This window comes from Tunturiibacter psychrotolerans (assembly GCF_051013365.1).
GTDB lineage: Bacteria > Acidobacteriota > Terriglobia > Terriglobales > Acidobacteriaceae > Edaphobacter > Edaphobacter psychrotolerans_A.
In genome coordinates this window covers 5,298,245-5,355,915 of sequence record NZ_CP132941.1, presented here as the reverse complement: position 1 = coordinate 5,355,915, position 57,671 = coordinate 5,298,245, and the positions used below count along the sequence as shown (strand labels likewise).

Sequence of the window (57,671 nt, the reverse complement as noted above, 5' to 3'; positions counted from 1 at the left end):
GGCAGTCGGCATTTCGGTAGCGAACTCCATTCTCCTGGTCAGCTTCGCAGAACAGGCAAGGCACCAGAATGAAGATGTAGAAACTGCAACGCGAACGGGAGCAACGAGCCGCATTCGGGCAATTTTGATGACAGCGACTGCCATGATATGCGGCATGATTCCCATGGCGATTGGCTTTGGAGAAGGAAGTGCGCAATCCGCTCCGCTTGGCAGGGCTGTTATAGGCGGACTCATTTTCTCCACTTTGACGACCCTCACGGTGCTCCCGGCAGTCTACGCGTTGCTGCAACGCAAAGCTTCCACCACCTCGAATTCACTCAACCCTGAAGATCCATCGAGCCGATACTATGTTCATCCATAAAGGCATCTGCCTTGTTTTCCCGCTGATGTACTGCCTCCCTGCCTTGTCTCAGAGCCCTGCACACGTTGAGATGGTAAAGGTTGAGAGCCGTCCATCCGCTCGAACGGTTCCTCTGACCGCGGAGCTTGCTCCATTCCTACAGACTGATATTGAAGCCCGCTCTCCTGGATATGTGGAGAAAGTACTAGTTGATCGGGGCAGCCAGGTCCACAAGGGGCAGCTATTGGTTCAGCTCTCCGCGCCAGAAATCAATTCGCAGACGGCAGCTACAGAAGCAACCCTCCATCAGGCGGAAGCCGAAGCTGCTCAGGCCGAAGCTCAAGAAGCCGCAGCCGAAAGCACCTCGGCGAAGCTGCAAGAGGCTGCTAAGACTCCCGGTGCCGTAGCGGGCAATGAACTGTTGCAGGCCCAAAAGCAGCGGGATGCGGCGCAGGCATTAGTCGATAGCCGAAGGGCCGCGGTTCGGACCGCGAAAGAACGTCTCCAGGCGAGCCAAGCAATGCAGTCGTATCTTCAAGTGATCGCTCCATTCGATGGAATGATTACCGACCGATTCGTGAATCCTGGAATGCTGATCGATGGCGGTCATACTCCGATGCTCAGACTCCAGCAGGTTACGCATCTGAGACTGATTGTGCCCGTTCCGGAAACCTACACCGGCTCGATCGTCAAGGGAACATCGGCGGTCTTCCATGTTCCGGCACACCCCGGAAAAAGTTATTCAGCGAAAGTCGCACGAATCCCAAATGCTCTCGATCAGCAGAGCAGGGCCATGATGGTTGAACTGGATGTGTACAACAAAGACGGAGGCCTAGCTCCTGGCATGTACCCAACCGTTGATTGGCCTGTTGGAGGTATTGGAGAGAATCTTCTCCTTGTTCCAGCGACTAGCGTCGTATCCACAACTGAGCGAACGTTCGTGATCGGGTCGGTTAACGGTCGAGCACACTGGATTGATGTGCGAAAGGGCCCGGCTATTGGGGACAACGTTCCCGTCCGGGGTCAGATCTTTTCTGGCCAATCGATCGTCAAAAGGGCTTCCGATGAGATTCGCGAAGGTGCGCCGCTCAGCTGGTAACTCAGTTTCTCAGCAGCTTGAGAATTACTCACATAACCTTGCAGGTCTAAGTGAAGCCGCAAGCAGAACGCTGCAGTCGTGGCGGCACCAATTGTATTCAGCAACAGTATTGCGAATTGTCTCCTGAGCCATGGCGTAGGACGCCCCCGCAGCAAGAGTCAGTGTGTCGAAGGCCGTTGAGAAGCCCGCATTCGACGCTCCATAACAGGCCTCGATCTTCTCCGTCATCTTGATCTTCCATTTGGGGAGCGTAGCGGGGGCACAGGCCTCCCTCTATTCTGGGACCGTCACCTCAATCTGCTTCGGGGTCATCTTCGTTGTCCTGTCACTACCCACTTACTATTGCGCTGATATCGGAGGTAGTAGCCAGGAAATCGGTAGCCTTCTTCTCATCTACGCATGGCTCGAACGGACCCGTCCGTTGTGGCGAAAGAGGTGACTGCCTACGCATCCTAAGCTCGAGGGCTGGATTGCAGGGTCTAGATAGCGATTGTGGCGGTGATGAGGTCTTCGACGCGGACGGGTAGATCGCGTACTCGGACCCCGGTGGCGTGATAGACCGCTGCCGTGATGGCTGGGGCAATTCCGGCGAGACCGATCTCGCCGATGCCGCGGGCGCCGTACTCTCCGATCATGGGGTCTGGAATGTCGAGAAAGGTCACGTCGATTTCGGGATGGTCGGCGGAGGTGGGGACGATGTAGTCGGCGAAGTTGTCGTTGATGGGGTGGCCGTTGCGAGGATCGTAAGTGGTGGATTCGAGCAAGCCCATACCGATGCCCATGACGACGGCTCCTGCCATCTGATTACGCGCGGTCTTTGCATTGATGATGCGGCCGGCGTCGACGACACTGACTACGCGGCTTACACGGAGATGGCAGATGCCTGGATCCCACTCGACCTCTACAAACTGAGCACCGAAGGAGTGGCTGGAGAAGTTTTTGCCGTCGGTGTCGGAGCCATAGCCGCCGGTCTTCCCTTCTCCGTTGGCGCTGGCGAGGTTGGCGAGCTTGAGGATCTCTTGAAAGGGGACGCCGGAGTCGGGTGACTGATCTTTGAGGTGAACGCGACCTGAGGACATGGCGAGGTCGGTGGGCTGTTTGCCAAAGAAGGGTGAGCCCTTGGCAGAGCCCGCAGTGGTGAGGACGACTTTGATGGCCTTGACGGCGGCTTCGGCGACGGAGGGAATGATGGTGGCGGTGGCGGTTGAACCTCCAGAGGTGGGTCCGGGGGGAAGCGAGCTGCTGCCGAGGACGGAGTCTATGCGGCTGAGGGGGATGCCGGTCTTGTCGCTGACGATTTGAGCGATGACGGTGTAGGTGCCGGTGCCGGGGTCCTGGCTGCCGGAGCTGACGCGGGCGGAGCCGTCGATGTTGAGGCTGACTGATGCTTCGGAGACGCCGCGACCGGCAGACCATGAAGCGGCGGCAACGCCCCATCCGAGGATGAGATCGCCTTTGCGCATGGACCCTACGGCTGGCGTGCGCTTTTCCCAACCGAATTTTTTGGAGCCCACTTCGAGACACTCCTTGAGGTGACGGGAGGAGAAAGGTTTATTCTTCTCTTCGTCTGTGAGGGTGTCGAGCGAGAGGCGGAGTTGTACGGGATCTTTTTGGAGCTTGATGGCGAGCTCGTCCATGGCTGACTCGAGGGCGAAGAGGCCGGGAACGGCGCCGGGGCCGCGCATCGGTGTGGGGGTTCCGATGTTGCGACGGACGAGAGCGGAGGAGACTTGGAGATTGGCGGTGCTGTAGAGGAATGGTGTGGCTTCGCCGCAGTTTTCGCGGATGTCGTCATTGATGGAGGTGTGGTTGCGATAGTCCTGGCTGAGTGAGAGGAGCTTGCCGTCGGGAGTTGCGCCGAGGCGCATGCGCTGTTGCGTGCGTGGACGATGGCCTACGTTGGCAAACATCATCTTGCGTGAGAGGGTTAGTTTGACGGGCCGGTTGAGGCGGCGTGCGGCGACTGCTGCGAGTGCAGAGTGGGGCCAGGGAAAGAGCTTGCCGCCGAAGCCAGAGCCGATAAAGCGGGAGATCACCTCTACGTTTTCTTTGGGCACGCCGAGGACCTGAGACATGACGTTCAGGTGGTTCATTACGCCCTGGGAGCTTTCGTAGAGGGTGAACTTTTTCCCGTCAAAGACTGCGACGGTGGCGTGCATCTCCATTGGGTTGTGGGTCTCGGCGGGCGTGGTGTAGGTGTAGTCGATTTTGACCGGAGCTGAGGCGAAAACGGCTTCGGGGTCTCCACGGTGGCTGAGTATTTTTGGGCCTCCAGGTGCGCCGATGGCGGGCATGGGATCGCTGAGATCAGTGGCTACGCTGAATTGGTCTGGCGTGTAGGCGATGTTGACAGCGGCGGCTGCGGCTTGCGCCTGCGCAAAGGTTTCGGCTATGGCCAGCGCGACGTATTGGCCCCAGTAGTAGACGGTGTCGTCTTCAAAGGGTGGACGTTGCTCGCTGTTGCGTCCGCCAGAGGCGTTTCGGTAGACATGGTCGAAGTTGCTGTGGTGAAGGATTGTGAGGACGCCGGGCATCTTCTCGGCGGCAGACGTATCGATGTTGCCTATCTTGCCGGAGGCGATCGTGGCTCCGACTGGGACGGCGTAGACCATGCCGGGGAAGTTGTAATCGGAGGCGTAGCGGGCGGAGCCGGTCGTCTTGAGTGGGCCGTCGACGCGCGAGAGCGAAGCACCGATTACTGCGGTGGGCTCAGCGGTGGAGGCCTGGATGTGGCCATTTGGGCCGGCTTTGTCGGCTTGGATGAACTCGAGGAATTCGCTGAATAGCATTGAGATTCTCCTGCGGTTGTGCGAACGGCTATTACCTACGCGGACTTGGTGGACATGGCGAGGGCGCGGACGATGCAGCGACGCGATAGCTCGACTTTGAATGCATTTTCGCTGGCGGGCTTGGCGTCTTTCAAAGCGGCTTCTGCCGCTTTTACGAACGTGGCCCGATCCGGGGAGTGTCCTTCGAGCGCCTTCTCTGCTTCGAAGGAACGCCAGGGTTTCGTGCCTACGCCCCCCAGCGCAACGCGGATGTGCTGGATCTTCCCATCTGAAACCTTCATGACGATTGCGGCGGATGCAAGCGCGAACTCGTAGGCTGCGCGGTCGCGGAGTTTGAGGTAGGTGGAGTTTGCGCCAGCAATCGGTGGGGGCAGTGTAACGCTGGTTATGATCTCGCCAGGCTCCAGAAGATTCTCGCGGTTGGGAGTGGAGCCGGGAACGAGGTAGAAGTCATGGATAGGAACGCTTCGCTTGCCTTTGGAGCCCTGGATTTGAATTGTGGCTTCGAGCGCGGTGAGCGCGACGTTCTGGTCGGAGGGGTTGGTTGCGATGCAGTCCTTGCTAGTGCCGAGGATCGCAAGCATGCGGTTGTGGCCGCCGATGGCTGAACAACCAGTGCCGGGCTCTCGTTTGTTGCAGGCGTGGGCTGTGTCGCGGAAGTAGACGCAACGTGTACGTTGAAGAAGATTGCCGCCGGTAGTGGCCATGTTACGCAACTGCGGTGAAGCGCCGGATAGCAGGGCCTGCGAGAGAACCGGGTAGTCGCGAAGAACTGTCGCATGATGAGCGACATCGGAGTTGCGGGCGAGGGCCCCGACGACCAGGCCGCGATTGGGACTGGGTTCGACCCGATCAAGAGGAAGAATATTAATGTCAACGATCTCACGTGGACGCTCGACGTTGAGCTTCATGAGATCGACCAGCGTAGTGCCCCCGGCGATGAAGCGGATCTGAGCCCCTTGCTGGGCTGTCGCGGACTTGGCGGCAGATTGGACTGCCTGATCAACGGTGGTGGGTTGCGTGAAGGTGAAGGTATTCATGGTTCGACTCCGGTTGATTCCCTGCTGTAAGGCTAGGAGCTGTGGCGGACCTGCTGTACGGCCGCGACGATGTTCGAGTAGGCACCGCAGCGACAGATGTTGCCGTACATCGCCTGCTTGACGTCCGCATCCGTAGGCCCGACGTTCTCTTTCAGCACCGCGACGGCGGACATGATCTGTCCTGAGGTACAGTAGCCACACTGGTAGCCGTCATGCTCGATGAAAGCGACCTGCATGGGATGGAGATGATCGGGCTGACCAATACCTTCGATCGTTGTGATCTCGTCGTTCCGATGCATGACGGCGAAGGAGAGACAGGAGTTGACCCGGCGACCGTTAACGTGGACCGTGCATGCTCCGCATTGACCGTGGTCGCAGCCTTTCTTGGTGCCGGACAGCGCAAGGTTCTCGCGGAGACAGTCGAGCAGAGTAGTACGGGGGTCAAGTTGGAGAGCATGGGACTGCCCGTTCACCCTGAGATTGATGGCTATCGTGCCTTCAGTGAGACCTTCTTCGCTCGCAACCGGTGGAGGAGCTACCGGGGTCGAGGTCGATGCGAGCACTGGAGGCGCCGCGACGGCGAGGCCTGCGGCTCCAAGATGCGAGAGGAAGGAACGTCGGCTGAGGCGGTTGTTCGGTGGGGTTTCGGAGGGAGCTACTGCAGCCGAATCAGGATAAGACTCCGTATCGACGGCTGAAGGAACTTCGATTTCTGGGTCGGGGGGATGCTTTGCCATAGAGCCTCTGAGGAATCGAGAGTTAGACGCGAGGGTTGGTGCTCTTCAATGGACGGTTTGGGCTGCCATCAAGTTGCACATTTACTCGGCCGCTATGGTGATTTACAAAACCTATCGGAAAATGATTCATGTCCAAACCTTGCAACTCTGGAATCCTCCCTTTGACCTCCGGCTCTTACCATTTCCGTTTCGAGTGTTTGCCGCTGAAATAGGGGCGAAGTTTCTTGAGGCTAATCGCAAAGAACGTTCCCGAGAATCAGGTCCACGGAGGACCAGCCAAACGCTTGAGTACGACGTCATTTCCTGCTTGCCGACTCCCGCTAACAGACGTATAAGATGTCTCCCGTCAACGAGTCGTGAAGTAGTAATAACATAATATGTGAAACAACGTCCTTACCACCTAGAACCGGACACTGGCGAAGGATGTCCCGCCTCTTCCGGTATCTAACGACGATCACGATAATACGCCTGCTATAGAATCGTTTGCGATGGACTGGAGCCACCAAACCGAGCAATACTTATGGCTCATTGGCACAGGTGTGTACGTTGGTGCTGCCTTGATATCGGCGATACCCATCTTCATAGCCGTGTTCAGAAAGATTCCGCTTCACCCTGGTGGATCTTCATTTGAACACTCTCCCAATTTCTCCGAAGACGCCAAGTTACGCCTGACTCAGCATTACTCGCGTATGACCGGGACTTTGCTGTTTTGGAAGAAGCAGGCTGAGACATATCGAAGGATGCATTACTACACGATCTGCTGGACTATCCTCTTAAAGTTGACGCTAATTTCAAAGCATTCCGATACGGCGAGTCAGAGTTCTATGACACCTATCGACGCATGCTGGACCGTCCAGAAAGATACTCAGCTAGCCACCTATTTCGATGCCGTCGAGAACGTGCGTAAATACATTAGAAATGCCGAAATAGATAACCTACCAACCATGGAACAGGTAAGATCTCAGCTCGAGTCCGAGCAGGCTTCAAACATTATAAATAGCTCCGAAGAGCCACCTAAGCGCGGCTCCTGCGCTGTCGATCCAGGTTCAATAGGTGCAGATCGAGGAGAATATAGCGGACGATACCACCTCCAGGTGAACATGAGAAGACGGAATTGTTCTACTCCGCTCCGCGCCATGAGATGAACGCAGATTTACCTGACCTGGAATGATTTCAGGTAAACCGACTATGCTCTCGGAGGCGAGTCCTCTAAGTTCAGGCACCTATACCTTCTGAGCCGGAGTAATGTTTACCTGAACAGACGTCCAAAGCTCACATGGGTTCCTACGGCTGCAAGGCCCGTGCGACGGCTCAACGTTACAAGGAGGTCGATCATGCCGCGCGATATAGTTTTTACTTCTAAAGCAGCAAAGCCCTCGCCTACGTATAGCCAGGCTGTGAAAGCAGCGGGCCTTGTCTTCGTTTCGGGCACAGCGCCGACCGATCCTGCGACAGGTCAAATTAAGGGAACCACGATTCAGGAGCAAACACGGCAATGCTTGACAAATATAGCCGCGATTTTAGAGGCTGCTGGAAGCTCGCTGGACAAGGTTGTCAGTGCTACGGTCATTTTGGCGGACGAAGATGAGTTCGCCGGTATGAACGAGGAGTGGGTCCGATGGTTCCCTACTGATCCACCTGCACGCCAGGGCGCCAAACTCCCCGTCCGCATTTCGGGCCTGAAGATTTCCGTTGCCGTGATAGCTGAGGCTTAGGAGACCTGTCAGTACGGCCGGGGCCTATCCCAATGCTCTACGGTGCCACGCTGCTTGCTCCTATACCCGTCCTCATTTTGAACTTGACGATGCGATGATCGAGAGAGTTAAGTCAATGACTGTGAAGAAGAGTACAAAACGGCTGCTGTGGGGCACAGTTGCAGTGCTCCTCTGCCTTTGGCTTGGTTTCGTGGGATATATCAATTGGGCCATGCGCCAGTCGCCCGAAGTCTTCGGGCATGTCATGGCAGGAATGCCGATGCCTGCGTACTTTCTCTTCCCATTTGAAACGATGTGGACAGACGCCCGTAAAGGTAATCTTAAGATCGGCGATCCCGCACCCGATTTCACCGTCAAGACACTAGATACGAGAACACCCGTGCAACTGGCGTCCCTTTGGAGCGATAAGCCGGCTGTTCTCATCTTCGGCAGCTTTACTTGACCGCCCTTTCGACGGGAGGTTCCCGCCCTGAACAAATTGGCAGAGCAGTACAAGGGCAAGGTTGATTTCTACGCCGTTTACATCCTTGAAGCTCATCCCACCGATATATGGGAGATGCAGAGCAATGTGAAGGACAAGGTACTTTTTCGCAGTCCACGCGATGAGGAGGAGCGCGCCTCAGTCGCTGGTGCATGCGTGAGGAGGCTAGGGATCAAATTTCCCGCTGTGATCGATGGCTTCGACAATCAGGTTGAGACCGCATACACCGGATGGCCGGATCGAATGTATCTGATCGCAGCCGGCCGTGTTGTCTATAAAAGCAACCCTGGGCCATTCGGGTTTCATCCCAACGATCTGGCTGCCGCCCTACAGAGTGCAGCGGGCAATCCCTAAATTCAGATCTCCTCACTGGCAGTGCTTCCTGACTGACAGCGAGTTTGGATGTGAAGAGTAGCACCAGAGCGACTAGCTAATTTCTTTCACCGTAATCTCATATTTAAAGTTATCCGGATCGAACGGATCGATCCGTCCGCCGGAGGTTTCGGCCTGCGGATACATGAAGTACACCAACGGTTTGTTGGCCGATCCTGGCAGGACAACATCATGCGCGTAGTTGTATGCCATCCAATTCATCTCCCATGACCCAAACAAATCATTCCGCGCCCGCGACACGATTTCATCGCTCAGTGGACGATTCCCGGGTGGCTCTTCCAAGGCTACCTTGCGTACATCGGCTGGATCCACAGGCACCCATCCATACCCATGCAGGTAGACTTCCGCGCGACAGTGCTGTCCCTTCGTTGCTATATCGGTCGCCAGTCCGAGGCTCTTGTAGCCAAGGTCGGATTTTGCGATCCGCAATCCATAGACATGCCTAGCCGGCAAGCCCACCGAGCGGGCCAGGCCGACATACAGAGCGTTCAAGTCGGCACATTTGCCGCCCATATCGCCTGACTCCAGCATGAATCGAATATCGCCACGGCCACAGCCACGGATCTTCGGATTTCGGAAGGTATTTGCCACGACCCACTCATAAATTGCTCGCGCCTTCTCGATATCGGTGGTCGCTCCAGCGGTCGCCTTCAGCGCAGTCTGTTTGACAATGCCGTCTGTCGGCACATACTGGCTAGGCTGAAGGAAGTAATTCAGTTCAGTCTGTGAACCCGCTGGTGCTGTTCTCCGGGAGGACAAATCAACGGAGTAGTTTTTCAGCGCGACGCGACTGGTCAAGGCCAGCATCGGCTTCGCGTTTGCAGGATACATCGCTGACACGATCCCGAGAGCGCTTTGCTTGTCCTTGATCAGCGTGGCCGTTCCACCCTCTGCGATGAAACGGGTCGAAGTTGTGTGTTGATAGGGCGTGTTGCGAATCAGCGGGGCCGGTAGCCAGATATGACCGATACCGTCAGGCTTCAATAACTCAACCTTGGTAACGACCTCGAAAGTTCGCCATCCGTCTGCTGAAGGGGTATTCGCCAGGACTGGCATCGCCCTGGAGAGGGCCCAACCAGCACAGATGGAGCCATTTGCTCGCAGAAAATCTCGCCGATTCATTATTTTCGCCTCGAAATCATCATTAGCAACAACTGGCTGAGGAACCAACGCCCGATTTGGACCAGACAAATTCTACCCAAAGCGCGGAATCGATCCCCAACATCTGTCACTGTATGCAGGGAACATAATAGCTGTATGTCCGTTGCGCCTGCATCCGCCTGATGGATGAAGCCAAGCTAGATCAGTGTGAGGTTCAGTAGAATTTGCAGTCACGAATTAATGCTGACGTGACGATAAATCGCTGCGGGCAGTCATCGGGCCGGGGAGCGGAGTCCACTTCCCCGTTTCGGACATAACGGATAAACTCCACGAACGCAGTCTCGGCTGACCGTCCCGCTCCAAGTCGATGGAGTAATCACAGGCCTAGAAATACCGGCCGAATGTGTCTCTCGAATAAGTTGGTGGTCACATTCCGTGAGATGACGGTCTGGTGGCTGTGCAACTCTGTCTAACGCCTCGATTATGCCGCCGAGCAGCGCCGCCCGAAGAGGCGGCTGGTCGGATTGAACCGTGTGTTCCTTTCGAGCACCGATGAATCGCTGGATGCCTGGGATGCCAGAATAAGGAATGCTCTCTATCCTACTCTCCGCGTTCCTTCTAGCGGCTTGCACTATCTGCATGCACGCTGCAGGCATCTCTTTGCTGCTGCGCTATTCAACTAGGACGGGTGCCCATCCACCAACTACTCCTTTCGCCATCAGTAGGACCCTCCTGCGCGTCGTCTGGTGGCTGCTCCTGTTGCACCTCACGGAGATCACCCTCTGGGCACTTTTCTATCTCTGGCGCGGTTACCTTCCCGACGCTGAAGCAGCCTTCTACTTCTCCGGAGTTACCTACACAACCGTCGGCTATGGCGATATCGTGCTTGCCAAGTCCTACCGACTCCTCGCGCCGCTCGAAGGCCTTGTCGGCGTCCTGATGTGCAGCTTGTCGATGGGCTATTTCTTTGTTGTCGTCAACCGCATCCTTCAGGGGCAACCGCAGAGAAGTCCCAGCTCTTCCGGCGAACATTAAAGATCGCGGCCATCACGGATCTGGAAACGAGAGCGTGACCGACTTTTCGGGATCAACATGGGGTTCCGCCACAGCGATGAACCTTAAGAATTCTTAAGGAAATTGTCGGGCTCGTCTCGCGGCGGGTACTATGGCTGTCTATGAAATTTCACCCTGCGGTTGCAAAATCTTCACCGACGCTACTCGGACGAAATCAAGGTGTGCTTCAGCGCAAGCTGCTGGCCAGTTTCGCAACAATCAGCATGATCTTCCCGCCTACTATTCTGCCGCGGGGCGTGGCTCAGGAGGCGCAAAACACGAAGCCTTCGATGCAGGATGCGAAGGTGAGACAACGTGCGGATGCTCTGCTTCAGCAGATGACTCCAGAGGAAAAGGCCGGTCAGTTGAGTCAGCTATTTCTCTTCACGAAGCCCGACGCCGCGATGGAGAGCCGCATCGCAAAGGGTCAGCTCGGTTCCCTACTGTTTGTGACAGACCCGAGTGTCATTAATCATCTGCAGCACGTTGCAGTGGATCAAAGCCGGCTTCATATTCCCTTAATCTTTGGCTTCGATGTAATTCATGGCCTCCGAACCATCTTTCCCGTCCCGATCGCTATGGCGGCGTCGTGGGATCCGGACACCATAGAGCGAGCACAGGCTGCAGCGGCAAAGGAAGCGCGCGCTGTCGGAATTGACTGGTCGTTCGCGCCGATGGTGGACATAGCGCGAGATCCGAGATGGGGTCGCATTGTCGAGGGCGCGGGAGCGGATCCTTATCTGGGGAGTGCGGTCGCTGCCGCTCAGGTTCGCGGCTTTCAGGGAGCGTACATCGGAGCCCCGGATCACATCGTGGCTACCGCAAAGCATTTTGCTGGCTATGGGGCTGCAGAAGGAGGCCGAGACTACGACTCCGTAGATCTTTCCGACGCACAGCTTCGCAATGTCTATCTGCCTCCCTTTAAGAGTGCCGTGGACGCCGGGGTCGGCTCAATCATGAGCGCTTACATGGACCTAAATGGAGTTCCGGCAACTGGAAATCGCTGGCTGCTGCATGATGTTCTACGAGGCGAATGGAACTTTGGGGGCTTCGTAGTAAGTGATGCGAATGCGGTAAACGACTTACAGACACATGGGTTTGCCGCTGACAAAGCAGACGCTGCAATGCGCGCATTTACGGCAGGCGTAAACATGGAGATGGCAGTGACCAAGGACGCCTATGACAATCTGCCGGCGGAGTACAAGGCAGGCAAGATCACTAGCGAACAACTAGACGCCGCTGTACGCCCCATTCTCGAAACAAAAATCCGTCTCGGCTTATTCGAAAACCCCTACGTGGATGAGGCCAGGGCCGCGCAGGTTCTCGGAGCTACGGAGCAAAAACAAGAGTCGCTGCGGGCAGCTGAACGTTCTGCTGTTCTTTTGCGAAACGAGCATGCGCTCTTGCCGTTGCAGGGTTCCGGCAACAAAAATATTGCCGTCATAGGTCCATTGGCTGACTCAAAGCGGGACATTACCGGCCCGTGGGTGTTCGTGAACAAGGAACAGGAGAGTGTTTCAGTACTGGAAGGTCTGAAACAGGTAGCCCCACAGGGTACACAATTGAACTATTCCCAAGGGGTGCAGATCTCGCGCAAGTTCCCTTCCATGTTTGATGCGATCTTTGGTGGTGATAAGACCCCAGTGTGGGCAGAAGCTGAGCAGAAGCAGGAGTTCGACAAAGCAGTTCAGACGGCGCGCAGCGCTGACGTGGTGGTGATGGTTCTGGGTGAGAGGCAGAATATGGATGGTGAAGCGGCCTCTCGCTCATCGCTCGAACTACCGGGGCGGCAGCAGGAGCTGCTCGAGGCCGTCGCTGCCACTGGTAAGCCAGTCGTTTTGGTTTTGATGAGCGCGCGCCCTCTGGAACTGAGGTGGGCAAGCAAGAATATTCCTGCCATCCTCGACGCATGGTATCCCGGAACAGAGGGAGGCATCGCGATCGCCAATCTACTGTATGGCAAGGCTGTTCCGGCTGGAAAGCTGCCATACGATTGGCCGCGGGACGTGGGGCAGGTGCCCATCTTTTATTCGCATGACGTCACCCACCAGCCAGATAAACAGGGTACTCGTTACTGGAATGAGGAGAGCACACCACTGTTCCCCTTTGGCTATGGGCTGAGCTATACGAATTTCCAGTTCTCGAACCTGCGTATCAGCCATGATCAAATTCGCAGAGGCGAGGGTCTGGACGTTATGGTCGATGTACGGAACAGTGGTACTGTCACGGCCGATGAGGTCGCACAGTTGTACTTGCATCAGCAATCAGGAACCAGTTCTCGCCCAGTCCGCGAGCTGAAGGGCTTCCATCGAGTCACGGTCGCTCCGGGAGAGACAAAGACCGTGCACTTCAACATAGACAAAGCCGACCTTACATACTGGAGCGCCGCCACTCGCTCCTGGGTGCAGGACGACACCCACTTTGACCTATGGGTGGGAGAGGACTCTAACGCATCGTTACATGGCAGTTTCGCCGTGGCTCCGTAGAGCGGGCACAGATTGCAAGGGCCAGCATACCTTCGCTCAAATCAGCGTTGTCGCACAATAACCGGTCGCGAAACAAGGCAAACTCTTGCTTCGCGACTTATTTGTAGCGCAACAAAATCCGCTAAAAAGAGGGGCAACACTGATTCAGTTTCTGTGCCTATAACTACATTTAAGCTTATGCACATAACGTAACGCGACACTTCGGGAGCACCTACAATCAGACTTGTGGGCTTTTGAGTTATTGCATCGAGCTCACTATCACAGGAACCATCGCATGAAAGATCGGGAGACCCCCATCGAAGCCACGAACGTCGACGCATTAGAAAAGATGGAGTATCTTCCGATCCGCGCGGCCGACAAGAGCCGGTGGGATCTTCTCTCTCTCGGTGAGGTCATGCTCCGCTTCGACCCCGGCGAAGGTCGCATCGTCGGCGCACGAAGCTTTCGCGTCTGGGAGGGTGGCGGCGAATACAACGTGGCTCGCGGCCTGCGTCGCTGTTTCGGCCTGCGCACCACCATCGCCACCGCACTCGTCGATAACCCTATCGGCCGTCTCGTCGAAGACCTGATCTCTCAGGGCGGCGTCGACACCTCCCACATCCATTGGAACTCCTTCGACGGCGTCGGCTCGGCGTCACGCAACGGTATTTACTTTCTCGAGCGCGGCTTCGGGCTTCGCCCCGGCACCGGCGTCATGGACCGCGGCCACACGGCGGTCTCCCAGCTTCGGCCAGGCCAGATCGATTGGGACGCCATCTTCGGCGACGAAGGTGTGCGCTGGTTTCACACCGGAGGCATCATGGCCGCACTCAGCGAATCGTCCACCGAGGTTGTACGCGAAGCCATGATCGCAGCCCGCCGCCACCATACCGTCGTCAGCTTCGACGGCAACTACCGTCCCTCCCTGTGGAGATCGCGCGGCGGCCGCCAGGCTTCCATCGATGTGAATCGCTCTCTCCTCCCCATGGTTGACGTCCTCTTCGGCCACGAGGGTGACATCGCCTCAGCTGTCGAAGATCACGCCCACCGCCCGGCATGGCACACCGTTGAAAGTTTTTCTGCAATGGCACAGCGCATCATCGCCGAGTTCCCTGCCCTGAAAGTTATCGCCACCACCGTTCGAAACACCACCTCTGCAAACCGAAACGGGTGGAGCGCGTTCGCCTTCGCCCACGATCACGCCGACCATGGATTGCGCTTCGATGATCTGGAGATACTGGACCGCGTCGGTGGAGGAGACTCCTTTGCTGCGGGATTCATCTACGGCCTCCTCCAGCGTAAAAGCCTCGCCTGGTCTCTGAACTGCGGTATCGCTCACGGTGCCCTTGCGATGACTACCCCTGGAGACTCCTCCATGTCCACACTTTCTGAGGTCGAAGCTCTCATGAGCGGAAAGCTCAAAGGCACAATCCGCTAGTACCCGTCACGGAGCCCGCTATGTCACGAACCAAATCCGACGTCCTTCAACTGATGCGCGCCGGCGGCCTCGTCCCCGTCTTGCGCGCCTCCTCTGCTGAAGACGCCTTCGAGCTCTCGCTCGCCATCGCGGATGCCGGCATTCAGGTTCTGGAGATTACCCTGACCGTTCCTAACGCGCTCCTGGTCATCAGCCGCCTCAAAAAAGAGCGCGCCGAGCTTCTTGTCGGGGCGGGCACTGCACTCAACGCAGACACCGCGCAGAGTGCGATCGACAGCGGAGCAGAGTTCATCGTCAGTCCCGCGCTCGATCTGGTCACGATCTCCCTCTGCCAACGTCTCTCTATCGCAGTCCTGCCCGGCGCCCTCACCCCCACCGAGATCCTTACTGCCTGGAGCGCCGGCGCCGACGTCGTCAAAGTCTTTCCCGCCGACTCCATGGGTGGCGCCAAATATCTTCGCAGTCTCAAAGCTCCCCTTCCCCACATAGACCTGATTCCTACCGGCGGCGTCTCTCTTGCCACCGCGCGGGATTTCCTGGAATCCGGGGCATTCGCTCTTGGCGTTGGCGCAGACCTCGTAGATACGCACGCTATTCGCGAGGGGCGGCGCAAAGATATCACTCACAAGGCTGCCGAATACCTCCGCATCGTGCGGAACTTCCAGCAGGACGCGGCTCTTAAGGTTCCGCGGACTATTTAGAAGAAGGTCTGAATGATGTCGACAACCTGATAGTTGGCATTCAGAACCGGTAACAGACGCCATTTATCAAAAGTCAGGCAAGGATGCGAGATATCGAAGCCGACCATGTCGCCTACGCGAAGATCATCCTGCCCGGTGATTTGCAGGTATGCGTGCTGATCCATCATTTTGGTAAGTGACCAGTGCGGGGGAGCCATTTTAGGTGCTGCATCTCCTGGCCTGAAGTGCAATGCAGGCGTCGGAAGACCGGCATCAAACGCGGCATCGCGTTTCCCCATTCCTATGATCGCTCTCTCTTTCTCTGGTATCGACTGCACGTAGGCCCAGACCTGAAGCGCGGGCAAAAGACTTGAACCCATCTGGTGCGCGATAGAATTGCGTTGGTCGATGTTTGCTTGCGCCTCGCGATACGCACCTACATCGTGTGTGAGATAGCAACCCGGGCGCAGGACGATTTCGATGGTGTCTCCAAGACCTGCAGCGGAGAATTCGTCGGCGACCACGTCATACCAGGCAGAACCGGCGCCGGAAAGCAGGACGGGTGATTGCTGAAAACGTCTCTCGTCGGCAAGCGTGCGTGTTATGTTGACGGCCCTTTGGAGAAATGCGCGTATGGAAGCCTCTTCCACCAGAACACCTTCATAGATTTCGACCCCGCTGAGAGCGATGGAACTGCTCCAGCGAGAAACGGCGTCTAACACGGCCTGTAGCTGCTGCTCGTCTCTGACGCCAGATCGACCTCCCATTACTCCCAACTCGAGCAACACGTTGAGACGCTGCTTCCCTTTCGAGAAAAACGCACCGAGCTGTTCGACCTGCGCCGCCGAATCGATCAAGCAGTAGTAAATAAAATCCGGATCCTCGAGCAGCCGTGCGACGATGGACATATTTTCTTTGCCGATCAGTTGATTCGCCATGAGAACACGACGCACTCCGTGACTGTAGGCAACCAGCGTCTGATGTGCAGTTGCAAGTGTGATCCCCCAGGCGCCCCCCTGTAGTTGCAGCTCAAATAACCTGGGAGCCATGGTGGTCTTGCCGTGGGGTGCAAGGTGGACGCCATAGCGGTTTATGAACTGCTGCATCCAGTTCAGGTTGTGCAATATCCTGTCTTTATACAAGACGGCTGCGGGCAAGCTGAGATCTTCCCTCAGCAGGTTCCAGTCGAGTTGTGCAATCTCTTCGTGTTCGACCGCTCGCTCAAGAAAGCCCACTCCTTTATTCAAGAGGGCAATCGCGGAAAGAGTGGATGTGTGCGTCGAGTTTCGATTTTTCAACGAACGGATGTCCATAACAAAGAGTGCGGGACTGATGACCCGAATGAATATAGCCTATATCTTGAAGGAGCCAGGATGCCACGTTGCGACACACTGATCCGTAATGCACGGGTTCTGGATGGCACTGGTGCGGCGTTCGAACTCCTGGATGTGGCTATTCGCAATGACAGAATCTGCGAAATCGGCGCGTCAATTGATTACGACGCGAGAGAGCCAATCGACGCCGATGGGCTGGTGCTGGCGCCCGGTTTTATCGATGTCCACACCCATGACGACACTGCCGTGATTCGCACACCAGCGATGCTGCCGAAGATTTCGCAGGGAGTTACCACGGTGATTGTCGGCAACTGCGGCATCAGCGCCACTCCAGTAACGTTGCGCGGCGAGCCGCCTGACCCCATGAACCTGCTTGGCGGAGCGGAGGATTTTCGCTATCCAACGTTTGCCACGTATCTCGACGCCATCCGAGATGCACAACCCGCGGTGAACGTTGGCGTGCTGATCGGTCACACTGCCCTGCGGAATAACCATATGGACAGTCTTGATCGCGTTGCAACGGAGGCTGAAATTGAAGCGATGCGAGAGCAATTGCAGGAAGCTCTCGACGGCGGAGCACTGGGTCTGAGTTCTGGCCTGGCCTATCTCTCCGCTTACGCGGCGTCCACCGAAGAAGTGCTCGCGTTAGCAAAGCCGCTGGAGGGGGCAGGCGCAGTGTACACAACGCACATGCGCACTGAGACAGACGGCATCCTCGATGCGATGCGCGAGGCCTTCGAAGTCGGTCGTCTCAGCCATGTGCCGGTTATCGTCTCTCACTTGAAGTGTGCCGGCATCGCCAACTGGGGCCGCGGTGCTGAGGTGCTCCATGCGCTGGAGGCCGCGCGAACGTCTCAACCTGCGGGCTGCGATTGCTATCCCTATGCGGCCGGTTCAAGCACGCTCGATCTTCGCCAGGTGGATGAACGGGTTCACATCACGATTACCTGGAGCACGCCACATCCGGAGGTGGCTGGACAATCCCTGGCGCAGATTGCAGATCATTGGCAGACAAGCCAGTTGAAGGCGGCGCAACAACTGCAACCGGCCGGCGCAATCTATCACAGCATCTCCGAGGACGACATGCGCCAGATCCTATGCCACTCTGCAACTATGATCGGCTCCGATGGCCTACCTAACGACCCGCGACCGCATCCCCGCCTGTGGGGCACCTTTCCGCGTGTTCTGGGACGATATAGCCGCGACGAAGGATTGTTCTCGCTTCCAGAGGCCGTTCACAAGATGACCGGACTACCCGCGCAGAGATTTGGGCTAAGCAAGCGTGGATTGATACGCAAGGACTATCATGCCGATTTGGTGCTCTTCGATCCGGAAACGATCATTGACACGGCAACGTTCTCCGATCCAATACGTCCAGCGCAGGGCATCGCGGCTGTATGGGTGAACGGCGTCCTCACCTATACCACCGACGGAGCTACAGGAGTTCGCGGGGGATGCTTTCTGCCTCGCGGTGAGAGTTCATGGATTCAGTGATTCAGTCAGTAGTTGAATATGATTTGGTATTTCAATCTTAAGGAGTTCGGGGATGAGCATCAAGCGATACGGAGTCGAAGGCGGAAAGGGTACGGGGGGGCAGCACCTTCCCTTTGCACGAGCGGTCGAAGCAGACGGATGGCTGTATGTATCGGGCCAGGTTCCGATGGTTCAAGGTGAGGTCATCGCGGGCAATATCGTTGCCCAGTCGCAGCAGGCGATTCGCAATCTGTTATCGATTCTGAACGAAGCCGGGTATGGCCCGGAGCACGTGGTGCGCTGTGGCGTCTGGCTTGAAGACCCGCGCGACTTTTCCTCATTCAATGCGGTCTTCAAAGAGCACTTCGGCGAAAATCCCCCAGCGCGTGCGTGCGTCGTATCGAGCATGGTTGTGGACTGCAAGGTGGAGATCGATTGTGTGGCCTACAAGGCCCGGGGGAATTGATCCGCCGATGATCGATCACCACAGTATCTTTTTGCTGACCTCCGCATTCGTATCGGTGATTTGCCTGATTCTGCTGATTGCAGTAGTAAAACTCAATCCCGTAATCACGCTCATTGTCGTTGCCCTATCTCTTGCCGTGGTTGTGGGCATGCCGCTCGCTACCGTGATTCACTCCTTTGAGACCGGTGTCGGCTCGACGCTTGGGCACATCGCGATCGTGGTGGCGTTGGGCACAATGCTGGGCAAGATGATGGCAGAATCCGGCGGCGCGGACCAGATCGCATATACCCTTATCCGGCTGTTTGGTGAGAAGAATATCCCTTGGGCCATGGTGGTGATCGGATTCCTGGTGGGCCTGCCTGCTTTCTTCGAGGTCGGCTTTGTCCTGCTGATTCCGATTGTGTTCACCGTGGTCCGACGCACTGGAACTTCGCTTATCCTGGTAGGCTTGCCCATGCTGGCTGGACTTTCCGTGGTCCACGGATTGGTGCCGCCACATCCTGCGGCGCTGCTGGCGGTAACCATTTACAAGGCTGATGTGGGCCGCACCATTCTTTATGCATTAATCGTCGGAATTCCGACGGCGGTGGTTGCCGGACCGATTTTCGCCAAGCTGATTGCGCCGCATGTGCAGCTTGGGACAGAGAATGCGATGGCGAAGGATTTCGCTGATCACGATGAAAAGCGGAGCCTACCTAGCTTCGGGCTCACCTTATTCACCATCCTGCTGCCGGTCTTTTTGATGCTGATCGGGAGTTCGGCCGACACCATTTCCGCCCGTGGAAGCGCTCTAAATGGTGGATTGCACCTGATCGGCAATGATGATCTGGCTTTACTCATCGGCGTGCTGTTCAGCTTTGTGACACTAGGCAAGATGAGGGGTTTTTCACGAGAAACGATTCTCCGCTTCAGCAATGAATGCCTGGCTCCCACCGCAACTATTACGCTCCTGGTTGGCGCGGGCGGCGGCTTCGGACGGATACTGCAGGACAGCGGTGTATCGAATGCGATTATTGTCCTTGCGATGCATAGTCACGTTCCTCTGATCCTGCTGGCCTGGATTCTTGCTGCACTGCTCCGCCTCGCAACCGGATCAGCAACCGTAGCCATGACGACAGCCGCTGGCATTGTGGCTCCAATCGCTTTGAATAGCCCGGGAGTTCATCCGGAGTTGCTCGCCATCGCGACGGGCGCCGGTTCGCTGATCTTTTCTCATGTCAACGACGGCGGCTTCTGGCTGGTGAAGGAGTACTTCGGGATGAGCGTCGTCCAAACGATCAAAACCTGGTCCGTCTGTGAAACGATCATCTCCGTTATGGCGCTAATTCTCACGGTCGCATTATCGCTCGTAGTCTGAAGACGCAACCCGCGGATATTGCGGATCGAACCTGCCAATTTGCGGGGCACCACTCGGCGCATGCGGGTAAGGCAAAGCATCCTCTCGACTAGTAGTAGTTGCTGCTGCAGTGGTAAAGTGCACCGCTCCCTACGGACTTCAAGATGCCAGCCACATCGAAACTGGCGAAAATAAACTGCCCCATCGCTATCGAAAAGCCCCCGGAAGAGTTAGCCTCTGAGGGCTGCGCCATGACAATGCAAATTTAAGGATGCCGAAAGACAATCCACGTCTCTCTGAGAGTTAGGCATCCCACGGCAGACTCTCGATATTCAGAAGCTGATCAATTATTTAACCGCTTGGTAGGTTGAGACGGATGATCAAGGGCCGCTCCCAAACGCGAAATGCGAAGACGACGACGAGGTTCTTCGTCTCTGGAAGTTCGCGGCTGGACTCGTTTAATCTTGTTTTTTCTGGATTCTTGCACTCGCTTCTCAGGCTGTCCCACAACATCCGGATATCACAGAACCCGAGGTCTTAGTGGGGAATGTTCAGCGCTGGGATACGCTCCCCAGCCCCACGAGGTTGCAAACCAACAGCTGAATCTGCTCGATACTTCAAGTAAGTCAAGAACGATATCGACCGACGTCCGCCTAGTTGTCGTCTGTCTTCGCCCACACGAGCCCGGCTGCTATGAGCAGAAGATACGGATCAACTAAAAGCCTTAAAGTTGCGCCAATGAAGTCTATCGTCACTGCATTACCTCCTACTCGTATTGCGTAGAGTGGATGGACCATCGCTCACCTTGCATTACCAACACCCTTGAAGATTGGCGGAGCTTACCCCTGCGTTACAGTATCGAACTGCTCAACTTGGATCTGCGGAGATAGCGTCAACTTAGTGGTAAGTTGCATTTCAATCCCGCCGGGCAATACCCTGACCTCGCGAAGTCCATGTCGCAGCAGTAAGCTGGCCGCGATCATGGCTCGATATCCCTCTCGACAGCAGATGATGGCCGCGTTCGAATCCTGTCCCAGACGTGATGCCGATACCTCGCTAAGTTCCTGCAGCGGTTCACACGACGAGCCCGCCAAGTGATCCTTTAGCCACTCAGCACGGCTACGAACATCCACAATCTTAAACGGCGCATTCTGCTGTCGCCACTCATGAAGATCTTCACTGCCTAATATTGCGACCTCCTCAAGAGGCAGTTTCGATTCCCTCCATTTCACCTCATCCGCCAACAGGTAACCGATCACACCTTCGATGCCCACTCTTGCCAAACGAATTTGAGCCTCTCTTGCATCGTTTGCACCCTCGACAACCAACAGCAGCCTTCGCTCAGGTTCGATCATGATCGCTGACCAGCTGGCGAAAGGCCCATACAGGCCGATTTGCAAAGAACCTGGTAGATGGAACGAGGCAAACTGTCTCCAGTGTCGTATGTCCAGGACGAGTGTGCCTTGACGTTGCTCTTTTGTTGCACTTTCCGCTGCCAATTCGCATAACTCCGCAAGATCAAACATGGGTTCCTCTGTTGTTAGATGCGAGATTGTCTCGGAGTTTCGATCAGAGCAGCCGCATCTTCTCTGACGGGAGGTCGTCAATCAGACGCCTGACGCGCATGCTCTCTCTCTTGCTCTCGGGAGTCTCTGCCCCGCGTCGGACCCACTCATCCCAAACCTGCTCACTCGATCGGTAATACGTGCGCGCTGCTTCTTCAGCGGAGCGCTTTTCCGAGGATGATGCTCCCAGAGCGAACGCCAGATAGCGTTGTAGATTCCCCTCTGTTTCAAGACATAGACCAACATTTCGCAAAACCTGCAAGCTCGGGGATGAATCATTGAACTCATACAACAACGGTAATGCGGCATCTGCGTCTCGCTTCGCGCCGGATATATCGTTGACGCTAAGTTCAGCGTCGCTGAGCTTGCAGTAGGATCCCAACAGGTGCAACCTGCCATGTGGGCTGGTCTCTGCCAGAGCCTGACGAATCTGATTAGCCTCGCGCAGTGCAGAGAGGCGTTCTGTTGCCTCCTTTGGCCGAAGCAACACATCTGCGAGCGCCTCGTCCCGCACTGCGATTCTGTGTTTCGTCTCGGCCGCATAAAGGGGCTCCAGATTCTTCGTCAAAGCAATCGATCTCCGATACCACGACGCCGCTTCTTCCGGCATGACTTGCCGATAGGCATCGCCCATGATTGACATGGAAACAGCCATATCGTAGCTGGCCTGCGCGTTCCTACTGTCGCTTACTGAAAGCAACTCTGCAATCTGAAGCATCTTGCGCGCGTAGACTTGTGCCTGTTTCGACTCGCTGAGATTCAGAAAGCTTCTTCCTGAAAGCGTAAGCACCATGCGCTGGTAAGCGAGTAAGAGCTCGCGGCGTGTCTGAATGGAAGAAGCAAATCTCTGTATCAGCGCCTCGGTCAGATGGATCGCCTCTTCCACTTGGCGTAAGGTCTCCCGCTGATCTCCGAGTTCATTCAGTGCGGCGGCCCTTCGCAGGTGAAGGTCTGCAAGGAACCGGTCGTGCGCTTCGTCACCATTCGGTTGATCTCCAGAGATCGCGGTAGCCTCGAGATAGTGAGCCAATGCTTCATCCGGACGAAGTTTATCGAGCGCTACGTCTCCCATTCCGGCGTAGATCATCGTCAACATCTCGATGCGCATTGGATCTTGCGGGCTCTTCTGCCAGAATGGACGAGCCAAGGCGAGACCACTCTGGTACTCCTCGGTCGCTGACCGCACATCCCCGAGGAAGGTATAGATGTCTCCGAGACGCTGGTGTGCCTTGATCACAGCCGCCGTACTCTCCGGGATATTCAGTTTGGCCTTCGCCTCCATCGCCGTCCGCAGAGCGTTTTGATAGCTGGTGACCGCCGTGCCGGAATTGCCAAGGTTTGCGACAAAGGGAGATCCCTCCAGATCACCCACCCGTATATATGCCTTCGAGATCTCCAACAGGAGTCGGGGATTATCTCCAGTCTTAACGTTTAGTTGGTTTAGATAAAGCAGAGCTCGGTGAAACAAGGCAGCCTGTGCTTCGGTGGAGGTTGACGACTGCTGTAGCTTGTCAGTCATCTCCGAGATGGCGGAATCCGCAAGGCCACGTACCTCGCTGACCCTTCGGTCTGCCACACTAATCTGCCACGCATAACCGAAGAGGAAGACTGCGAGCATCAGGATACTCGTGCTGGTCACCAACATCGCCGTCCTATAGCGCTTCAAAAGCTTCCCAAGCACGTAGAGAGTGGAAGGTCTTCGGGCCGCTATAGGCTGTCCCCGCAGAAACCGGTGCAGATCTTCCTCTAGATGCTGAACCGAAAGATATCGTCTGGATGGCTCTTGCTGTAGAGCCTTGAGGATTATTGTGTCGAGATCACCCGACAATTCCCTGCGGATCTGAGCCGGAAGATCTTTAACCGAGCTCGGATTGGCCCGTTCCTCCTCCAGCACAACTCGCTCTGCTTCTCCAGGACTTAGGCCGGCCAGCCTGTATGGTCGCGAGCCAGTAAGAAGCTCGAAGAGTAGAACTCCGAGCGAATAGACGTCAGTCGCCGTCGAGAGCTGTTTTCCAAGCAGTTGTTCAGGACTCGCATAGTCCGGAGTCATCAACCGTTGCCAGCTCTCTGTCGGAGAACGTTCATTGAGGAACGACTCCTGCACCAACGGCTTCGCGATCCCGAAGTCGATCAGCTTGACGACGCCCTCGGGAGTTACCAACACGTTGTCCGGCTTAATATCTCGATGGATAATGAGCTTTTGATGAGCGTGGTGAACTGCAGAACACACCGAGCGAAATAAGTCGATCTTCTGTCTTACGCCCAGCCCTCTGGCGGCACTGGCTGCGGTGATGGGCTGCCCTTCGACGTACTCCATTACGATAAAGGGACGCCCATCTTCCGTCTCTCCTCCGTCAAGGATCACTCCGATATTTGGGTGCGTCAGGGTTGCCAGTATCTGACGTTCATCACGAAATCTCTGAATGACCTCTGATGACGCGACACCCCTTCGAATCATTTTGATCGCGACGATCTGAAAGTATTGATTGTCCGATCGCACCGCCAGGTAGACGACACCCATTCCGCCACTGTCAAGCTCCCGCACCAGTTGGTACGGGCCGACCTTGCCTCCGATCTCCGAAGAACTCTCAACCGACTCGAGAGAGCTCAATTCATCAGCCAGCATGTTCTGAAGCTCCACTTCAGCTTCATGCTCGTAGCGAAGGAGCGAGTTGACCTCGGAAGCCAGCTCTTCGTCACCTCCGCAAAGAGCTCGGACCTCTTCACTCCGACGCTCTGGCGGACTTTCCAACGCCCGTTGGAAGATCATCTCGATGAGCTCCCAGCGATCTATTTTCATGCCGCCCTCACGCGGAGTTGTATGACATCTCTCTTCTGAGCCAAGCTTGTCCCAGCCGAAGCTCGCGGCCTACCGTGGCCACTGAGATGCCGACACACAAGCCGATCTCTTCCGAGGTCATGCCGCCAAAAAATTTCAACTCAATCACCCGGCTCTTCCTTTTGTCGAAAGTGGCCAGTTTACTCAGAGCGTCGTCGAGCGAAAGCACATCGAGTCCTTTCTCATGACCGGCTACATTGAGGTCTGGATGGAATGTAGCCCTTATCCCTCCATTCCGCTTACGCGCCAGACGTCGTCGCGCATGTTCGATCAGAAGCCGCCTCATCGTGTTCGCGGCGATGGCGAAGAAGTGGATTCGGTTCTCCACCTGCATATGCGTCTGATTTGCCAACCGTAGATAAACTTCGTGAACAAGAGCCGTAGGCTGCAAGGTTGGCGCCTTCGACTCGCCCCTCAATCGGACCTTGGCGACACGAACAAGGTCGTCATAGACCATCGCGGTAAGCCGATTGAGTGCCGATTCATCGCCTTCTCGCCATCTGACTAGAAGCTGGGTGATGTCACCTTGGTCCGAACGTGTTTGATTCTCCTGGGTCAGTTCAAGCATATTTCCCTCTGTATTCGATTCCAAAGAGAGCAAATTGGTTCCATGTCATCCAATTTGTCTCTGATTGGACCTAGAACGGGCCCAGAAAGTGACACTTCTTCCTCTGTTGCTCGCTCTATTTGTTAACGCGCAGTTAACGGTCGAAATCGATCATTGGGATGCAGGTTCATACGCGAACACTGAGCCGCGTAGGTGCCCACGTTCGATCGTGGGAGCGCAGTCCTCCCACGGCGGTTAAGCCTGGGAGAAACTTCAGAACCTAAATTTGAATTATGGCAGGAGGGACCAAAATCTCTCGACTACCGTCATCCGTGTATTCAGGGGATCCGAGAGATCTCCTGCATCGCCTTATCGACTACCGACGGAGGGAGCTTCACGTAGTGCCGCGCGTCGACCGAGGTTTGTCCATCTTTGAGCATCCATCTCAGGAAATCGGCCATTGCCTTCGCCTCCGATAGATCCTTCATTTTCACAGGAACTATGAACCAGCTGAAAGAGGATATGGGATAGACGCCCTGCCCCGGTTCGCTCTCAATCGAGCCGCGGAAGTTATCCGGAACCGCACTCAGTGCCGCAGCCATAACGCTCGATTCAGCAGCTCGCACGAACCCACCAGTGGCGCTCTGAACATCGCCGTACGGCAGAGGATTCTCAATGGCATAGTGAAGCTGCACATAACCAATTGAGTTAGAGATACCACTAACTAAGTCTTTGATACCGTAGTCACCTGTAGGGCCAATCACAAGATCTTCCCACCATCGTCCCTCTTCGCCCCCAGACCCACCGGCCACTTCACGTTCAGGCCCGTCCCCGGACCGGCCTTCCACTCCGGGCTGACTCGACTGAGGAATTCCGTCCAAAGATAAGTCGTGTCGCTGTCGTCGGAGCGATGCACAACAATGTTTTTTTCATCAGGGAGTCATGCGTTCGGATTTGCATCAGCGATCTCAGGATCGCTCCACATCCTGATCTTTCCCAGATAGATTCCCGCTAACGCTGTTACGGTAAACTTCAACTCGGTATTGACGCCATTTAAACCGTCACCACAGCTTCCAGAATAGCCGAGCTTCGCTTGCTGCTCCTGGGTCATTGGTGTGTCGGAGCCAGTAAAGTCCACTCTACCGGCGATTAACTCTTCGACACCAACGCCGGACCCGTTGGCCGCTACTGGATTATAACCTCGGGACTAAGTTTCCTGTAGCTCTCAAACCACTTGGAATAGAGTGGATACGGAAGGGTGCTGCCTGCCCCCTGGAGTGTCTGGGTAAAGCCTGACGAGACAAAGAGAATCAGGAGTAAAAAGACCCGCGTAAAGACTGCACAGATTTTCATCTCATCCCTCGCTCTCGTTCCACAAATCCAAACCGCCGCTCTTAATAGTTGAACTGCAACTGCAGCCGCAGCAGGCTACCCTTTTGTCGGTTGCTTGGTTTCCCGCCGTATTCGAAGGTGCGATCGCCGTACTGGTATTGAATGGTCGGTTCAAAGTTGCTCAACCTTGGCCGTATCATGACGCAGCAGCGGAAGATTCAAGGCAAACTGACGCGGGGAGAGGTGCAGTTCATGGGGCAGTTGTCACGGATTTATTTCCGTGACGTTCTTGATCATTTGAACCGCGACGTTGAATCAATCGACATCTATCGGGATTTGTTGATGGGCTGTCGCGACATCTATATGTCGAATATCAACAAAAACGATTGGCTCTAATGCACCTCGTCGTCATGTCGGCCAAGAGCACACCGACGGTGTGAGTGATCCACCCGGAAGATGACTGCGCCCTGCCCTGCAAAACGTCTGAACCGATGCCTTGCTACGGATTCGGATGGTATGTGTTTGATCCCGAAAATTCTGCAATGCCCCTACACTAAAGTCGTGAGATGCGGGGCAGACGTGACAGCATTGGTGAACGTCATGCGAATTCCGTGCTTGGGCCGCAGGATGACCATCGGGCGAGCTTCAATCGTCTGGCCGGGAGCCAGCTGGAAGTCGTATTTTCTGAGCAAATCGCTCAAGATCATGAGGATCTGCAGCATCGCATAATTTCCGCCGATACAGCCTCGCGGGCCGCCCCCGAACGGAAGGTAGGTAAAAGGCGTGCGCAGCTTATCGTTCGCTTTCACGAAACGTTCAGTATCAAAAACCTCAGGATCTTGCCAGTGCCGCGGAGCATGATGCGCACCGTACACATACACAATGACCATCGATCCACGAGGTATGGCGACGTCACCAACGCGATCGTCTGCAACAGCCATGCGGTCGATCATCCAAAATGGCGGGTAGAGGCGGAGCGCCTCCTGAATGACCTGAGTCGCGAACTCGAACTTTGGAACGTGGCCATGGCTCAAAGGCTCATCGCCGAGCACGGAATCAAACTCCTGCCGCATCTTTTCGAGACAATCCGGACGCGAGCTCAAAAGATAAAGAAGCCACGATAACGCATTCGACGATGTTTCATGGCCGGCGACCAGAAGTTGCATGCTCTCGCTCAGGATGAGCTCGTCGGGCATCCCTTCGCCATCGGTGTAACGCGCATCCATTAGAGTCTGCAGCAGATCGGGACGGGGTGGTTCCTTGCGGCGTCTCTTGATGTATTCCATCAAAACGGCGTCTGCGCGAGTCCGCATCTCTTCGTGCCGGCGCAGTTCGCCCGAGGCGGCGAACCAGGGATTCAGATAGGGCTGAAGGGTCTGCCGAACGATGAACTCCTGAACAGTGCAGATGGTGTGGCTGACCAGATCGATGTCTTCGTCTTTCAAAGACGCGCCAAACAGTGATCTGGCGACCATCGCGAAGGTAATCTTCATTAGCTGGGGATAGATGTCGACAGGGCCGTTGTGGATCTGTCGGTCGAAATCACGGAGTGACTCAGCAAGGGAGTCCTGCATGATTGAGGACAGCGCATCGAGTTGCTTCCTATCGAAGCCTTTCTGGATGAGACGCCTCTGGGTGCGCCAGGCCTCTCCGTGGGTGGTCAGAAGACCTTTCCCAAGGAAGTGGCCCATCCGTTTTACTTGAATCTCAGACTTTTGATAGTTCTCCGCATTGGTCTTCAACACGTGCTGAATAATGGCGGGATCGATAGTAACGATCGCCTCTTTGAGACCACCCAAATAAAACCGAAAGGTGTCGCCAAAAGTTTCCGTATATCTGGCCAAAACCGGCACGGGATTGCGAGCCATTGCAACAGAATCAGCAAAGCTTCGAAATCGGGAAACGGCGGGAATAGGCGTGGATGTGGTCATACCGTGCCTTCCTGGTACCTGCCTTGAATCGGGGGAAACTTCACGTCACTTGTAGGAAGGAATAGCGAGCCCATAGGTAAAAGATAAAACAGAATCAGTTTTCGTTCCCCAATTGCTTCAAGAGTATTAGATGGTGCCGGATTGCCTGTGTCATGGTTGTGTGCTGCCGATAGGGGACCCCGAACTCTTCGGCGGTCTCCTTCACGATCCTGGTCAGCGGAGCGTAGTGGGTGTGGCACACGAAAGGACATAGATGGTGGACGATGTGATGGTTGAGGCCGCCGGCGAGCCAACCGACAAGGGGGTTTTCGGTCGCATAGTCGGCTGTTGTCGCGAAGATGTGATACACGCCGTTGTCAAACTCGCTCCGGTCCGCGGGAAAGTAGGTGCTGTCGATGGTGTGCGTCGTCTGAAATACGAGCGTTACGGATAATCCGACGATCAGATGGACCAGAAGGAACGCCCCGGCGACCAGTAGAGGCGATTTCCCGAGCACCAGCACTGGCAAAATAAGCATATAAGTGAGGTAAAAGGCTTTGCCTGCAAAGAGAGTGACGTATTCCCGCAGAGGGTGCTTGGTGCGTTTCAGATATCCGTGGGTCGGGAGGAAAAAGTGCTGGAAGTCTCTAACAAACACATAGTCCAGAGAAAACATCGCGTACAAGAATAGCGCGTAGATGTGCTGGAACCGGTGCCAGGGCGCACGGGACTCGTAGGGCGTAAAGCGAAAGATGCCGCGCCCGGAGAGTGCATCATCTTCGCCATGTAAATTGATGCAGGAGTGATGGCCCCGGTGGTGGAGGATCCGCCACATATAGGAGCTGATTCCGCACAAATCGAAGACATAATTCAGGGTTTTGTTGACGAGCGGCCGGGACGAGATCGCGTTGTGATTGCTATCGTGGGCGATGTTCAGCAAAAGAAACGTCTGTGCGAGGCCGCCCAAAAGGTAGATGGCAACAAACTTCCAGGAGTCCGGCCTGAATGTATATAGAACAATCCACGTTCCCACGAGGACTGCCAGCCCCACAGCGATCTTGACCCACATCGCACGGTCCGCTTTGGGCGAAATGCTCGGATCAGCAAAAAACCTGTCCAGGCGACGCCGTAAGACTTTCGGGAAGGATGACGCGCCAACTGATTCAATAATCGGCACTACTGAGGCTTCGGGTGGTACAAGATCCGCCGTTTCTGGCTCTTGAGCGATCATTGCTTCGGTTTCGAACGTCACCCGGCTCCTCCGCGATCATGGTAATTGGCCGGGCGCTTACGTCGCGTCTGTCGCCTGACCCGCAGCGAAATCGTTGTCGCGCCGCCGACTGCCTCGCAGAATAATTCTAGTTTGAGCCTGTAAGGACAATCAAGTGAATTCGGGATGAGACACCCCCGGGTGTCGTGCCACATACGTGGCACGGATGACACATCGCATTGCCGCAATACTTTGCTAACATATATCCACCAATGATCTGTAACGAATGGGGCTCCTGCATGAGCCATAGAAGCTCGGCGGAGTTCCGCAAGTCCCCTTCGCGTCGTGTGCGGCAAAAAAGGAGAACATCCGCGCCCCAGCGAGCCGAGCGACGCTTATGCCGAGAAGAAATTACGCGTATATTCTCACAGTCGGCTCACAATGGAGCTCTGCGTTCGAGACTCAATTGTGTTGCACCACGCTCCCTGGGGAGGGATGTTTCGTTTACTGACTTGCGTTCTATTCAACCTTGGAGGATCGCTGATTGATGAAGGCGTCGATTTTAAGCCACCTGGACAGGCTGGCAGATGAGCACCCGGACAAACTCCTTTATTCGTATCTCGACGTAAATGGTGATCCGATCGAAAGCTACACCTACGCGTCGTTTCTTCGCCGCGCACAGGCGATAGCCGGGCATTTGCGGAAAGGCGGCCGTTTCGCGGCGGGAGATCGAGTTCTGCTTGCCTACCCGCCCGGACTCGAAATGATCTGCGCATTCTTTGGTTGCGTGCGCGCCGGATTGATACCCGTTCCGGTCTATCCGCCCAGTTCGCGTGGCTTCCAGAGCGCCCTATACAAGATGGTCCACATCGCGAAGGATTGCCAGGCAGCTGGCATTCTAACGAGCAGAGACTATCACGCATCCCTCAAGACGAATCTCGCCAGAAGCGGAGTTTCCGCGTCCGGCGTTGATGTGGATTACATCTCCGGGCTTCCATGGATCCCCACGGAAGATTTCGTAGATACGATCCCTTACGATGTGGCCATAGATTCTTCGAAGATCTTATTTCTCCAGTACACGTCGGGATCCACGATGGAGCCCAAAGGCGTGATCGTCACGCACGAAAACATCCTGAATACTTATGCGCTTGTGATCGACCACCCCTCTCCGGTCGTCGTTTCCTGGCTTCCGCAGTATCACGATATGGGGCTGATCGGGTGCTACCTCTATCCAGCGCTGAAAGGCGGCACGACGTACGGGTTCGCTCCCATGGACTTCATTCAGCGGCCGATCCTGTGGTTCGATGCGATTACCGCCTACCGCGCCACCGCGACCGCTGCACCCAACTTCGCCTACGACTATTGCCTCCGCGCCGGGAGGCTTTCCAAAGACAGCCTCGACGCGTGTGATCTCAGCTCGCTTCGCGTCTTGATGTGCGCTGCCGAACCTGTAAAGGCTGATACCTATACCCGGTTTCTAGAGGCGTTCCAGTCTTATGGACTGAAGTCCGAGAGTTTCTACGTCGCTTACGGGCTGGCTGAGAATACTCTGGCGGTCACCCTCGGCGGTCGCAACATCGTCTCCGTCAATAAGCGCGCCCTCGCCCTTGGCAAGGCCCGCATGACGACTGAGGTCTCTGAAATTGACGGGGCCACGCAGATTGTCAGTTGTGGAACCCCGCTCCCGGGTCTTGACGTGAAGATCGTGGATCCGGAGGGGCATTTCGCCCTTAAGCCCGACCGCATCGGCGAAATTTGGGTCGCCGGAAGCGGCAAGTGCCTGGGTTATTGGAATAATCCGGAATTGACTCTGAAGCAGTTTCGGGCGCGGCTTGTTGACGATACTCCCTACGACGACGGCTACCTCCGTACGGGGGACATCGGATTCTTCCACGATGGCGAGCTTTACGTCTGCAGCCGCATCAAGGACATGATCATTCTCCGCGGACAGAACTATTACCCGCATGACATTGAGAACGTCGTAGAGAAATCATCCGGTCTGATCCGGCACAACTGCGTCGCCGCGTTCCAGATTCAGGAAGACAGCGAGCCTGCGCTGGCAATCGTCGCCGAAGTCAAAAATCCCAGGTCGCTTCCCGAAGCACGAAAGATTGCTGCCGCAGTCCGGAACTATCTCAACGTAGAAGTGGCCGTCATCTCCCTCATCGCGCCACGCGCGATCCCGAGAACGAGTTCGGGGAAGATCATGCGCCACAAGACCAAGCAGATGTGGCTGCAAGGTGAGTTCACCGTTCTCTCCGACTTTTCGCGGGAGAAGGATGCCGGAAACTGCGCGTCCGAAGTCTATGCAAACTCCTCTTTCGCCGAATTGAAGGCCAGATACAACCTGACAGGTCAGGAATCGTACAACCTCGTCGAAGCCGGCCTGGATTCCCTGGATCTTGTTGTGTTCATGCATGAGCTCAAGGAGCTCCTGAAAGACAAGGGCGCCGAGATGCTGGCGCGACAAGTAGATATTGGTGTCATTCAGCGTGTCAGCGTAGCCGAGCTCTTTGGACTGGCCGAGATGCTGGAGAACGCTCCCGAAGAGGCAATCGTTCATCTGCGTCATTCCCTTGCGACCTTCCGCGAAGAGCAGAGCGCCGCCGAGAAGGAGATGATGACCAACGATCGTAAGCTCGTCTTCGAGCCGCCGGTGCCAGCGCCCGTGCCGGACACCCCAATGCCGAATCACGTGTTGCTCACTGGCGGGACCGGCTTCATTGGGCCATTCCTTATGAAGAGCCTGCTGGAACAGACACAGGCGAAGATCCATGTTCTTGTCAGATCTTCCGACGAAATTCAGGGCAGGCAAAGACTGAGAGCTGCCATGGAGTCAATGGGCCCATGCGAGGCAGAGCTGATGGAGATGTTCGAGGACCGCGTGATCCCCATCTGCGGCGATTTGGGGCAGCCAAATCTGGGCCTGACCCAGGACGTATGGGATCTCCTCGCGAGTGAGATTGACACGGTGTTCCATAACGGTGCAACCGTGAACTACCTGTTCAACTACGACCTGATGCGCGACGCAAACGTGCTGGGAACCAATGAGGTCGTGAGATTGGCCTTCGAGGGACGCCCCAAAGAGTTCAATTACGTCTCGACAACCTTCGTATTCGGCTGGGCGGTCAAATCCGTCCTGTATGAAACCGACCATAACGAAGACATGGAGCTTCTCGATTTCGGCTACAGCCAATCGAAATGGGTAGCAGAACAGGTGGTATTCGACGCCCGCAGACGGGGACTTTCTGCGCGTGTCTTCCGGCCGGCTCTCGTCAGCCCCTCGGTCACAGGCGGAGGCAACAACTTCGATATCGCGGTTCGGTTAGTTGCTTTTATGGTCAACCACGGCATTGGTGTCGATACACTCAATCAGGTCAGCTTTGTTCCGGCCGACATCGTAGCGAACAACATCGTTGCAATCTCCACCACACCTGGCACAGCGAACAAGACATACCACATCGTGCGAGACGACTATTCCAACATGATGGACATCACCGGGCTGATCACTCAGGCGACTGGCCGGCAATTCGAAGCCTACAGCCTTCCCGATTTCGTTCCCGAACTCATCCGGAGATGCCGTAAGGAAGATCTTCTTTTCCCGCTACTGGATTTTCTGGTCGGCTCTGTCGACAACATCTCATCGATGGAGTTCAAACGCTATGACAACTCCTCGTATCAGATGGCCCGGGATGCCTCCGTGTGGGGCAAAGCGGATCCATCGCTGGAAGATACCGTCAACGGCATCCTGAAATTCATGCACCGCAAGGGGATCATCTCGATCGCTCCTCGTGAGGCAGACGAGGTGCCACGGGGCACTCCGATTCTGGATTGCTCCGAAGCGTTGCCAGACGCATTATCCGTTACTGCTTCTTAAACAAGAGTTTCTCTGTTACCCGCTGGCCCGTTTCCAACGAGCCAGCGGTAGATAGTGTCATCTGCTGCCCGTCCGCGGAAATCACCCACGTGTCCTTTTGGGTGACTTGATTGTCCCGCCGGTAGATCGCATCCACCGTGTGAGGATCGACAAGTTCAAGGGTCACGGTATCGTTGCGCGAGTTCTTCAGATCGTATTGCTTTCCGTCAAAACGGGCGGTATAGCTGAAATCTCCTAGAAAACGGATTCCCCCGCTTCCATCCGGCTCGATTTTCAGCACCAAACCTTGCCGCAAACGGGTCTTGCTGAGATCTTGCGTCCACTCGCCTGCGAACAGGTCATTGGCGACCTTCGCGCCTCCGCTTCGCGTCCACACGGTGATCTGATCGGCTTTGCCCGCAGCCGTAGTCGTCGTTGTAAGCTCATTTCCATCATTCGAAATTTTTTCCCTAATCGTCGCTACAGCAGCCCCATCTTTTTTTTCTTTGACCTCCGCCTCCCTCTTGCCAATTCTGCGAAGCCCAATTTGATTGAACCCGAGATTGCCTGTCGCGGACGACTCGGGTCCGCTCCAATTCGCGGTGAAATCGAGGCGGCTTTCTCCAGACATGACGACATGCACCCCGTCATGCAGAGGTGTAATGGAGAGCCGGTTCGGAGGATCCAGACTGGACTGCGCGGAGATGAGGGTCCAGGAGCCAACACGAGGATCTGCCGCTCCAGGTTGGAAACCGGCAAGCAGTATAAGCAACAGTAGGGTATGAATTGATCCTCCTAAAACTGACGGGGAAGAGTTTAGCAAACTCGAAAACTATCTTAGGTTAGTCCCGCGCAAGTGTATACAAACGATACCGGGAGCTTCAGTGACGACAATCTTATATGACATGATCAATGCTATGCATGTGCGCCGTTTTTGGGTGTCCGGGATCGTATTAGCAGCAGCCATTGCACTTCTTCCCTTCTCTTTTCACGCAGAGCGCCACCTGGAGACCGCAACCCGTGTCGAAGGGAGCCAGGCTGAAACGGTCCGGCAGGAGCTAGCCGATCGTTTTCGGTCGCCGTTTGTGGACCGTGTGGTCCTGGTAATCCAGGGGGTTCCACCAGCGGACACAGAGGCAGGCGGCCAAGCGTTAGAAACCATAGTGGCAGCACTGAAAGAGCAGCCCGGCGTCTCAGGAGTGGTGTCCTACCTCGAGTTGCGCGACCCGATCTTTCTGGGCCGGGGAGGGGGAACGTTTATTCTCGTGGGACTCACGTCGTCAGACGGTCCAGTGGAGTCGCTTGTCCCGAAGCTTCACCAGTTGGCGAGCTCTCTGGAAAATCAACTGCGAGGCCGTTATCCGGCAGTGAAGCTCGAGCTCACAGGCGAAATTCCGCTGAATTTTGACATCCGCAAAGCTAGCGCCGACGACGTGCAACGGGGCGAAAAACTCGTGATCCCCGCGACGCTCGCACTTCTTCTATTGGCTTTTGGAAGCCTGATGGCCGCCTTCATTCCATTGGCGGTTGGCCAGCTTGCCATTGCGACCACACTGGCGATTACGGGATTGCTGGCCCAGCGTTGGCACTTGTCCATTCTGGTTCAGAATTTAGCCACAATGCTTGGCTTGGGCCTGGGAATCGACTACGCGCTCCTCATGGTCAGCCGCTTCCGCGAAGCGATCTCCGCCGGACACAGCGGACCCGAGGCATCGGTCATCGCGGCGCGTCAGGCAGGTCACACGCTCTTGATTTCAGCATCAACGGTAGCCATTGGCTTTCTAGCCCTCCTGACGGTTCCGATAAGCGAAATACGTTCCATCGGTATCGCGGGATTCCTGGTGGCAGGAATGAGTGTGTTGCTTACAAATACCCTCGTTCCGGCGGTCTTGGCTTTACTCGGTACCCGGATCAACCTTGGCCGATTACCGTTTACTCCTAAGTTGGATGCGAATCGGGCCGCGCGTACGGGAGACCGCTGGCGCGGCTGGGGGAAAGTGATCGTCGCGCATCCTTGGCTTGCCCTCGTTGTGGCAGGAACTCCTTTGCTTCTGCTCGCCTGGCAGGCCAGACACCTGGATACCAGTCTCCCCAGAGGGGATTGGCTTCCGAAGACAGCGGAATCAGTCCATGCGCTCCACACCCTCGAACAGATGGACCGAGACGGCGTTGTTGAATCGCTGCGCGTCATCGTCGAACTTCCAACGGATTCCATCGCGCAAACCGACGCGGGGTGGAATGTGCTCGATCATCTTACAAAACGGCTCGCAAGCGACCCTCGTTGTGATCGCGTGATTTCCATCACTACGCTTGCGGAGGGCAACCGGTCTTCTCTTAGTGGCCTCTCGCGGGAGACGCGTCGAACGTTTCTGAGTAGCGACGGACGGGCGGCGTTGCTTGAGGTGATACCCAAGGGTTCGGTCTCCCTGCGTGACCAGGTAGCTTGGGTACGGGAGCTTCGGAAGACCGGCGCGCCCGCTCTCACAGGCGTGCCTGGAGCAACCCTTCTCGTCGGGGGCATTCCAGCGCTCAACGCCGATTACGAAACGATTATCAAAGACCGTTTCCCGTCGGTAACGGCGCTGGTAGTGGGCGGAACGCTCCTTGCATTGCTCTGTGGTTTCCGATCAATCTTCGCAGCCCTGAAGGCCATTGCACTCAACCTGCTGTCGGTCGCGGCATCCTTTGGAGCATTAGTTTTCGTCTTCCAGGACGGACACGGAAGCAGGTTCCTGGGAGTTCCTGGGGGAACCGGTAGCGTGTTTCCCCTTGTTCCAATCGTCGCTTTCGCCATTGTCTTCGGATTAAGCATGGACTACGAGGTCTTTCTGGTCGCGCGCGTTCTCGAAGCCAGAAGAAGCGGACTCAGTGAAATAGATGCGATTCCAGAGGGCATGGCTAGAACCGCAGGCCTCATTACGAGTGCCGCCGCAATCATGATTGTGGTCTTTGCGGCATTCACCATCGGAGACTTCCTGGTGGTCAAGATGATCGGATTTACGTTGGCGATAGCCGTGTTCATCGACGCGACACTTGTACGTATTGTGATCGGTCCCGCGCTCCTTCGTATCGCAGGCGACTGGAACTGGTGGCCAGGCGGCCTCGCCACGACACGGAGAGAGCCCGTAACGACGAGTCGCGAACGATAATTTCTAGGAAGCGGAACGCTGTAGTTTCATCGCTAACCACGATGAAGGCAGATCTCCCTGCCCAAAATCTCGCAGCATCTCGTAATCGTCTTTGCTATCGAGGTCGAGGAGAATTCCTACGTCGTCTACCTCTTCTTTGACTATCCCATCCAAGTGATTCCCAAAGATGGCTCTGCAACCGATATCTCCCCGAAGCGCCATCACCTCAAGGAAGACCGAACGATCCAAAAGAACAGGATTGCCGCGAACTCCGTGAAACATCGGGATCACAATCTGTGCATCAGATCGCAGATATCGATCGATAATTCGATCGAACGTCTCCGCCCGAACGAATGGCTGATCCCCCAGTACGATCAACGAGGCATTTATGTTCTCATTCAAGATGGCCAATCCAGCCTGTAGTGACGTTGCCATTCCCTGACCGTAGTCGGGATTCATGAGTATTCTCAGGTGTTTCATAGGCCGCTCTGCAAGCCGCTCGCGAATCGACTCCGCTGAGGAGCCCAGTACAAGAACAATCTCATCGACTTTGGAGTCAATGAGATTTCCAAGCGTTCGCTCAAGCACGGTACTATTGGCCATTGGGAGAAGTTGCTTCGCTTCTCCCATGCGGCTGGAACTGCCGGCAGCGAGAACGATAGCACCCACGCGCGATTCAATTCTTGTCTTCGTCAACATGCCTAAACCTGAATGCCCCATCTTTTCACGGGCATCCTCATATTGGAAAGCGCCACTAAGTTTAGAGAATCGCGCTAACCAACTCATGGCCAGCATTCAGATCGTGAACTGGCACATATGCTAGGGCTTCTATTTTAGGCGGCCGAGGTCGGAGACTCGCAAAAACTAGTCTCCTGCCACCGCCATCTCGTAGGAATTCCCTGCCTGGGTACGAAGCGATTGTTCGAAGGCCGCAAGTTGAGCTTCGATACCCACTTCAGCCGTGCGTCGCTTAACGATGTCCTCGCGATAGCGACGTAGGAAGTAGTCGATCGTCTCAACTCGGATGCGGATGGAACCGGAGGGCTTGTTTTCATCCAAATCCTTAAATGAGAAGTAGGGTGTGCCCGACTGTTCGATGATTCCTTCGATGACCCCGTAGATGGGAGCATCGTGGCCGCACTTGAAGCTCGAGACCTCGAGAGCAACAAGATTTGGGTGGCGGGCTGTGAACTTCGCCGCCCATACTTTGTGGTTCGTGCTGGTCGAATAGCGATTCTTCCATACATCGCTGATGTCCAGTGGATGCGTGATCAGACCAGCTCGAACTTCATCACCGAAGAGACGGTCCAACAAATCTTCGTCAAGAGGCAACGTGCTCTGTGAGAATACCGGGTAACCCAGTTTTTGGAACTCCTCCATGATCTCGTGATTGAGGCCGGGGTCGTGATGGTAGACGCGGCCAAGCATGACGATGCCGATGCGGTCTTCGCGTTCGAGTTGATCGAGCGTCTCTCGCGCCTGTCGGCGGATTTCGGCTTCACACTCCTGCAAAGATTTGAAGCCGACGGCAATGGCCCGCTCGTTTTCCTCGCGGGTGAGGCCAAGAATGGGACCCCAGGTTTTGAACATCTGATCGGCACAGAGCTTTTCATCCTGCAGGTTCAGGATCGGATCGATGTAGAGGACGTCGTTTTCGGCAAAGATATCGCTCTCTTTCGTAAATGCAGCCTTGACCGTCTCAGGTGTTGCCGTCACAGTTGGACAGGCGTTTGAACCAGTGAGATTTACAAGGTGCGAATGCAGGACATCGTACATTGGGAACCAGATCGCATTAAGAGGTTTCTTCGCATGCTTGACCGCAAGCAGGTTGTAGACGTGTGCGATACCAATCTTTGACGGATAGCAGGGGTCAATGGCGCCTCGACTTGCGCCCGCACGGTATAGCTCCGGTGTCGTGTAGTCAGAGTAAATAATGTTTTCGGATTTCAGTCCGAGGCTGGCAAAGTATGCGTTGAAGAACGGAGCGTAGGTGTACGTGTTCAAGAGACGCGGGACACCCACACGAAAGTCTTTGCGCTGCTCCATTCGTGACGCCCGTTCCTTCGTTGTCTTCGAGATGAATAGCCCCTTGGTGACTGGCACGGCATCCGCGACAAGCTCGACATCACGCTGACGGAAGACATCGTGAGCCGCGATATCGACGTAGTTGGGATTGACGGCTTTAATCTCGTCGATATCAGCCTTGATGTCCTTCATCTCGTCGAGGTCCTCGACAGTCCCCTTTTCACAGGTCGCGATGATGAGGCGCTGTTCGCCTTTTCGAAGAGGAACCTTGGTCTTGCGCGGTTGGAATTCGATTGGCTTTGGCAGTTCAACAACCTTGTTTGATCCGGGCGTGAGCTGGATCTGAACGAGCGGTTCTATCTTTGCCTTGAACACAGAGGGAGAGCTGTGGCTGCTGCCTGTGCTGCAAGACCCATGAGATTCAACGGGAGGAAGATTGGCTTGGATATGTTCAAGCGGAGGCAACGTGTTGAGTACTTCTGCAACCTCGGCTGGTGTCGCGGCACGATCCTCAGCGACGGCGTGAACGTGGTTGTGTTCAGAGTTTTGCTGCCCCGTCACATCGACATCGATGAAGGTGCGGAGGCAATTGTTTTTGCAGAAGTAGCAGCGTGTGTCTTCGTTTCGTGTAGTGCGATAGCGAATATTAGCGACTGCTTCGAGACCGACGAATGTGGTTTGCCGACCATTGCGCCATAGACGCAAAGCTTCCTGGGCCGCCCCGATCGCGCCGGACTCACCGCAGTGTTCGTGAACGATAATCTCCGGCTCTTTGCCGTTGGCGCGGAAGCTGGATTTGATAAAGTCAACCTCAGCTTTGACCACCGCAAGATTATTCTGCGTGCCTCCCTGAAGCACGAAACGCGATCCGAGCGCCGCGAGATTGGGAATACTCGCGACATAGAGGAACACATTCTTGGGTAGCACATCTGCGAGACCCGCCAGAATCTCCTCCGACCGCCAACCTTGACGCTGGAAGTTGACGATGTCGGACTGCATGAAGACCGCGCATCCATATCCGAAGGTCGGCATGGATTTAGCGGAAAAGGCGAGATCCGCAAACTCCTCCACCTTCATGCCAAATCCTTCTACTGTCGACTGCAGGAAGTACCCATTTCCTGCCGAGCACTGTGTGTTCAGCTTGAAGTCCTTGACGCGACCGTCTTTGAGCACGATGAGCTTGATATCCTGCCCACCAACATCGACGATGACGTGAGGGTCGTCATAGAATTTCAGCGCAGATTCGGTGTGGGCGACGGTTTCGACGAGCGCCACATCCGCATTCAATACGTCCTTGATAATGTCCTTCGCATAACCCGTCGAGCCAACGCCGAGCACCTCGAGAGTTGCACCCTTACTCTCGATCTGCTCTCGCAGCTTCTCGAACATCTCGATCGTGTCCTGAATCGGATTGCCATTCGAGAGCTGATAGGTCTTGCAAAGAATTTCTCCGTCTTTGCCAAGGACTACTGCCTTGGTGGATGTGGACCCACCGTCGATACCAACAAATCCGGACACCACCTGCCCGGGAAAAAACTCAGCCGGAATAAACTTCTTCTTCTTGTACGCGGATTTGAAGCTGACAAGTTCTGCATCTTCCGCAACGAGTCCTTTACCTCCAGAGATAGCCTTCTCCTCGGCTCGACCGTAATCAATGTAGTAGAGAAGTTTTTCAACACCAAGATAGCGCCCCACTGCCGGCTCTTCCTCTTTGCCGAACTCCACCGACCCTAAGGCCGCGAAGTATTGAGCGTTGTCAGGAACTTTAATCAAGTCTTCCGGGGACATGCCCTCGGGGATCTCAACCTTCCGCTCCTTCCACATGCGTGGGATGTTGGTCTGCCATGCCTCTCGCATGCCCCGAATAAAGCCATTCGGACCACCGAGCAGTAGAACGTGCGGACGTAGAGTGTGTCCGCGAGTCAGTACACTCAGATTTTGCAACACGATAGCTTCGAAGAGAGAGGCCATCAATTCGTCGGGCGGCGTCCCGGTCTTCTGCAAACCATTGATGTCGGTCTCGGCAAAGACCCCACACTTCCCTGCTACTTTGTGGAGCTTGATATCGTGATATCCCTGATTAGCGAGTTCTACGGCAGGTATCTTCAATTTGGCGTTGATCTTGTCGATGACCGCTCCGGTTCCGCCAGCGCACTTGTCGTTCATCGATGGAATTTTCTTCTTACGCCCCGTCTCTTCATCGTCTTTGAAGACGATGATCTTCGCGTCCTGACCGCCTAATTCAATGACGGAGTACACCTCCGGGTGCAGCTTCTCAACCGCGAGCGAGACCGCGTGGACCTCCTGGACGAACTTTGCGCCGATCATCTCAGCGATTGTTCCACCACCTGATCCCGTTATAAAAATGCGTGTATTTGCAGGCGAGATTCCTGTGTCGGCCTCCATCCGACGCAGGAACTCGAGAACCTTTTCTGGTTGGCGGGTCTCGTGACGTTGATAATCCTGCCAGATGGTCTTATCGGAGGCGGCATCGACCACAATCGCTTTAACAGTTGTAGAACCTACATCCAGGCCAACCAGAAATTCCTGCATCCCGTTCTCCTCCGCAATCGGTACGTGGTGGATAAAAGCTGCAGCCGCCGACTACGCGACTCGCTGTAACCGGGCGGAAACCCGAGTTGACCGACGATAAGCACCATCTTTGTCGATCAAATCGCTCACATGCCACGCGAACTGCGCAGCGGTTCCAGCAAGACCTTTCCGATGGGGCACCTTGTAAAGCGCTTGTTTGAGAGCCGGATGCTGATCGACGTAGTCTCGCAACTCTTCGAGAGACTTTCCTGTCTGCTGCAATACACCGTCGAACTCTGCGCGAGCCTTAGCCTTCGCCTCTGCCAGCGCCATCTGTACCCGGCTATGCGCGTTTACTTCACCTTCACCGGAGGTTTCGATCGGCAGGAAGATCATGTCTTTGAACTTGTTCACTACTCGAGACTGAACTCCGTCCGATTGCGTGGACGGCATGCAGCCAAAGGGTTTGAGAGCGAGGACCATATGGCACAGATGGTTCACGGTGTAATAGACGTTCTTACCGACTTCCATGTAACCCTCACCACCGCGAGCGAGTTGATGGTAGAAGGGATGCGCCAGACGCGAAAGCTCCTTCTGCGGAATTAGATGGTGGGCTGTGTCTCCTAAGTGTTTGATCGTGCGGTGATAGAAGAAGTTCCACATGGCACTACCGGCGCTCAGTCCTCCAGTCTTCTTGAAGACCTTGAAGTCATTTGCGAGACGCTTCTTCAGCTCATACCACTTGGGATCGCGATAAGGAGCCTCCGCATCCGCCCGGGCCTTCGCACCTTCTTTGGCGACGTACATCATATAGGCGATCCAAGTCGCGATCGGTTCAACCAGGACTTGCGCACCTTCCTTCTCGAGGAAGGCAAACATGTTGAAGTTGCCGTCGCCTTCAGTCGTTTGCGCCCAGAATTCGCCGGTGATTTTGATGACCGGCTTCACACGCAGACGGTCCACTTCGATCGCATTGATGCTGTCGCGACAAGTATGAAGAGCATCGACATATTCCTTGCCGTATAGGTTGTGACCGATCTTCCCAAGAGTGCAGCTGATACCCGCGAGCTTTCCACTCTTCTCCAGATAAGGTTTAGCCCACGTCGGTGCGACATCCATAATGTGCCAGCGCTTGCGGTCGCGGAGTGTATCAGTCAGCGTCTTCACGGAGTCTTGAATGACTCGATCGGTCTCTCCTTTGTTCACCTCAAACGGACGCACTTGGTATACCAGCTCGTTGATGACATCTCCGAGGTTAAGTGCATTCAGCATTCCCATGCCGAAGTCGACGGAAAACTTCAGTCCAGGCTCACCGCTCGCTGCTTTAATGCCATCCGTTTGCTGGAATAACAAAACGCGAAAACCGTCGAAGCCTGCATTCTGAAGGGCAAATCGATACTCTGCCTCATACATGCCGAATCGGCATGGACCGCAGGAACCGGCCGTGAAGAAGACGTAATTATCGATGATCTGTTTGCGTGTCTGACCCTGCTGCTCGAGCATTTGAAGATGGCGAACTAGATTGCCTACAGTAAAGTAGGTCGGATTGCATTGTCCGTTGTTGCCGAACTCCTTCCCTGCCTGAAAATCGGCGACCACTGGAGTGGGAATGTTTTCGCACCGATAGCCACTGCCGTGGAATACGGCTTTGATCATCTCCTCGTGCTTCCACGTGAGTCCACCAAAGAGAATCGTGACATAGTCGCGCTCATTTGCCGTGAACGTTCGTTCGACAGGTTTCTTGAACTCGCGCATGCGCGCAAGTCCTGCTTCGGCACGAAGGCGTGCCCGTTCCGCGTCAATACGAGCCTGAATCTCAACTTCGAAGTCTGTCTGAACGATCTCTTCGGTTCCCGGCATTTGCATCTCCTTATGCTTACGGTGTCGTTTCTTTTATCGTGTCGATGATTGGGGATCGCTCGGCGTTACATCTGGCCCTTCGCTCCCTGGAAGCCGTTCGCGAGCTGCTTGAAGAAATACTTGATGACACGCTGGTCGTTGTAGCACCAGCCCAAGATATGGTTGAGTGTCGAGAAGCAGTGGGTCTGGCAGGTCTCTTTCTGGTGATCGAGTTGTTTGGTCTCGAATTTGTGATTGCCGACCACGCCCCAGTCATAGCTTGCCGTATACATCGGGAAGCATGGTGCCAAGGTTCCGTCGACGCGAATAATCATTGAATTTTGCCCGGCGCGGCAGTTCCAGGGAAAGTGATTCCCTTTCATGAAGTCGACCATCTGCCAAAGCCGCGCGTTCGAGTTCACCATCTTGTAGCCGGAGTCCTGCTTTTCGGTCAGCCACTGAATCGTCTCTTCCACAGCTGGCCAATCGTCCTTCGTGATGTAAGTTACGTTATTGGCCGCGTGCTTGAAGTGCTCGTCTTGCTCGAGCAGCGGTGATTCGTTGATGTGATAATCCGTAGCAATACCGTTATCGTGCGCTATTTCGGTTAACTGCCGAACGTCATCGAGGTTGTTTCGGCAAATATTGATGTTTAGGAACACGGAATAGCCATAACCGTACTGCTTGCGCACGAGGTAGTCGAACTGTTTGCGTATCGGGACGAGCGCCTTCGGCAGACCTTCTTTCAAATCAACCGCGTCGACGGCGATGTTGAAGGTGGACATGCCTGCGTCAGCTAACTTGTCGATCACATCCGTACGCAAGAGGCGGGCGTTCGTCGGGAGATAGATCCAGAAGTTCTTTTTCGCCGCGTAGTAGGTAATGCGCTGAATCAAATCAGGCCTGAGGAGAGGTTCGCCTCCCATGTAGGCGAGCACGCGACAGCCGGTGCCGTGAAGCCAATCAATCGATCGCTTCGCCGTATCCTCACTCATCCCCTTCACTTTATTGTCGAAAGCCCAGCAGTAGTGGCAATCGAGATTGCACTTGAACTCGGTAAAGAGGTAGGAGATAAGCGGGTGAAAGTCACCCTCTGTGACTCTTGAACGGATGTAAGGAAAAAGCCACCCCTGCATCGCGTGATAGATCTGTCCTGGGCCCCATTTGCGCTTTTCTGGAGGTGCCCAGGTAGCGTTCCAATCGATTGGAGCTAGAAGTTCGGGGTGCTGCGGGAACACGGGATCGGGAAAAGTCTGCGGCGTTCCGATGGGTTGTAGCCCCGGCAGGCTTGGGGTGGGTTTGGTAAGTAGCTCGTGCAGCGGAACATCGAGTCTGAAGCTCGGTGCCGGTTCGGTGTGTTCCTCCAAATGCATCCGGATCCCCCTAAATAAAGCTGCTGGTTAGGATTGACGAAAGATGAGGCGTAACAGTTGATTCACCCTAAGCAACCGAAGTGCCAGAAACATCAATACCTCTTCCGTTGTAAATTATTGATGACGAAGGGAGTGCACTTGCGATCAGAGCCGGTCCTCGCTAAAACACAGTTTTCAATGCCAGCTTATTGGCTGCATGCCAAACTATTGGCAGTCGTATGTGACCCAGCCGACCCGACTGGCTGTCTTACGTCGATGTTGTAAAGGCTTGCCACCTTATCGCCTGTAACTTCATCTATCAAAGATCGATGGAAGAAGGGAGATTAAGAGCCCGGTATGAGGAGTTCACCTCTTCGCCACGTGTCCTCGGTCGATACCGCCCCAGAGATCGAACAGATCGGGGATCTTTTGCGCTTCGCACGAAGCCTGGATGCCTATCGCGATCCCGAGCGACTTCTCTGTTCCCTGCCTGCTGAACTATCTTCCGTCGCAGGTTCAAATACCACCGCTCTGGTTCACATGACTGGTGGCAATTCGTCATGGTATGCGGTCGACGCTAACGGGCTCACCATCAATCTCGAACCAGAGTTGCCGCAATGGCAAGCTGAAATCGAGGAGTTCTTATCCGGATACCCGAAACCAGTGGTCGTCACCTCACTGGATCGGGAGGCTAGATTTCCTGGCGTATTTCGATTCTTCCGTGCACACGGCAACCGGTCACTTTGCCTTCTTCCTCTCAATAGAGCACCCACTGGACTCGGAGCTATCTGCTTTGCGAAGAAGCAAGACGATGGCTTTTCTGAGAAAGAGGTTAGTCTTCTCTTTTTCCTGGCGGATTATGTCGGGCTAGCCATTGATGACAGGTTGAATCTCGCACACTCGGAGGCTGCCAGGGCTCAGCTGGAGAGCGAACAAACGAAGCTCAATCTTTTTCTTGATCTCAACAATAGCGTCGTGTCCAATCTCGACCTGGGCGAAATGCTCCGCTCAGTTTCGCCAAATATTCGCAAGACCATGCGGCTGGAAGGCGTGGCCGTGATCCTGCCTGATGCAACCGCGGAGCATCTCCAACTTTATGCGGTGGATTTTCCAGATGGGAAAGGCGAGCTGCTTCAGGATCTGTCGAAGCCGCTCGAAGGCTCGCTCGCTGGGCAGGTCTTTCGCTCCGGAAAACCTTGGATTGGAAATATTGAAGAATGGAGCCGATCGGCTTTTGGCAACACCCTTCACCACGGAGAGGACGCTATCAGTATCTGCTTGCTTCCACTGCTTCGCTGCAGGAATGTGTTAGGCGTCCTGTGTTTAGTCAGGGCGCAGAAGAACGCGTTCCTGCGGGAGGATGTTGAATTTCTCTCGCAGATCGCGGGTCAAGTAGCTATTGCTATCGACAATGCCTTTGCCTATCGACGCATTACCGAGCTTTCAGACAAACTCACGCAGGAGAAGCTCTACCTTGAAGATGAGATTCGCAGCGAGCTCAACTTTGAGGAGATCATTGGCAACAGCGCTGTGCTTCGACAGGTGCTGCGCCAAGTTGAAGCTGTCGCGCCGACCAATTCAACAGTTCTTATTCAGGGTGAGACGGGAAGCGGAAAGGAACTCATCGCTCGTGCTGTGCACAACCTCAGCCGCCGTCGCATCCATCCCTTCGTAAAGCTGAATTGCGCCGCAATTCCTACCGGTTTGCTGGAGAGCGAACTCTTTGGACATGAAAAAGGAGCATTCACCGGCGCAATCGCTCAGAGAATGGGCCGATTCGAGTTGGCGTCGCAGGGGACCATATTTCTCGACGAAGTGAGTGAGATTCCACTGGAACTCCAGCCAAAGCTGCTTCGTGTCCTGCAGGAGCGAGAGTTCGAACGGTTGGGAAACTCGCGAACCTTACGCACCGATGCACGCCTGATCGCAGCCACAAACCGCGATCTCAGCGCGATGGTGGAAGAGCAAACTTTTCGGTCCGACTTGTTTTATCGACTCAACGTGTTCCCCATTCATGTCCCGCCCCTTAGAGAGCGCAAGGAAGACATCCCCTTTCTCGTCAGACACTTCGCCCAACATTTTGCGCGCAACATGTCGAAAGAGATCGATACCATTTCGACAGACACGATGAATGCAATGGTCAGCTATCCGTGGCCCGGCAATATTCGAGAACTCCAAAATGTCATCGAGCGGGCGGTCATTTTATCGAAAGGCCCAGAACTTCAGGTGCCACTGGATGGCCTGAAGGTGAAGAACGCCGAAATGAGCGCCCAAACAAATGGAGCCACGACCCTGGAAGAGATCGAACGAAAGCATATCTTATCCATCCTGGAGCAAACCAATTGGGTGTTTGCAGGCCCGAATGGTGCTGCCGCAAGACTTGGACTAAAGCGTCCCACCTTGCAGTTTCGAATGCAGAAGCTGGGAATCTCACGTCCCAGAAAATCCTGAAGAACTCCACCATATTTGTGCCAACGCTTTGGCATGCTGCCAATTTATCGGCATGCCTTCCGAGAGCATCGACGATATGTATCGATGTAAATAGCTTTTGCCACCAAAGATAGAGTCTCATCGCATTTTAGGAATGCGGATTGCTAGAAGTGATAAGTCATACTGACGACGTAAGCGAAGCTTTGGATGTATTTGGGGGAGCAAATTATGCCTAGGACCTCGGTCCTTGCAATCCAGACCGGAGAACCAGTCATGTAGTTTGCACCCGGAGGACCTCACCGACACAGCGGTTTGTAAGGACGAGCAAGATGTTACGAATTACGATGACCGAGGATTCATCGGAGCAGCGGTGGGTGCTTCAAGGTCGGATGACATCATCGTTTTTAGAGGACCTGACAGAAAATTGGCGAGTCAGTCAAGGTCGCCTGCCAGCACAGAATCGTGTCGTCGATCTCGACGAGGTTACGTGTATCGATAAAGACGGCGAACAGGTTCTCTTGATGATGATGAGGGATGGAGCGAAGTTTGTAGCAAGCGGTTTGTATACGAAACATCTCTTGGAATCCCTCGCAAAGATCGACGCGAACTCTCTGACCGAATCTGAAAGAGGCTGACGTAACGGCGACTCCCGGCCTTCCACGTTCGAGTTGCGTGCGTTTCGCCCCATCAACGAAAGAGATCAGCCAGAAATCTGGCGGAATCATCGTCGTTCTCACTAATATGAGTTAAGGACGTCTTATCTCTGGCGAGGTGCCCCGTCGTGTCTCCATACCGAACCGCTTGCCGTTCTCTACGCAACGGTTCGATGCCTGCCTTTCTAACTCTGGTTTGTATCTTGCTCGGTCGCCAAGCCACCTGCGACGCCCAGACTGCTTCCGGTGCAGGACTAGGCACATCGATTGCTTCCTCGGGCGTGCCGGACCTGGTAACAGGTCGAGTGATCAACGCCGTCACGGACCAACCCGTTCGCAGAGCTCTGGTTCGACTCAATAGCCGAGCTGTGCTGACCGATAGCGAGGGCAAGTTCAGGTTCGAGCAGAACGCCGAAATTAACGGGAATATTCTCGTAAGCAAACCCGGGTTCTATGCCAGCCCAGAGTACGGTGATGCCGGCAATCTCTATCTACAATCCTCCCAACTGGCAATACCGCTCGAACTTCGCCTCTACCCGGAGGCGCTGCTCACCGGCGTGGTACTGGCTCCCGACGGAACTCCACTTTCTGGTATTTCGGTAAGCGCGATGAGGAGCATCTACGACGACTCCGCGCGTCGCTGGATGCCGGTGGGTCAGGGTCAAACGGACTCGCATGGAAGTTTTCGAATTCCTGTGCCAGCAGGTCAGTACCGCCTGCAAACCCGCTACGTGTTGCGGGATCGCACTACTGGTGAGGCTGTGCTTCCTTTCGCCGTTCCGAGTGTCGGCTCCGGCGATGCGTCACAGTCAATCAGGATTCACAGTGGAGAGGAAGAAAACTTTGAGCTACGGCCGACCGTGAGCCCCACGCACACCGTCGGAATATCGCATTCTGAGTCCGATCGAGGCTTCATGAGAATCTCTGCCCGCGCCAGCAATGGAGGCACTCTACAGGTGAACTCGACCGCGGGCAACGGCGACGAGACGAAGATACAACTACCTCAGGGAACGTATACGTTGACGGCGAGGTTGATGGCAAACGCGGATGCTGCCGAGATGGCCGAGACCACAATCACGGTTCCGGATCACGACATCTCCGGAGTGGTTTTAAGATTTTCTCCTGTGCCCTCCATTCCGCTGGAGTTAGTGGTCGATGGGTCTTCAAATACGGATAGTACCGCACCAGGGCTGTCCCAGTTTGGACTCGTACTGAACAGTGAACAGGCCGATTCAGATGGCGGCTACGCAGGGGTGGGGTTGTCGTCCAAGACCAATCAGACGTTCTTCTTCCTGGCTCCGCCCGGCAACTATCGATTGGTTGGTCGCAACACCGGCGCGTGGTATATCGAGTCTGCCAGCTATGGCGACTCCGATTTACTAACGCAAAATCTCGTTGTCGCACCTGGAGCCTCAGGTATTCCGATACGCATTACTGTCAGCAGCGAGACCGGCAGTCTGCAAGGAACGGTAAAGCTCAACGGCAACCCCGCGGCAGCCTGGGTCTATCTGATTCCGAGCGGGCCGAGTGCGCAAGCGAATTACAGCACCCGCAGCAACTCGAACGGGAGCTACAACTTTGCTCATCTTCCGCCGGGAAGCTATCAGGCGATCGCGTTTGAGCGGCAGCACGCGGTGGACTACCGCACGCCTGGTAGCCTGTCTCCATTCGACAATCACGCAAGTTCAGTGACAATCAACGTCGGCGACAAGCCCACGTTGAACCTCGACGCTGTGCCGGCCGCCGAGGTGACTCCATGATACGGAGGTTGGTTCGCCCTGCCTGTCTGGTCTTTGCTGCTGCGCTATCCGGAGGCGTCGGGCACACCCAAACTCGAGCGCAGACGAAACCCGAAGCGAAGCATAACTCTGCCGCGCAGTATGGAATTACCGGCATCGTTGTCAGCAGTGTCGATGGGAGCCCGATACCACATTGCAGCCTAACGCCGAGTCCGGAGATGTCCGGTAATTTTGGCAATCGCCGCCGCCCCCCTGTGTCGACCGACAGCTTCGAAGCCGATGACCATGGTCGTTTTTCGATAACGCTTCCGACGGCTGGAGCTTGGAATCTCAGAGCGAGCGCCCGAGGTTATGTCAGCCAGGCTTATGAAGAGCACGGTGCTTTTGCTTCCGCTGTTGTGCTGACAGCAGACTCGCCGACGATCGATATCCGATTCACAATTAGTCCTGAAGCCAGCATCAAAGGTTTCGTTCTAGATGAAGCTGGGGATGCCGTAAGAGACGCGCAAGTCGCACTTCACTTAGTGCCGCCGCCCGCTCCGGGAGGTCCGCAGACTGCTGCAACTGCGCGAGCGTACGCCCAAACCGATGACCGGGGTGCGTATGAGTTAACCAATCTGTCCCCGGGAAGCTATCGCATCGCGGTGCAGGCGCACCCCTGGTACGCTCAGGTCGCGCAACAAGGCGGAGCCTCGGCAGTCGATCCGTCGCTCGACTTCGCATACCCCCTGACATGGTTCCCAGGCACCAACGATGCTGCGACCTCTGAGACGATTGTTCTGCATGCCGGCGACACGCGTGAAGCAGATTTTCATCTCGTTCCCATCCCTTCCATTCATCTGAAGATAGTTCCACCGTCTCTCGTGGCCGAGACAGTCGACGGCCGCCAGAGACCGGCATTTCCGATGGTCGAAGAGATTGCTCCGGGTTCAAACGGTCCACGTCCAATTCCGATTACGACCAGTCAGGACTCACATGGGCAATTTGATGTTGGCGGTCTAACTCCCGGACTCTATCAGGTGAGGCTGGCAACGCCGGGCCAGGAGCGGCACGCAACAATCGTTGAAGTGACAGCGAACTCGGTTCGAACACTTGATCTAGGTTCTCCGTCGAGCAACATTGCCCGAATTACGATTCACATCGATGGATCTTCCGATGCTGCGGAGGAGTTCGGCGGCAGACGCGGAGGTGGCCTCAGCGTCAGTCTGGTCGATACCGATACCCAGCGTGGTACATTTTCGTCTCTGGGCGGCGAAGGCGGATTTGCTGGCCGCACCGAATCGAGAAACCCGACCGCAGATCGCATCATTGAGGTTCCACCAGGACGTTACGAGGTCGTTTTGCAGGGACGACCGAACATCTATCTCACTGGACTAAGCGCCAAGGGAGCCCAGGCCTCAGGGCGGTACGTTACGGTATCAGCGGGTGAGACAACTCTTACAGTACATGTTGCGAGTGGCCGCGCGCATCTTAGCGGAATCGCAACGCTTGAAGGAAAGCCTGTGGTCGGCGCAATGGCCTTGTTGGTCCCTATCACGATCGAAGAGCCCGATTCGATTGATTTCTTACGGCAAGACCAGACCAATACAGACGGGAGTTTTGACATAGAAAATGTAATTCCGGGACGATACATCTTGGTGGCCATCGATCGTGGATGGCAGATCAACTGGGGAGATCGATCAACGCTCCGTCGCTATCTAGCGCAGGGTGTACCGATCGAATTAAAACCATCCGCTGCTATGAAGCAAAACATAAATGCTCAGACACCATGAGGACCAACGCAAGTGTGAGGCAATGACGAGCCTCGAATTGTGTTAGATTCAAAAAGGCTCATAAATGCTGTGGAGAGATGGCCGAGTGGCTGAAGGCGCACGCTTGGAAAGCGTGTATACCGCAAGGTATCCAGGGTTCGAATCCCTGTCTCTCCGCCATAATCCTACCTAAAACTCCTAGAATCAACTAAATACAACAAAATAAGAGGATTAGCGGAGACCCCTTTTGTCTCGCTTGTCTCGCAAGTTCCACCTTTTGACCCCCATTACACCGGCAAACCGTACCATAGACAGAAAACCGTACCACGATATTTCCCGGCAAAACGGAGATCATGTGTTTTCCTTGCACTGCTTCCCTGCTCTACGCCGCCAAGACGAAGTACTACTCAACCTTCGGAAATGGGACCATTACACCGGTCGAATGCACCCATGAAGTGAGCGTCGTGAACCCCCTCCTGGTGGATTTCACTCCCCCTCGGATTGGACGCGGATCGTCGCCTGTGACGAGTCAGTGTGGCAGCGGATCGAGCTGATGTCGGGCTCCCGAAGGCCGTCAACGGACAGATCATGGGGCTCACCGACCTGGATCGTAAGATCACCTACGTGCGGGGCTGGGTCATTCTCCACCCGATCAGCCAGGCTGCCGAAGCGCAGCCTTGACACATCGTTGCCCACGAGCTCGGCCACGTCTTGGCCAACACGCGGGACGGGATGAAAGCGGAGGCGAAAGGTCAGGAAATGCTGAAAGAGAGCAGGGTAGTCCAATCTGCCGCCTTACACGAAGTAAGGCTAAGTAATTGAAATTAAGGATCTTGTTCTTGCATCAGTTGGCGTTTATCCTGCCACAATGCGCTGGCCATTCGCAATGCACGGCTCGAAAGACCTAAGCAGGATAGGTGAGGACGCTTTCTTTGACGGGTTCATGGGTGCTGGACTGTTTGGGAATTTGGGAATTCCCACAGCTGACGGCGGGCGAGAGCAGGAACCCAGATACACCAAGTCGCTTGCTAGAGGGTCAACGTTCCTCCTGCTGCTTCAGATCGGCTGCATCATCTTCCTGTATCGCGATGGACATCACCACGGAGCGTTCGCCCTCATAGCATTTCTTGTGTTCTGGCTCTACGCGGGCTACGATCGGTCGCGCATCAAGCAATGAACCAGGAACGTGAAGAAGTCTTGGCGCTTCTGATGATGAAGGAATTTGGCGCTTGCAAGGTGGGTTTGAGGGCTGCGAAGAGATTCCTGACCTGTGCCGGCCGAGCCGTCACCAGGGCCGGTGACGAGGACATAGAACTACGACTCTCAGAACTTATTGAGGAATACTGCGACATGAGTTCCCACATCCGTACATGCAGGTTTTGCAGAAGATGAGACAAGGTGAGCCGATGGAAGAGTTGGAACAGTTGAAGAAAAGCATCAACCGACTCGGAGAAACGTTCGATCGTGGCTTCGAGCGTCAGGAAGCTCAGGCTAAGAGACACTTCGGAGAGCTAGTGGCCAAGATCGACGAGAACACCTCGGCAGAAACAAAGCGTTTCGATGAACTCAATCAGCGCCGAGACGAACTCATGAAGCTAACTTTGTCTCCCGATCGTTCTAGCCTAGACATGCGAAGTGGCCATCCCTACTCGAGATGGCCATTTTTTATGATCACTTCTTCTTTGTGGCTGGGATGTGGATGTGAATTGGGAATGAGACGCTGATGTTGAGATGCCTCAATTTACTGAAGGCAACGATGGCGGTGGCGTACATGGATATGTGTAATAGGGTTTGCAATGCTCTCTCCGAATCTCAATGTCGGACCAACCGGGGCATTGCCTTGTTCGGCGACCAATGTTGAGCCGCGAACCGATACAGGAGGAAGTCAAACACAGCCTGCTTTAATGATCATACCTGCTGTGTCTTTCGAGCGACCGAACACGAATCCAGTTAGTCAATATTCATACCTTCAGGTCTCTTTTGGAGTTGTTCTTCAAGTTCTTCAGTCGTGGCGGTGAGTCTTTGCACATCTTTTGTGAGTTGGATCACGTGGCGGAGCAACACCTCTTGCAAGGGTTCTGGCGATCCGTGAGTTTCATATTTATGCAGTTGTTGAAGTCTAATTTCGAGGGGTAGGTTATCGAGGTCACTCATTAGGGGAGTTTACTAGTCTTGAGAGTTTGCCCATTCACGCTGTCAGACATCTACTAGCTAAACAGCCCCAATTGTGGCGGCTCTGTTTTCACTCCTCCCGCTTCCGTTTGAATCGGGTCGATTACCAGATCTTCATCCTGCAATATGCGCAACAGATGGAGCGGCGGTCTCTCGCTCTCGCTCAGCCATTCGGCGTACTCACGCGGCTCAAGGATAACGGCCTGCCTGTCATGTATCTCACTCATCTTTGTGTTGGGGTCGTCCGTGATGATTGCGAACGTATCTTCCCACTGTCCAGTCTTCGGATTCTTCCACGGTCCCCACAGGCCAGCCATTCCCAGGACGTGACGGCCCTTCACTGAGAGACGATACTTTGGCTTCGGCCCTGAAGCTGTCTTCTTCCACTCCAGCATCGAACTTGCCGGGATGATGCACCGCTGGGTCAGGCGCTCTTTCCAGAATGGCGAGGTCGTCAGCTTGTCCGAACGCGCATTGAACGCGAGACGGTCTGGGAACTTGAAGCCCCAGCGCATCTCGATAATCTGGCGCTCACCATCCTTCATGCAGATGACAGGCTGTATAGAACCGGGAGCGCACTCGACGTTCGCGCCGAAGTACGAGTCATTCAGCGTGACGGATACGTGGAACGCCTCAGCGATCTTCTGTTTTTGACCAGCTTCGTAGCGTCCGCACATAATTTTCCCAATAATTCTGATTTCGATTCACGACAGTTTCTCAGGTCTTCGCCTGTTCTAGGCGTGAGACGTGGTTTTTACTGGTCACTCCTGAGAATCTTCTAATGCCACAAATCCGACGGCCTTCGCGATATCGATATCGATGTCCTTCCTGAAAATGAGGGGGCGATCACGAATGTCGAGCTCGCTAGCTTGAGCGTCTAAAAACTCAGGAGCCAATAGCCAACCCAAGGCAAACAGCTCGCCCAGACACAGCATTTTTGTCGCGTATATTTTCGTCCATGATTTTGCGGTAGAAAACGGCAGTATCTCAACTTGAAGACTTCCGCTTGCATTACGTTCAATCACAACACTTACTTCCATCTCTACTCCTGAGCCTCTGCCCAGCCCCTCTGCCAGGCTGCGCTCTTGGTGTCGTCATTCTGCCCACCACTCTGACCACACTCAAATCCCTTATCGTAGTCGGCAATCTCTTCATCTGTTCGCGGACGCAGCATGAAAGGCTCCTCATCTCTCATCTCTACGGAAGGAACCGGCTCGACTGTGGTAACGATTGGATCACTGACCTGAACTACGTGAGGACCAGGTGTCTTATTGTCATCTAATGGGACTGTCATCGTCATACCTCGTTACAAGAATCACAGTCCTCACCGTGCTCGACCAGGGCCATGTAGCAAGCTTGGATGTCGTTCAGGCGGTCTAAGGGTTCCTCAGTGCCCAAACGATTAACTCCCTCACCACAGCTGATCAGATATGCCTGAGCCAGCATCATCCCTTCCGGGCAAGCTGGAAAGTCGTCAGTGTTCCATAGAGCTAATAGTTTGTTGTGGTCCATCATTTTGTACCTTTCAGCTTTAGATACTGATCGCGCGTAAGGCTTAGATAGATCGACCCTCTACCTTGATTGATTCCGAATTCAAGTGCTTGGCTGTCTACCTGTCCTTTCTCAATGCTGAACCTCTCAAACATTTCGCGTTTCTTGTCTGGTTCTTTGAAGGTCAACTTGCGAGGGAGTGAAGTCTTCAGGTCAGGCTCAAGGAACTGGCAGAGCCATCCATGACCTATGAGCATGAAGTGCATGTAGATCTTATACTTCGGCGCGCGCTGCGCTGCACAGGTATCGCAATACCTTTCACCTCCAGACCATGGCAGACGATCTAGCAGTTTCTTACAGGAACAGCAGATCTCGCCTGATGCCCTCATGCGTGTTGTCGACGCTCGCTCCCCACCCATGTCTGATCACTTATTGGAAACAGCTGCTCGGCTGTTTCCCCAGATGTCTACGGTGGCATAGACCGTGCCACAGTGAGGACATTTTGAGTAGTCGAAGGTTAGTCGGACGATCTCGGCCGGACGGATCAGCTTCTCGCAGGATGGACACTTGTCAGAGAGGCTGGCTTCGGTGGGAAGGGGATGTGTGCGTCTCATGTCGAGATTATAAAGCGAACAAAAGGCGAATATGTGGAAATTGATCGCGTTATTGCAAATGCTAGACTTGCGGGCATGAGCGAGCAGACGAGCGGCGATCCAGAGAAAGGCGTCCCACCCCCTCCGCCGCCACCGAAGAAGAAGAGAACCCGAGAGAAGATTCCGAACCGCTATCTATGGCGTCGGTTCAAAGCCAGCACTATAACGAACCAATCGTCGATTGTCTTCGGCATCATCGTGACCATTGCGACGGTGGGCAACCTTGCAGTTTCGACCATTCAGTTTCGTACCGCGAAGCAAAACGCAATCGATAGCGGGAGACAGGCTCAACACCTCATAGACGCGGCCGACCGCATCAACGATGCCGCGGACCGTTTCTCGAAGAGTTCCGCTGATATCAGCCTGGGAGTGAATAGTGCCGTTGATAAGTTGGGTGCCCAGGCCGACGCCACAAAGAGTGCAGCAGAGACGTCCAAGGACGCCTTACACATCTCAGAGCGTGCCTACCTCCAAACTACTGGTGAAGTCCTGGACGTGCCCAACAAGAGAATTAAATTCATCATTGTTAATACCGGCCATATTCCCCCCGGACATCTCACAGGGACTATTCACGAGTCCACACTTGACATCAGCGATATCCAACATAGTCGCGTGATCGAAATGCATTGGACAGAAGACCAATCTGAGAGTCTGGTTTCGGGCGGGACTGCCGTAAATGTGAATGTTCCGAAGTTCGACGAGGTCGCGACTAAAGCCGGTAGGCAACAAGTGATAGTGACGGGAAAGATCACCTACAACGACGGATTTCCAAATACGAAGGCCAAAGAATGGCCGTTCTGTGTAAGCACTGGACTAAGAGGAACAGAAGTCAAGAACATCGTATTGTTTCCGTGCGACTCCACGACTGAATTGCCAATTGCAGTTCGAATGGACAAATATCCAGATCCTCGATACCGGAGTAAGACGTGAGCCAAACGTGAAAAAAGCCCCTCCATTGAAGGAGGGGCTCTGTGTTGGTTAGTTGAAGCGACCACGTCTGATGAAATTGCCGAGCTGGAACAGCTGAGGTAGCGGAACATTTCCTCCCCCTCCGGAAGCACCGAACGAGTAGAACGAACCGAGGTTCTCTGTGCCTCCGACCGTCGTGGCATTCAGAACGCCGTAGTTCTGAGTCACACCCAGTCGAATCTCGGTCACCCAGTTGTGAACTGGTTGTTCCAAGCGCCACTGCCTTGGGTGATCGTGCATTGAGTGAGTGCGGTCCCTGTAAAGAACAGACTAGAGTCGGTGATCTGAAACATCGTGCCGTTGGGGCCGCCGCCGGGGTTGCCGAGGGCAGATATTCCATAGATCTCCGCCGACGCTCCGCCGGTAAGGACCAGGTCGCTTCCGTTGTGCTCCGTCTTGTAGCCGAGAATCCACATCTTGCAGCCATTGCATTGCAGCTTGGCCGTTAGAGGCTGCTCCTGATTCAGCTGCCGAGCCCAGAAGCTCTGGCTCGATTGCAGAACGATAGGAGTGCTTCCTCCCAAGATGCAGTTCTCGCAGAACAGATTCCCAGCACCAGTAGAGCTCGTATAGCCGGACGTCTTGTCGTTCAAGATGACGACTGTGCGACTGCCAGTGTGGATGATCCCGTTCTGTCCCTCCTGACAGCCCTCGATGATCTGAGGTGTGGTGCTGGCGCCGGAGATGGTGAACCGCCATCGATAGCTTCGACACCACCACGGCTCCTCAAAGGCTATTCTATTTACGATTTGAATCGGTTCGTAAGGGCAGCGCCGAGTACAGCAGCCTGAAACCAGCCAAGCAGGATAATCACCCATCTGCTGGCGGCTAAAAACCAATAGTAGTTAAACCACCCGAGCCAGTTTACCCAGGAATTTTGCGGGAACGATGCGGTCCCGGCGTGAGCCGGATCTGGCGTCCACTTATCGTCAACTCCCAGCTTTACCAGCGGTACCGCATTCTCAAGTGTGTAGATGAAGGGTTGAAACGGCGGGTAGCGCCTCAGCGCAGCACTTGCTAGCGGCTGCCCGTCCTTGTCTCGGGCCGTCGAAATCATCGCCCCGCTGCGATTCGCTCCGGCAAAAATGAGTGTGCCAACAAGTAGCGTCAGAAAAATGGAATAGGTGACACGCGCCGGAACCTCTTCCAGCCACGCAAAAGCTGTCCTCGCGCGTCGCTTCAACCACCAGCTATCCTGCGCCTCCAGGCAGCGGAATTGATAAAGAACGTGCTTTGCGCCCGCTTTATTCTTGACCATTTCCAGATGCTTACCCAGCTGGATCCACGGTTGCGGCTGCAAGCGGCTCGTAGCAGATTGGAGCTTTAGCCATGCAATGCGTCGCTCAATTTTGAGAGCTGGCACATCTGAGAGTGCTCCTTCCTCTCGCTGCTTCTCGGTAAGATCCTCATGCAGAATCAGGTCGCCGTAAACAAGGTGATTCAAATCTAGTCTTCCGTCCGCGGGCCAGCTTGCCTCGTCATCCCGCAACGTTCTCACATGCGCTCCCCGCAAATATAGGCGTGTCGCCGGGGTCTTTCGAATGCCGCACCACATCAGGTCTCCTGAGAGATCCATGTTGTGGCATAACACCTCGCCCACTTCAGCACCGATAAAAATCAGATCGCCTCTAATGTGGCAGTTGGGTAGGCGGATTTTGCCGATGGATTGCAGCTTTCCGTTTAGAAGTAGATTGCCGCCGATGCTTGCCTTATCGAGCGCCAAGGCATCCTTCTGGCC

General features: G+C 55.0%; 45 protein-coding genes, 1 tRNA gene and 2 pseudogenes (2 of these 48 running past the window's edge). 23 read left to right on the top strand and 25 right to left on the bottom strand.

Features of this window, described 5'->3' with window-relative positions:
- Together RBB76_RS22885 and RBB76_RS22880 are read left to right on the top strand one after the other, a co-directional pair.
- Positions 1-361, top strand: partial view of an efflux RND transporter permease subunit gene (locus tag RBB76_RS22885; RefSeq protein ID WP_429630884.1) — the end only. Its footprint begins 2,786 nt before the window's first position; 361 of the gene's 3,147 nt are visible here — the last part of the coding sequence; its start codon lies beyond the left edge, outside the window; it ends in the stop codon at positions 359-361.
- A complete protein-coding gene (locus RBB76_RS22880; protein ID WP_429630886.1) occupies positions 348-1,439 on the top strand; it encodes an efflux RND transporter periplasmic adaptor subunit in 1,092 nt (363 codons plus the stop codon). Before RBB76_RS22885 ends, RBB76_RS22880 begins: the two co-directional genes overlap by 14 nt.
- Before the next feature lie 24 nt (positions 1,440-1,463).
- On the opposite strand, the gene RBB76_RS22875 is transcribed toward RBB76_RS22880, so the two are convergent.
- From RBB76_RS22875 to RBB76_RS22860, 4 genes are all read right to left on the bottom strand, one after another.
- Positions 1,464-1,667: a hypothetical protein gene (locus RBB76_RS22875; RefSeq protein WP_429630887.1), complete on the bottom strand. Its 204-nt coding sequence runs from the start codon at positions 1,665-1,667 to the stop codon at positions 1,464-1,466.
- Positions 1,668-1,918: 251 nt separating this feature from the next.
- On the bottom strand, positions 1,919-4,228 hold the full coding sequence (locus RBB76_RS22870) for a xanthine dehydrogenase family protein molybdopterin-binding subunit (RefSeq protein WP_429630889.1): 2,310 nt from the start codon (positions 4,226-4,228) through the stop codon (positions 1,919-1,921).
- A 35-nt stretch (positions 4,229-4,263) separates the two neighbouring features.
- A complete protein-coding gene (locus tag RBB76_RS22865; RefSeq protein WP_429630891.1) occupies positions 4,264-5,268 on the bottom strand; it encodes an FAD binding domain-containing protein in 1,005 nt (334 codons plus the stop codon).
- A gap of 32 nt (positions 5,269-5,300) precedes the next feature.
- Positions 5,301-6,005 carry a (2Fe-2S)-binding protein gene (locus RBB76_RS22860; RefSeq protein WP_429630893.1) on the bottom strand — a complete coding sequence of 235 codons (705 nt, stop codon included), beginning with the start codon at positions 6,003-6,005 and terminating at the stop codon, positions 5,301-5,303.
- Positions 6,006-7,339: 1,334 nt separating this feature from the next.
- Between RBB76_RS22860 and RBB76_RS22855 the strand changes: the two genes are divergently transcribed.
- The 3 genes and pseudogenes from RBB76_RS22855 to RBB76_RS22845 all read left to right on the top strand — a co-directional run.
- Positions 7,340-7,720: a RidA family protein gene (locus tag RBB76_RS22855; RefSeq protein WP_429630895.1), complete on the top strand. Its 381-nt coding sequence runs from the start codon at positions 7,340-7,342 to the stop codon at positions 7,718-7,720.
- 115 nt (positions 7,721-7,835) lie between these two features.
- On the top strand, positions 7,836-8,162 hold the full coding sequence (locus tag RBB76_RS22850) for a hypothetical protein (protein ID WP_429630897.1): 327 nt from the start codon (positions 7,836-7,838) through the stop codon (positions 8,160-8,162).
- 12 nt (positions 8,163-8,174) lie between these two features.
- A pseudogene (locus RBB76_RS22845) lies at positions 8,175-8,555 on the top strand (deiodinase-like protein); the annotation flags it as partial.
- 72 nt (positions 8,556-8,627) lie between these two features.
- Here the strand turns inward: RBB76_RS22845 and RBB76_RS22840 are convergent.
- A complete protein-coding gene (locus tag RBB76_RS22840) occupies positions 8,628-9,716 on the bottom strand; it encodes a transglutaminase domain-containing protein (RefSeq protein WP_429630899.1) in 1,089 nt (362 codons plus the stop codon).
- 567 nt (positions 9,717-10,283) lie between these two features.
- Between RBB76_RS22840 and RBB76_RS22835 the strand changes: the two genes are divergently transcribed.
- From RBB76_RS22835 to RBB76_RS22820, 4 genes are all read left to right on the top strand, one after another.
- Positions 10,284-10,730, top strand: a complete 447-nt coding sequence (locus RBB76_RS22835; protein ID WP_429630901.1) for a potassium channel family protein — start codon at positions 10,284-10,286, stop codon at positions 10,728-10,730.
- A 140-nt stretch (positions 10,731-10,870) separates the two neighbouring features.
- Positions 10,871-13,234, top strand: a complete 2,364-nt coding sequence (gene bglX, locus RBB76_RS22830) for a beta-glucosidase BglX (protein WP_429630903.1) — start codon at positions 10,871-10,873, stop codon at positions 13,232-13,234.
- 274 nt (positions 13,235-13,508) lie between these two features.
- Positions 13,509-14,651, top strand: coding sequence for a PfkB family carbohydrate kinase (locus RBB76_RS22825; RefSeq protein ID WP_429630905.1), 1,143 nt, complete (start codon positions 13,509-13,511; stop codon positions 14,649-14,651).
- A gap of 20 nt (positions 14,652-14,671) precedes the next feature.
- Complete coding sequence (locus RBB76_RS22820) at positions 14,672-15,352, top strand: bifunctional 4-hydroxy-2-oxoglutarate aldolase/2-dehydro-3-deoxy-phosphogluconate aldolase (RefSeq protein ID WP_429630907.1); 681 nt, start codon at positions 14,672-14,674, stop codon at positions 15,350-15,352.
- On the opposite strand, the gene RBB76_RS22815 is transcribed toward RBB76_RS22820, so the two are convergent.
- On the bottom strand, positions 15,349-16,644 hold the full coding sequence (locus tag RBB76_RS22815) for an amino acid deaminase (RefSeq protein ID WP_429630909.1): 1,296 nt from the start codon (positions 16,642-16,644) through the stop codon (positions 15,349-15,351). The two genes, RBB76_RS22820 and RBB76_RS22815, sit on opposite strands and share 4 nt — an antisense overlap.
- A 60-nt stretch (positions 16,645-16,704) precedes the next feature.
- Here RBB76_RS22815 and RBB76_RS22810 point away from each other — a divergent pair, with 60 nt between their 5' ends.
- Genes RBB76_RS22810 through RBB76_RS22800 form a run of 3 tightly spaced genes read left to right on the top strand, consistent with a single transcriptional unit; the run spans position 16,705 to position 19,961 of the window.
- Positions 16,705-18,159 (top strand): N-acyl-D-amino-acid deacylase family protein, encoded by a 1,455-nt coding sequence (locus RBB76_RS22810; RefSeq protein ID WP_429630911.1) that lies wholly within the window; start codon positions 16,705-16,707, stop codon positions 18,157-18,159.
- 52 nt (positions 18,160-18,211) lie between these two features.
- On the top strand, positions 18,212-18,604 hold the full coding sequence (locus RBB76_RS22805) for a RidA family protein (protein ID WP_353062439.1): 393 nt from the start codon (positions 18,212-18,214) through the stop codon (positions 18,602-18,604).
- A gap of 7 nt (positions 18,605-18,611) precedes the next feature.
- Positions 18,612-19,961: a gluconate:H+ symporter gene (locus RBB76_RS22800; RefSeq protein WP_433963483.1), complete on the top strand. Its 1,350-nt coding sequence runs from the start codon at positions 18,612-18,614 to the stop codon at positions 19,959-19,961.
- An 818-nt stretch (positions 19,962-20,779) separates the two neighbouring features.
- Here the strand turns inward: RBB76_RS22800 and RBB76_RS22795 are convergent.
- The 5 genes and pseudogenes from RBB76_RS22795 to RBB76_RS22775 all read right to left on the bottom strand — a co-directional run.
- Positions 20,780-21,466, bottom strand: coding sequence for a rhodanese-like domain-containing protein (locus tag RBB76_RS22795; RefSeq protein WP_429630916.1), 687 nt, complete (start codon positions 21,464-21,466; stop codon positions 20,780-20,782).
- Positions 21,467-21,509: 43 nt separating this feature from the next.
- Positions 21,510-24,305, bottom strand: coding sequence for a protein kinase domain-containing protein (locus RBB76_RS22790; protein ID WP_429630918.1), 2,796 nt, complete (start codon positions 24,303-24,305; stop codon positions 21,510-21,512).
- A 7-nt stretch (positions 24,306-24,312) separates the two neighbouring features.
- Entirely contained in the window at positions 24,313-24,912 is a 600-nt protein-coding gene (locus RBB76_RS22785; RefSeq protein WP_429630920.1) for an ECF-type sigma factor, read from the bottom strand.
- Between the two features lie 317 nt (positions 24,913-25,229).
- Positions 25,230-25,655, bottom strand: coding sequence for a PstS family phosphate ABC transporter substrate-binding protein (locus RBB76_RS22780; protein WP_429630922.1), 426 nt, complete (start codon positions 25,653-25,655; stop codon positions 25,230-25,232).
- A gap of 176 nt (positions 25,656-25,831) precedes the next feature.
- Positions 25,832-26,068 (bottom strand): annotated as a pseudogene (locus tag RBB76_RS22775) (phosphate ABC transporter substrate-binding protein PstS); the annotation flags it as partial.
- 317 nt (positions 26,069-26,385) lie between these two features.
- Here RBB76_RS22775 and RBB76_RS22770 point away from each other — a divergent pair.
- Positions 26,386-26,619, top strand: coding sequence for a CorA family divalent cation transporter (locus tag RBB76_RS22770; RefSeq protein WP_429630926.1), 234 nt, complete (start codon positions 26,386-26,388; stop codon positions 26,617-26,619).
- A 152-nt stretch (positions 26,620-26,771) separates the two neighbouring features.
- On the opposite strand, the gene RBB76_RS22765 is transcribed toward RBB76_RS22770, so the two are convergent.
- Both RBB76_RS22765 and RBB76_RS22760 read right to left on the bottom strand, forming a co-directional pair.
- Complete coding sequence (locus tag RBB76_RS22765; protein WP_429630928.1) at positions 26,772-28,154, bottom strand: cytochrome P450; 1,383 nt, start codon at positions 28,152-28,154, stop codon at positions 26,772-26,774.
- A 94-nt stretch (positions 28,155-28,248) separates the two neighbouring features.
- On the bottom strand, positions 28,249-29,385 hold the full coding sequence (locus RBB76_RS22760; protein WP_429630930.1) for a fatty acid desaturase family protein: 1,137 nt from the start codon (positions 29,383-29,385) through the stop codon (positions 28,249-28,251).
- 505 nt (positions 29,386-29,890) lie between these two features.
- Here RBB76_RS22760 and RBB76_RS22755 point away from each other — a divergent pair.
- On the top strand, positions 29,891-33,220 hold the full coding sequence (locus RBB76_RS22755) for a thioester reductase domain-containing protein (protein ID WP_429630932.1): 3,330 nt from the start codon (positions 29,891-29,893) through the stop codon (positions 33,218-33,220).
- Here RBB76_RS22755 and RBB76_RS22750 read toward each other — a convergent pair.
- Positions 33,207-33,830, bottom strand: coding sequence for a hypothetical protein (locus RBB76_RS22750; protein WP_429630934.1), 624 nt, complete (start codon positions 33,828-33,830; stop codon positions 33,207-33,209). The two genes, RBB76_RS22755 and RBB76_RS22750, sit on opposite strands and share 14 nt — an antisense overlap.
- Before the next feature lie 253 nt (positions 33,831-34,083).
- On the opposite strand from RBB76_RS22750, the gene RBB76_RS22745 reads away from it, so the two are divergent.
- Positions 34,084-36,348, top strand: coding sequence for an MMPL family transporter (locus tag RBB76_RS22745; RefSeq protein ID WP_429630936.1), 2,265 nt, complete (start codon positions 34,084-34,086; stop codon positions 36,346-36,348).
- Positions 36,349-36,351: 3 nt separating this feature from the next.
- On the opposite strand, the gene RBB76_RS22740 is transcribed toward RBB76_RS22745, so the two are convergent.
- The 4 genes from RBB76_RS22740 to RBB76_RS22725 form a co-directional block, all read right to left on the bottom strand.
- On the bottom strand, positions 36,352-37,047 hold the full coding sequence (locus RBB76_RS22740; protein ID WP_429630938.1) for a nucleotidyltransferase family protein: 696 nt from the start codon (positions 37,045-37,047) through the stop codon (positions 36,352-36,354).
- A gap of 144 nt (positions 37,048-37,191) precedes the next feature.
- Positions 37,192-40,905 carry a BadF/BadG/BcrA/BcrD ATPase family protein gene (locus RBB76_RS22735; protein WP_429630940.1) on the bottom strand — a complete coding sequence of 1,238 codons (3,714 nt, stop codon included), beginning with the start codon at positions 40,903-40,905 and terminating at the stop codon, positions 37,192-37,194.
- A 51-nt stretch (positions 40,906-40,956) separates the two neighbouring features.
- Positions 40,957-42,744 carry a hypothetical protein gene (locus RBB76_RS22730; protein WP_429630942.1) on the bottom strand — a complete coding sequence of 596 codons (1,788 nt, stop codon included), beginning with the start codon at positions 42,742-42,744 and terminating at the stop codon, positions 40,957-40,959.
- 65 nt (positions 42,745-42,809) lie between these two features.
- Positions 42,810-44,096: a radical SAM protein gene (locus RBB76_RS22725; protein WP_429630944.1), complete on the bottom strand. Its 1,287-nt coding sequence runs from the start codon at positions 44,094-44,096 to the stop codon at positions 42,810-42,812.
- 336 nt (positions 44,097-44,432) lie between these two features.
- Between RBB76_RS22725 and RBB76_RS22720 the strand changes: the two genes are divergently transcribed.
- Complete coding sequence (locus RBB76_RS22720; RefSeq protein WP_429630946.1) at positions 44,433-46,526, top strand: sigma 54-interacting transcriptional regulator; 2,094 nt, start codon at positions 44,433-44,435, stop codon at positions 46,524-46,526.
- A gap of 383 nt (positions 46,527-46,909) precedes the next feature.
- On the opposite strand, the gene RBB76_RS22715 is transcribed toward RBB76_RS22720, so the two are convergent.
- Positions 46,910-47,230, bottom strand: a complete 321-nt coding sequence (locus tag RBB76_RS22715; protein WP_429630948.1) for a hypothetical protein — start codon at positions 47,228-47,230, stop codon at positions 46,910-46,912.
- 101 nt (positions 47,231-47,331) lie between these two features.
- Between RBB76_RS22715 and RBB76_RS22710 the strand changes: the two genes are divergently transcribed.
- The 6 genes from RBB76_RS22710 to RBB76_RS22685 all read left to right on the top strand — a co-directional run bounded on the left by RBB76_RS22710 (position 47,332) and on the right by RBB76_RS22685 (position 52,372).
- The gene (locus RBB76_RS22710; protein ID WP_429630950.1) at positions 47,332-48,918 is read left to right on the top strand and encodes a hypothetical protein; all 1,587 of its coding nucleotides are present in this window, start codon (positions 47,332-47,334) and stop codon (positions 48,916-48,918) included.
- A complete protein-coding gene (locus tag RBB76_RS22705; protein ID WP_429630952.1) occupies positions 48,915-50,669 on the top strand; it encodes a carboxypeptidase regulatory-like domain-containing protein in 1,755 nt (584 codons plus the stop codon). The genes RBB76_RS22710 and RBB76_RS22705 overlap by 4 nt, the downstream gene beginning before the upstream one ends.
- A gap of 71 nt (positions 50,670-50,740) precedes the next feature.
- Positions 50,741-50,828 (top strand) — tRNA-Ser (locus RBB76_RS22700).
- A gap of 354 nt (positions 50,829-51,182) precedes the next feature.
- Complete coding sequence (locus tag RBB76_RS22695) at positions 51,183-51,329, top strand: hypothetical protein (RefSeq protein WP_429630954.1); 147 nt, start codon at positions 51,183-51,185, stop codon at positions 51,327-51,329.
- Between the two features lie 262 nt (positions 51,330-51,591).
- On the top strand, positions 51,592-51,825 hold the full coding sequence (locus RBB76_RS22690) for a hypothetical protein (protein WP_429630956.1): 234 nt from the start codon (positions 51,592-51,594) through the stop codon (positions 51,823-51,825).
- A 193-nt stretch (positions 51,826-52,018) separates the two neighbouring features.
- Positions 52,019-52,372 carry a hypothetical protein gene (locus tag RBB76_RS22685; RefSeq protein ID WP_429630958.1) on the top strand — a complete coding sequence of 118 codons (354 nt, stop codon included), beginning with the start codon at positions 52,019-52,021 and terminating at the stop codon, positions 52,370-52,372.
- A 226-nt stretch (positions 52,373-52,598) separates the two neighbouring features.
- On the opposite strand, the gene RBB76_RS22680 is transcribed toward RBB76_RS22685, so the two are convergent.
- The 4 genes from RBB76_RS22680 to RBB76_RS22665 all read right to left on the bottom strand — a co-directional run bounded on the left by RBB76_RS22680 (position 52,599) and on the right by RBB76_RS22665 (position 53,994).
- The gene (locus RBB76_RS22680) at positions 52,599-52,802 is read right to left on the bottom strand and encodes a hypothetical protein (RefSeq protein ID WP_429630960.1); all 204 of its coding nucleotides are present in this window, start codon (positions 52,800-52,802) and stop codon (positions 52,599-52,601) included.
- 53 nt (positions 52,803-52,855) lie between these two features.
- Complete coding sequence (locus RBB76_RS22675; protein WP_429630962.1) at positions 52,856-53,497, bottom strand: SOS response-associated peptidase; 642 nt, start codon at positions 53,495-53,497, stop codon at positions 52,856-52,858.
- An 84-nt stretch (positions 53,498-53,581) separates the two neighbouring features.
- A complete protein-coding gene (locus RBB76_RS22670; RefSeq protein ID WP_429630964.1) occupies positions 53,582-53,860 on the bottom strand; it encodes a hypothetical protein in 279 nt (92 codons plus the stop codon).
- A gap of 2 nt (positions 53,861-53,862) precedes the next feature.
- Positions 53,863-53,994, bottom strand: a complete 132-nt coding sequence (locus RBB76_RS22665; protein ID WP_429630966.1) for a hypothetical protein — start codon at positions 53,992-53,994, stop codon at positions 53,863-53,865.
- Positions 53,995-55,000: 1,006 nt separating this feature from the next.
- Between RBB76_RS22665 and RBB76_RS22660 the strand changes: the two genes are divergently transcribed.
- Positions 55,001-55,894, top strand: coding sequence for a hypothetical protein (locus tag RBB76_RS22660; protein ID WP_429630968.1), 894 nt, complete (start codon positions 55,001-55,003; stop codon positions 55,892-55,894).
- Between the two features lie 224 nt (positions 55,895-56,118).
- Here the strand turns inward: RBB76_RS22660 and RBB76_RS22655 are convergent, their stop codons facing one another.
- Together RBB76_RS22655 and RBB76_RS22650 are read right to left on the bottom strand one after the other, a co-directional pair.
- Positions 56,119-56,526, bottom strand: a complete 408-nt coding sequence (locus RBB76_RS22655) for a hypothetical protein (RefSeq protein WP_429630970.1) — start codon at positions 56,524-56,526, stop codon at positions 56,119-56,121.
- 149 nt (positions 56,527-56,675) lie between these two features.
- On the bottom strand, positions 56,676-57,671 hold the 3' portion of the coding sequence (locus RBB76_RS22650; protein ID WP_429630972.1) for a hypothetical protein. It continues 720 nt past the right edge of the window; the window shows 996 of its 1,716 coding nt (coding positions 721-1,716); the start codon falls outside the window, past its right edge — the gene reads right to left on this strand; the stop codon is at positions 56,676-56,678.

What these genes read in the sequence shown, in the direction of transcription:
- RBB76_RS22880 (WP_429630886.1), top strand. Translation starts at nt 348, where the DNA reads ATGTTCATCCATAAAGGCATCTGCCTTGTTTTCCCGCTGATGTACTGC.
- RBB76_RS22875 (WP_429630887.1), bottom strand. Translation starts at nt 1,667, where the DNA reads ATGACGGAGAAGATCGAGGCCTGTTATGGAGCGTCGAATGCGGGCTTC.
- RBB76_RS22870 (WP_429630889.1), bottom strand. Translation starts at nt 4,228, where the DNA reads ATGCTATTCAGCGAATTCCTCGAGTTCATCCAAGCCGACAAAGCCGGC.
- RBB76_RS22865 (WP_429630891.1), bottom strand. Translation starts at nt 5,268, where the DNA reads ATGAATACCTTCACCTTCACGCAACCCACCACCGTTGATCAGGCAGTC.
- RBB76_RS22860 (WP_429630893.1), bottom strand. Translation starts at nt 6,005, where the DNA reads ATGGCAAAGCATCCCCCCGACCCAGAAATCGAAGTTCCTTCAGCCGTC.
- RBB76_RS22855 (WP_429630895.1), top strand. Translation starts at nt 7,340, where the DNA reads ATGCCGCGCGATATAGTTTTTACTTCTAAAGCAGCAAAGCCCTCGCCT.
- RBB76_RS22850 (WP_429630897.1), top strand. Translation starts at nt 7,836, where the DNA reads ATGACTGTGAAGAAGAGTACAAAACGGCTGCTGTGGGGCACAGTTGCA.
- RBB76_RS22840 (WP_429630899.1), bottom strand. Translation starts at nt 9,716, where the DNA reads ATGAATCGGCGAGATTTTCTGCGAGCAAATGGCTCCATCTGTGCTGGT.
- RBB76_RS22835 (WP_429630901.1), top strand. Translation starts at nt 10,284, where the DNA reads ATGCTCTCTATCCTACTCTCCGCGTTCCTTCTAGCGGCTTGCACTATC.
- bglX (WP_429630903.1), top strand. Translation starts at nt 10,871, where the DNA reads ATGAAATTTCACCCTGCGGTTGCAAAATCTTCACCGACGCTACTCGGA.
- RBB76_RS22825 (WP_429630905.1), top strand. Translation starts at nt 13,509, where the DNA reads ATGAAAGATCGGGAGACCCCCATCGAAGCCACGAACGTCGACGCATTA.
- RBB76_RS22820 (WP_429630907.1), top strand. Translation starts at nt 14,672, where the DNA reads ATGTCACGAACCAAATCCGACGTCCTTCAACTGATGCGCGCCGGCGGC.
- RBB76_RS22815 (WP_429630909.1), bottom strand. Translation starts at nt 16,644, where the DNA reads ATGGACATCCGTTCGTTGAAAAATCGAAACTCGACGCACACATCCACT.
- RBB76_RS22810 (WP_429630911.1), top strand. Translation starts at nt 16,705, where the DNA reads ATGCCACGTTGCGACACACTGATCCGTAATGCACGGGTTCTGGATGGC.
- RBB76_RS22805 (WP_353062439.1), top strand. Translation starts at nt 18,212, where the DNA reads ATGAGCATCAAGCGATACGGAGTCGAAGGCGGAAAGGGTACGGGGGGG.
- RBB76_RS22800 (WP_433963483.1), top strand. Translation starts at nt 18,612, where the DNA reads ATGATCGATCACCACAGTATCTTTTTGCTGACCTCCGCATTCGTATCG.
- RBB76_RS22795 (WP_429630916.1), bottom strand. Translation starts at nt 21,466, where the DNA reads ATGTTTGATCTTGCGGAGTTATGCGAATTGGCAGCGGAAAGTGCAACA.
- RBB76_RS22790 (WP_429630918.1), bottom strand. Translation starts at nt 24,305, where the DNA reads ATGAAAATAGATCGCTGGGAGCTCATCGAGATGATCTTCCAACGGGCG.
- RBB76_RS22785 (WP_429630920.1), bottom strand. Translation starts at nt 24,912, where the DNA reads ATGCTTGAACTGACCCAGGAGAATCAAACACGTTCGGACCAAGGTGAC.
- RBB76_RS22770 (WP_429630926.1), top strand. Translation starts at nt 26,386, where the DNA reads ATGGTCGGTTCAAAGTTGCTCAACCTTGGCCGTATCATGACGCAGCAG.
- RBB76_RS22765 (WP_429630928.1), bottom strand. Translation starts at nt 28,154, where the DNA reads ATGACCACATCCACGCCTATTCCCGCCGTTTCCCGATTTCGAAGCTTT.
- RBB76_RS22755 (WP_429630932.1), top strand. Translation starts at nt 29,891, where the DNA reads ATGAAGGCGTCGATTTTAAGCCACCTGGACAGGCTGGCAGATGAGCAC.
- RBB76_RS22750 (WP_429630934.1), bottom strand. Translation starts at nt 33,830, where the DNA reads ATGTCTGGAGAAAGCCGCCTCGATTTCACCGCGAATTGGAGCGGACCC.
- RBB76_RS22740 (WP_429630938.1), bottom strand. Translation starts at nt 37,047, where the DNA reads ATGGGGCATTCAGGTTTAGGCATGTTGACGAAGACAAGAATTGAATCG.
- RBB76_RS22735 (WP_429630940.1), bottom strand. Translation starts at nt 40,905, where the DNA reads ATGCAGGAATTTCTGGTTGGCCTGGATGTAGGTTCTACAACTGTTAAA.
- RBB76_RS22730 (WP_429630942.1), bottom strand. Translation starts at nt 42,744, where the DNA reads ATGCCGGGAACCGAAGAGATCGTTCAGACAGACTTCGAAGTTGAGATT.
- RBB76_RS22725 (WP_429630944.1), bottom strand. Translation starts at nt 44,096, where the DNA reads ATGCATTTGGAGGAACACACCGAACCGGCACCGAGCTTCAGACTCGAT.
- RBB76_RS22720 (WP_429630946.1), top strand. Translation starts at nt 44,433, where the DNA reads ATGAGGAGTTCACCTCTTCGCCACGTGTCCTCGGTCGATACCGCCCCA.
- RBB76_RS22715 (WP_429630948.1), bottom strand. Translation starts at nt 47,230, where the DNA reads ATGATTCCGCCAGATTTCTGGCTGATCTCTTTCGTTGATGGGGCGAAA.
- RBB76_RS22710 (WP_429630950.1), top strand. Translation starts at nt 47,332, where the DNA reads ATGCCTGCCTTTCTAACTCTGGTTTGTATCTTGCTCGGTCGCCAAGCC.
- RBB76_RS22705 (WP_429630952.1), top strand. Translation starts at nt 48,915, where the DNA reads ATGATACGGAGGTTGGTTCGCCCTGCCTGTCTGGTCTTTGCTGCTGCG.
- RBB76_RS22690 (WP_429630956.1), top strand. Translation starts at nt 51,592, where the DNA reads ATGGGTGCTGGACTGTTTGGGAATTTGGGAATTCCCACAGCTGACGGC.
- RBB76_RS22685 (WP_429630958.1), top strand. Translation starts at nt 52,019, where the DNA reads ATGCAGGTTTTGCAGAAGATGAGACAAGGTGAGCCGATGGAAGAGTTG.
- RBB76_RS22680 (WP_429630960.1), bottom strand. Translation starts at nt 52,802, where the DNA reads ATGAGTGACCTCGATAACCTACCCCTCGAAATTAGACTTCAACAACTG.
- RBB76_RS22675 (WP_429630962.1), bottom strand. Translation starts at nt 53,497, where the DNA reads ATGTGCGGACGCTACGAAGCTGGTCAAAAACAGAAGATCGCTGAGGCG.
- RBB76_RS22670 (WP_429630964.1), bottom strand. Translation starts at nt 53,860, where the DNA reads ATGGAAGTAAGTGTTGTGATTGAACGTAATGCAAGCGGAAGTCTTCAA.
- RBB76_RS22665 (WP_429630966.1), bottom strand. Translation starts at nt 53,994, where the DNA reads ATGCTGCGTCCGCGAACAGATGAAGAGATTGCCGACTACGATAAGGGA.
- RBB76_RS22660 (WP_429630968.1), top strand. Translation starts at nt 55,001, where the DNA reads ATGAGCGAGCAGACGAGCGGCGATCCAGAGAAAGGCGTCCCACCCCCT.